The sequence below is a fragment of the Streptomyces sp. NPDC101234 genome (assembly GCF_044767525.1).
In the GTDB taxonomy this organism is placed as follows: domain Bacteria; phylum Actinomycetota; class Actinomycetes; order Streptomycetales; family Streptomycetaceae; genus Streptomyces; species Streptomyces sasae.
In genome coordinates, this window is sequence record NZ_JBIWOA010000030.1 from 1 (window position 1) to 56,213 (window position 56,213).

The window sequence follows — 56,213 nt, forward strand, 5'->3', positions numbered from 1 at the left end:
GGCGGCCACACCGCGCGCCGCGCGGGGTCCGCGCGCCTGGGGCACTGGCCGGCCCCGCCCGTCCCCGCGGCGGGGGTCTGCGCCGGCGCGCCGGCTCAGACCCCGGCGCTCACGCCTGTCCGCCCAGCTGGGTGCGCAGCCACTGTTCCACCTCACCGACATGCGCGGCCGCCGCGGCCCTCGCCGCCTCCGGATCCCGGGCGACCAGGGCCCGGTGGATGGCGGCGTGCTCCCGGCGGGTCCGCGCGAACGCCCCCTCCTCCTCGTACCCCCGCCACACCCGGGCCCGGAACGTCCGCGAGGACAGCCCCTCCAGGATCGCGGCCATCGTGTCGTTGCCCGCGGCGCCCGCGATCACCCGGTGGAACGCGAGATCGTGCGCGAGGATCTCCTCGGGATCGTCCGTCGCGTTCATGGCCGTCAGGTGCTTCTCCACCTCCGCCAGCTGGTCGGCCGTGATCCGCGCCGCGGCCAGCGCCGTCGCCGTCGACTCCAGGACCCGCCGCACCTCCAGCAGCTCCACCAGCCGCGGCCCGCGTGACAGATCGGCGACCACACCGAACGTCTCCAGCAGGTCACCCGCCTCCAGCTGGGTGACGTAGATACCGGAGCCGTGCCGGGCCTCCAGCACGCCCAGGACCGTCAGCGCACGGATCGCCTCGCGCATGGAGCTGCGGGAGATGCCCAGCTGGACGGCGAGGTCCCGTTCCGTCGGCAGCCGCTGGCCCGGCTCCAGCCGGCCCTCCGCGATCATCGCCTTGATCTGCTCGATGGCGCGCTGCGTCACCGTGCCCTTCTGCGGGGCCGTCTCGTCCACACCGTTCCTCCTGTCACCCGTGAGCCGCAGTCTAATCAGCAAGGTGGTCGGACCACTACGGCTCATTCGACGGCTCTTCGACGGAAAATTGCAGTCCGCAGGGTGTTGAAGGCGTCGAGTGGTCTGATAAGTATGCGGTCATCTGCTCGAACACGCTCGATGAGGAGCTGCCAGATGCCCGGCAGAACACTGAGGAAGCGGAACAGGTCCCGGATCATCGGCGCGACGGCCCTGGCCGTCGGTGCCTCGCTCATGCTGGCCGCGTGCGGCAGCACCAAGGACACCGGCAGCGGCAGCGCGGGGGGCGGCGGCACCGGCAAGGTCGGGGTGGTCCTGCCTCTGCTGACCTCGCCGTTCTGGCAGTCGTACAACGACTACGTGCCCAAGATGGCGAAGTCCGAGGGTGTCGACGCGCTGAAGACGGTCAACTCCAACAGCGACCCCTCGCAGCAGATCACCGACATCAACAACGAGCTCAACCAGGGCGTGAAGGGCCTCGTCGTCGCGCCCCTGGACAGCGCCGCCATCGAGGCGGGCCTGGACCAGGCCGAACGCAAGGGCGTGCCGGTGGTCGCCGTCGACGTGGCGCCCGACAAGGGCAAGGTCGCCATGGTGGTCCGCGCCGACAACGTCGCCTACGGAGAGAAGGCCTGTGACTACCTCGGTGCGCACGTCACCAGCGGCAAGGTGGTGCAGATCATGGGCGACCTCGCCTCGGTCAACGGCCGTGACCGCTCCGAGGCGTTCCGCTCCTGCGTGAAGAAGAAGTACCCGAATCTCAAGGTCCTGGAGATCCCCGCCAAGTGGGAGTCCGACACCGCCGCCTCCCAACTGGGCACCCTGCTCAACGCCAACCCCGACATCAAGGGCATCTACATGCAGGCCGGCGGTGTCTACCTCGCCCCGACCCTGCAGACCCTGAAGTCGAAGGGCATGCTCAAGACCGCCGGGCAGAGCGGGCACATAGTGATCGTCTCCAACGACGGCATCCCGCAGGAGTTCGACGCCATCCGCAAGGGCGAGATCGACGCGACCGTCTCCCAGCCCGCCGACACCTACGCCAAGTACGGCATGTACTACATCAAGGCGGCGATGGAGGGGAAGACGTTCAAGCCGGGTCCGACCGACCACGACTCCACGATCGTCAAGCTGCCCAGCGGGATCCTGGAGGACCAGCTGCCCGCACCCCTGGTCACCAAGGACAACGTGGACGACCCGAAGCTGTGGGGCAACACGGTCAAATGATCACGCCACTTGTTGAGGCCCGGGACATCGTCAAGCGGTACGGCCCCACCGTCGCCCTCGCCGACGGCCGGCTCACCGTCCTGCCCGGCGAGTCCCACGCCCTCGTCGGCCGTAACGGCGCCGGCAAGTCCACCCTGGTCAACGTCCTCACCGGCCTCCAGGCCCCGGACGAGGGCACGGTCCGCTTCGACGGCGAACCCGCGCCCCCGCTCGCCGACCGGGACGCCTGGCGGCGCAAGGTCGCCTGCGTCTATCAAAAACCCACGGTCGTACCGGAGCTGACGGTCGCCGAGAACCTGTTCATCAACCGGCAGCCGCTGCACCGGGGGTTGATCAGCTGGCGGCGACTCCGCAAGGAAGCCGTCGCGCTGCTCGACACCTGGGACGTGCACGTCGACCCCGAGGCACGCACCGCCGACCTCAAGGTCGAGGACCGCCAAATGGTCGAGATCGCCCGTGCGTTGAGCTTCGGCGCCCGGTTCATCGTCCTCGACGAGCCGACCGCCCAGCTCGACAACCGGGAGATCGAGCGGCTGTTCAGCCGGATGCGGGCGCTCCAGGACTCGGGCGTGACCTTCCTGTTCATCTCGCACCACCTCCAGGAGGTCTACGAGGTCTGCCAGACCGTCACCGTGCTCCGTGACGCCCGCTGGATCACCACCGCCCCCGTCGCCGACCTGCCCAGGCCCGCCCTGGTGGAGGCGATGGCGGGGGAGGCGGTCACCGGGAGCGCACAGCAGGCGCGGGACGCGGTTCCCGGGGACGCACCCGTCGTCCTCGACGTACAAGGGCTGAGTTCCGAGTCGTACGACCACATCGACCTCACCGTCCGCGGCGGCGAGGTGGTCGGGCTCGCCGGCACCAGCGGCAGCGGCAAGATCGAACTCGCCGAGACCGTCGCGGGCTTGCGCACCCCGACCGGCGGTACGGCCCGAGTACAGGAGAAACCGCTCCCGTTCGGCGATGTGCGGGCCGCGCTGAAGGCAGGCGTCGGATTCGTGCCCCGGGACCGGCACGACCAGGGGCTGGTCTCCGGCATGAGCATCGGTGACAACGCCACCATGACCGTGCTCGACCGGCTCGGCCGCCGCGGGTTCGTCGGCACCGACCGCAAGCGCCGTTTCGCCACCGGGCTGATCGAACGCCTCGACATCCACGCCGAGGGCCCCGAGCAGCCCGTCTCCGACCTGTCCGGCGGCAATGCGCAGAAGGTCGTCATGGCCCGCGCCCTGGCCTCCGAACCCCGGCTCCTGGTCCTGGTCAACCCCACCGCGGGCGTCGACGTGAAGTCCAAGGAGTCGCTGCTGGCCCGGGTGGACAGCGCCCGCGAGGACGGCACCGCCGTACTGGTCGTCTCCGACGAACTCGACGACCTGCGCCGCTGCGACCGCGTCCTCGTCCTCTTCCACGGCCGGATCGTCGCCGAACACCCGGCCGGCTGGCACGACCACGAGCTGATCGCCTCCATAGAAGGAGTGGACTCCATGCCCGAAGGAGTGGACCATGGCTGAGACCAAGGCCCCGCCGATCACCCCGGTGCGCTCCCCGGACACGCGCGCGGCCCGTACCGTCATTCTCCGCCGGGCCCGTGAACTCGCCCTCGTCCCAGCGCTGTTGCTGCTGATGGTGCTCGGCGCGGTGGTCAACGACTCGTTCCTCACCGAGCGCAACCTGATCTCCATCCTCGGCGCCTCCGCCGCCCTCGCGATGGTGGTGCTCGCCGAGTCGCTGGTGCTGATCACCGGCAAGTTCGACCTCTCCCTGGAGTCGGTCGTCGGTATCGCGCCCGCCGTCGGCGCCCTCCTCGTGCTGCCGTCGGCCGAGTCCGGCTGGGGCACCGGGTTCCCCGCCGCCCTCGCGATGGTGGCGATCCTCGTCGTCGGCGGGCTGGTCGGTGCCTTCAACGGCATCCTGGTCGTCAAGTTCAAGCTCAACGCGTTCATCGTGACGCTGGCGATGCTGATCGTGCTGCGCGGTGTGCTGGTCGGCGCGACCAAGGGCAAGACCCTGTTCGGGATGCCCGACAGCTTCTTCACCCTGGCCACCAGCACCTTCCTCAACGTCCCCCTCTCGGTGTGGCTCGCGGCGGTCTCCTTCGCGGTCGCCGGGCTGGTGCTGAAGTACCACCGTGTCGGGCGCGCCCTGTACGCCATCGGAGGCAACGCCGACGCGGCCCGCGCCGCCGGTATCCGCGTCGACCGGGTGATGCTCGGCGTCTTCGTGGTCGCGGGGGTCCTCGCCTCCGTCGGCGGGATCATGCAGACCGGTTACGTGGGTGCGATCAGCGCCAACCAGGGCAACAACATGATCTTCACGGTGTTCGCGGCGGCGGTGATCGGCGGCATCAGCCTGGACGGCGGCAAGGGCACCATGTTCGGCGCCCTGACCGGCGTACTCCTTCTGGGTGTCGTACAGAACCTGCTCACCCTGGCGCAGGTGCCGTCGTTCTGGATCCAGGCCATCTACGGCGGCATCATCCTGGTCGCCCTCATGATCGCCCGTGTCACCACGGGACGGGCGCAGGACTGACCGACGGCGGCACGCCGGCCGCCGCCGCGACCCACCCGCGCCCCGCACTCCCCCCGACGGAAAGGCAATCCGTGTCCCCGAGCCCCGGCCCCTCGTATCGCGTCACCGCGCTCGACACCTACGACATCCGCTTCCCCACCTCGCGCGAGCTCGACGGCTCCGACGCGATGAACCCGGACCCCGACTACTCGGCCGCCTATGTCGTGCTGCGCACCGACGCCGGGGACGGGCACGAGGGGCACGGGTTCACGTTCACCATCGGGCGGGGCAACGACGTCCAGGTCGCCGCGATCGACGCGCTGCGGACCCATGTGCTCGGCCGGCCGGTGGACGAGGTCTGCGACGACCCCGGATCCCTCTACCGGGACCTGATCGGCGACAGCCAGCTGCGCTGGCTCGGCCCCGAGAAGGGCGTGATGCACATGGCGATCGGTGCGGTGATCAACGCCGTCTGGGACCTCGCCGCCCGCCGCGCCGGAAAGCCGCTGTGGCAGCTGCTCGCCGACGCCGAGCCCGAGTGGATCGTCCGCCAGATCGACTTCCGCTACCTCACCGACGCCCTCACCCCCGAGGAAGCCCTCGATATCCTCCGTCGGGGCCGCGAGGGCGCGGACGAGCGCCGGGCCCGCCTCCTGGAGCGCGGCTTCCCCGCCTACACCACCTCCGCGGGCTGGCTCGGCTACGACGACGAGAAGCTCACCCGGCTCGCCGCCGAGGCGGTCGCCGACGGCTTCGGGCAGATCAAGCTGAAGGTCGGCGCCGACCTGGACGACGACATCCGGCGCTGCCGGGTCGCCCGCTCGGTCGTCGGCCCGGACATCCGGATGGCCATCGACGCCAACCAGCGCTGGGACGTCGACGAGGCGATCCGCTGGACCCAGGCCCTCGCCGAGTTCGACCCGTACTGGATCGAGGAGCCCACCAGCCCCGACGACATCCTCGGGCACGCGACGATCCGCCGCGCGGTCGCCCCGGTCAAGGTCGCCACCGGCGAACACGTCCAGAACCGGATCGTCTTCAAGCAGCTGCTCCAGGCCGGCGCCCTCGACATCGTCCAGATCGACGCGGCCCGGGTCGGCGGCGTCAACGAGAACCTCGCCATCCTGCTGCTCGCCGCCAAGTTCGGTGTCCCGGTCTGCCCGCACGCCGGCGGGGTCGGCCTGTGCGAACTCGTCCAGCACCTCTCGATGTTCGACTACCTCGCGGTCGCCGGGACCACCGACGACCGGGTCATCGAGTACGTCGACCATCTGCACGACCACTTCCTCGATCCGGTGGTGATCAGGGAAGGTCACTACACGGCACCCACCGCACCGGGATTCTCGGCCGCCATGCGACCGGAGTCCGTCGCGGAGTACACCTATCCGGGCGGCACCTTCTGGGCCGCCGACGCGGAAACGCAGAAGGGACAGGCGGCATGACCGACTTCGAGGGTCTGAAGGCCCTGGTCACCGGCGGGGCCTCCGGGATCGGCCGGGCCACGGCCGAACTCCTCGCCGAGCGTGGCGCCCAGGTGGCCGTCCTCGACCTCGACCCGTCCTCCGTCGAGAAACCGCTCCTCGGCTTCCGGGCCGACGTCACCGACGACTCCTCCGTGCGTACGGCCGTGGAGAGCGCGGTCGAGGCCCTCGGCGGCCTCGACGTCCTCGTCAACAACGCGGGCATCGGCGCCCAGGGCACCGTCGAGGACAACGACGACGACGAATGGCACCGCGTCTACGACGTCAACGTCCTCGGCATGGTCCGCGCCGCCCGCGCCGCCCTCCCGCACCTGCGCCGCTCGGAGCACGCGGCCGTCGTCAACACCTGCTCCATCGCCGCCACCGCCGGGCTGCCCCAACGCGCCCTGTACAGCGCCACCAAGGGCGCGGTGTACTCCCTCACCCTGGCCATGGCCGCCGACCACGTCCGCGAGGGCGTCCGGGTCAACTGCGTCAACCCCGGTACGGTGGACACCCCGTGGATCGGCCGCCTCCTCGGCAAGGCCGCCGACCCGGCCGCCGAACGCGCCGCCCTGGAGGCCCGCCAGCCCACCGGTCGCCTGGTCTCCGCCCCCGAAGTCGCCCTCGCCATCGCCTACTTGGCGAGCCCGCTGTCCGGCGCCACCACCGGCACCTCCCTCGCGGTCGACGGCGGCATGCAGGGCCTGCGACTGCGTCCGGTGGGACAGTGAGCGGCCTCGGCCGCAGCGGCGTCCGGGTCAGCCCGCTGGGCCTCGGCGCCGCCGTGATCGGCAACCTGTACACCGAACTCCCCGACCAGCAGGCGTACGACACCGTCACCGCCGCCTGGCAGCAGGGCATCCGCTACTTCGACACCGCCCCGCACTACGGCCTCGGCCTGTCCGAACGGCGGCTGGGCGAGGCGCTGCGGGAGTACGACCGGACCGCCTACACCCTCTCCACCAAAGTGGGCCGGCGTCTGGAGCCGGGGCCGGGCGACGGCGACGACCTCGCCAACGGCTTCGCCGTGCCCGACACCCTCCGTCGGGTCTGGGACTTCACCGCCGACGGCATCCGCCGCACCCTGGAGGCGAGCCTGGAGCGCCTGGGTCTCGACCGGGTCGACGTCGTCTACCTCCACGATCCCGACGACCACGCCGAACAGGCCTTCCGCGAGGGTTACCCGGCCCTGGAGAAGCTCCGCGCGGAGGGTGTCGTGGGCGCGATCGGCGCCGGCATGAACCAGACCGCGATGCTCACCCGCTTCGTCCGCGACACCGACGTCGACGTGGTGCTGTGCGCGGGGCGCTACACCCTCCTCGACCAGAGCGCACTCGCCGACCTGCTCCCGGCCGCCGAGGAGCGCGGCACCTCGGTGGTGATCGGCGGCGCCTTCAACTCCGGTCTGCTGGCCGACCCGAAGCCGGACGCCACCTACAACTACGCCCAGGCCGCTGATGAGTTGCTCGCCCGCGCCCTGCGGCTGAAGGCGCTCGCCGAACGGCACGGCACCACCCTCCGGGCCGCCGCCCTCGCCTTCTGCGCCGCCCACCCGGCCGTGTCGAGCGTCCTGGTCGGTGCCCGCTCGGCGGCCGAGATCGAGGACGGCGCACGGCAGTTCGCCACGCATGTACCCGCCGCCTTCTGGCAGGAGCTGCGCGCCGCCGGACTCCTGCCCGCCGGCGCCCCCGTACCCACGGAGGAGCCGTCATGAGAGTCGCCCTGCACACCAAGGTCCGCGCGGACCGCATCGCCGAGTACGAGGCCGCCCACCGCGAGGTCCCGGCCGAACTCACCGCCGCCATCCGGGCCGCCGGCGCCACCTCCTGGACCATCTGGCGCAGCGGCACCGACCTCTTCCATCTCCTGGACTGCGCGGACTACGGCCACCTCCTCGCCGAACTGGAGAAGCTCCCGGTCAACCTGGCCTGGCAGGCCCGGATGGCCGAACTGCTCGACGTCGTCCACGACTACTCCGAAGCAGGCGCGCAGGCCGGCCTGCCCGTCGTATGGGAGCTGCCATGACCGTCGACGCCCACCACCACGTCTGGGACCTCTCCGTACGGGACCAGGACTGGATCGTCGGACCCGAACTCCAGCCGCTCAGACGGAACTTCGCCGTCGAGGACCTCGAACCCGAGGCGCGGGCGGCCGGGGTCACCCGCACGGTCCTCGTCCAGACGGTCACCGTGCCCGAGGAGACCCCCGAGTTCCTGGCCCTCGCCGACGCCCACGACCTGATCGCGGCGGTCGTCGGCTGGACCGACCTGACCCGCCCGGACATCGCCGACGAACTCGCCCGCCTCCGCGAACTCCCCGGCGGTTCCTACCTGAAGGGCATCCGCCACCAGGTCCAGGGCGAGCCGGACCCGGAGTGGCTGCTGCGCCCGGACGTGCACCGGGGCCTGGCCGCGATCGCCGACGCGGGTCTCGTCTACGACCTGATCGTCCAGCCCCACCAGCTCCCGGCCGCCGTCAAGGCGGCGGAGTCCCACCCCCGCCTCACCTTCGTCCTGGACCACCTGGGCAAGCCCCCCATCGCCTCCGGCGCCCTCGACCCCTGGGCCACCGCCGTGCGCGTCCTCGCCGCCCTTCCCAACACCGTCTGCAAGCTCTCCGGCATGGTCACGGAGGCCGACCCCGCCTCCTGGACGGTGGACGACCTCCGCCCGTACGCCGACACGGTCCTGGACGCCTTCGGCCCGGAGCGCCTGATGTTCGGCTCGGACTGGCCGGTGTGCACACTGGCCGGTACCTACGCCGAAGTCTTCGACGCCGCCGCCCGGTTGGTGACCCCGGCCGACCGCACCCACGTCTTCGAGACCACCGCCACCCGCGTCTACGACCTCTGAGGCACCCGCCGCCGGTGGGCGCCGGGCGTCGCCGTACTCCCGTGTGAAGGCCGCGCCGAAGGCGAACTCCGGTCGTACGGCCGCTCAGCGCCTCGGACGGCTCAGTCGCGGTCGACGGCCGGGGCCGCCAGCCGCGTCGGCGGCATGAACTCGCGCACATACGTCCGCTGCCAGCACGCGCCCGTCTCCCGCAGCTCCCGCCAACCGGTGTAGCGGTAGCGGAAGAGGCGGGCGCGGACGAAGCGCGGGGGCCGGTCGGGCGGGAACGGGGAGCGGCGCAGGAGACGGAGCGTGTCGCGGTCGTTCTCCAGGAGGCGCTCCACCAGGCCGCCGAACCAGTCGCCGGCGTACGCGGGGGACAGGGCGGCGAACCACATCAGCCAGTCCAGGCGGAGGTGGTAGGGCGCGAACTGGCGCGGCCAGTGCCGGGGGTCGCCCGGCTTGCCCTTGAACTCGTACTCCCGCCAGTCCGAGTCCTCGCGCGGCGAGTCGTCCAGGGTGCCCTCGACCACCACCTCGTACCGGACCCGGCTGACGCTGCCGAACGCTCCGTAGGTGTTGACCAGGTGGAGCGGGTCGAAGGAGCGGTTCATGACCTGGCGGCGGGAGACCATGTTCAGCACCGGGTGGTAGCTGAGGTAGACGAGCAGCGCGGCCACGGCCAGGACGACGATCTCGTACCAGAGCGGGGCCGGCGGGGCGGTGGTGCGGCCGGTGGGGAGCTGGAGGGCGGACAGGGCCAGGACGATGGTGATCCAGTTCAGCCAGGAGAAGTTGCCGGAGACCACCAGCCACAGCTGGGTGAGGATCATCAGGGACGCGGCCGCCGTCGCGATGGGCTGCGGGGTGAAGAGGAGCACGGGGACCACCAGTTGGGTGAAGTGGTTCGCGGCCACCTCCGCCTTGTGCACCGGCCCGGGGAGATGGTGGAAGAACCAGCTCAGCGGCCCCGGCATCGGCTGGGTCTCGTGGTGGTAGTGGAGGCAGGTCAGCTTGCGCCAGCAGGCGTCCCCGCGCATCTTGATCAGGCCCGCCCCGAACTCGACCCGGAACAGGATCCAGCGCAGCAGGAAGAGGACGACGACCGGCGGGGCCACCTCGTCGTTGCCGAGGAGGACGGCCAGGAAGCCGACCTCCAGGAGCAGGGACTCCCAGCCGAACGCGTACCAGGTCTGGCCGACGTTCACGATGGACAGATACAGCGCCCAGGGGATCAGCCAGAGCAGCATTCCGGCCCAGAGCGGCAGTTCGGAGTCCGCGCCCGCCAGCAGCGCCGCCGACACCGCACAGCCCGCCCAGGCACAGGCCGCGAAGAAGCGGTCCGAGTAGTGCAGGTGGAACAGGCTCGGCGCGCGTCTGAAGGGGACCCGGGCGACGAACCCCGGGATCGGCAGCATCCCGCGCTCGCCCAGCAAGGCCCGGAACTGCAGCGCGGCCACCAGGAACGCGAAGAGATACACACCGGCCAGAGCCCGCTGGAAGACCAGCCGGCTCAACCAGTACCCGGGTGCTGTGAACCAGTCCACGGCCGTGCGCTCCTGCCTCTCTCCATTGTGCGGCCCCCGGTGCGAGAGGGACCTGTCACCCTGTGTACCGCGTCCCCCGGCTTGCGTAACCCGGGTGGGTGAAGTGGACAATATGGGAGGAATTGCCCGGGAAGGGTTCCCCTGGCAAGGTGGCCCCATGGCTGATCGGGGAGCGAGTGCTCCGTCCCTCCCGGACGACTGGCCCGCCCATCCGGAACACCCGATCCTGGCGCTCAACCGCATGGGCACCTTCGACTGGGACCTGGACACCGGTCTGTTCCACATGGACGCCCAGGCGTACGAGGTGTTCGACCTGACCCCCGAGGAGTTCGACGGGCGCCCCGAGGGCCTTGCGCTCCGGGTGCCCCCGCTGGAGTCCAGCAGGCTGGACGCGGTGGTGTCCCAGGCCATCAAGGACGGCAGCGAGAACTACGGGACGTACTTCCGCATCCGCCGCCGCGACGGCGGCCCGCGCTGGACGCACACCCAGGGCTACATCCGGCGCGACGCGACGGGCCGCCCGCGCCGGGTCGTGGGGATCGTCCGGGACGCCACCAAGGAACTGGAGGACAGCGAGGCGCGGAGCCTGCGGGACGCCCAGGGGCAGGCACTGCGCCGGCAGACCGACGTCGTCCAGGTGATCACCGCCGCGCTCGCGCACGCCCGTAGCGTCCAGGACGTCATCGACGCCCTCAAGGACGCCCATGGCATCCCCAACCTGGGCGCGACCAGCCTGGTGATGGGGCTGGTGGAGGCGGGCCGGATCCGGCTGGTCGCGGAGGGACCGGTGGGCAGCTTCGTACCGGGCACCCGGATCACCCGGGTCGAGGAGCCCTACCCGATGGGTGAGGTGGTGCAGACCCTCAGCCCGCGCTTCATCGAGTCACCGGACGAATTCGCCGAGCGCTACCCGATCCTGTGGCCGCACATCACCGGCCTGCACATCACCTCGGCGGCCTATCTGCCCCTGATCGCCCAGGCCCGCCCGATCGGTGCCATGGGCCTGCTCTACAACGACCGGCTCGGCTTCTCCTCCGAGGAGCGCGCCGTCCTGGTCGCCATCGGCAGCAGCATCGCGCAGAGCCTGCAGCGGGCCATGCTCTACGAGCAGGAGAAGGACCTCGCCCAGGGCCTCCAGCAGGCGATGCTGCCGCGCACCATCCCCAGCGTGCGCGGCGCCGACGTCGCCGTCCGCTACCGCTCCGCGAGCGCCGGCGGCTCCCTGGGCCGGGACATCGGCGGCGACTGGTACGACCTGATCCCGCTGCCCGGCGGCCGGGTCGGCGCGGTCATCGGTGACGTCCAGGGCCACGACACGCACGCGGCGGCCGTCATGGGCCAGCTGCGCATCGTGCTGCGCGCCTACGCCGCCGAAGGGCACACCCCGGCCACCGTGATGGCCCGCGCCTCCGTCTTCCTGGACGAACTCGACACCGACCGCTTCGCCACCTGCCTGTACGCCGAGGCCGACCTGGCCACGGGCGTCGTCCAGGTGGTCCGCGCCGGGCACATCGACCCGCTGGTCCGGGCCGCCGACGGGAGCTGCCGTCGTATCCCCGTCGAGGGCGGGCTGCCGCTGGGACTGTCCGCCGAGTTCGACAGCCTCGACTATCCGGTGTCCACCCTGGAGCTGGACCCGGGCGAGACGATGCTGCTGTGCACCGACGGGCTCGTCGAGCAGCCCGGCACCGACCTCGGGGTCGGGATACGGGCCCTGACCGAGCAGGTCGAGCAGGGCCCGGAGGACGTGCGGGGCCTCGCCGACCGGCTGATCGCGGTCGCCGAGGAGCGGGGCGGCGACGACGACGTGGCCCTGCTCCTGCTGCGCCGCCGCGGCCCGGACACCGCGCAGGCCGTCGGCCGTCTCCAGCAGCATGTGGCCTCCGGCGACCCCGAGGCGCTCGCCCTGGCCCGGCACATGATCCGGGCCGCCGTCCGGGCCTGGGGTGCCGGGGACCGGGCCGACGAGATCGAACTGATCACCAACGCGCTGATGCACACGGAGGGCTCCGCGATCGTCACCCTCAGGGTCCTCACCGGCAGCGACCGCCGGCTCCGCGTCGAGGTGGAGGACTCCTCCAGCGCCCTGCCGCGCCGCCGCGACGCCGGGGAGGACGGGGTCTCCGGCCGGGGCCTGCTGCTGGTCGACCAGATCGCCGACGCCTGGGGTGTGGAGGCACGCGGCGGCGGCAAGGCGGTCTGGTGCGAGTTCCGGATGCCGCAGAAGCCCGACGGGGACTGACCCCGGGGGCCCCGGATGGCACTCTGGACCCATGCCCGAACTGCCCGAGGTCGAAGCGCTCAAGGACTTCCTGACCGAGAACCTGGTCGGCCACGAGGTCGTGCGCGTGCTGCCGGTCGCCATCAGCGTGCTGAAGACGTACGACCCTCCCGTCGGCGCCTTCGAGGGCAGCGAGGTCGTCGCCGTGCACCGGCACGGCAAGTTCCTGGACGTCGAGGGCGGCGGCGGTCTGCGGTTCGTCACCCATCTGGCCCGCGCGGGCTGGCTGCAGTGGAAGGACCGGCTGCCGGACGGGCCGCCCCGGCCGGGAAAGGGCCCCCTCGCGCTGCGGGTGGCCCTGGAGAACGGCGCGGGCTTCGACCTCACCGAGGCCGGCACCCAGAAGAAGCTCGCCGTGTACGTCGTCCACGACCCGCAGGAGGTTCCCGGCATCGCCCGGCTCGGCCCCGACCCGCTCGCCGCCGACTTCGACGAGGCCCGGCTCGCCGCCCTGCTCAGGGACGAGCGGCGGCAGCTCAAGGGCGCCCTGCGCGACCAGAGCCTGATCGCCGGGGTAGGCAACGCCTACAGCGACGAGATCCTGCACGCCGCGAAGATGTCCCCGTTCAAGCTGGCCGCGTCCCTCGCACCCGAGGAGGTGCACGGGCTGTACGAGGCGCTGCGCACCACCCTCACCGAGGCGGTGGAGCGCTCCCACGGCCTGGCGGCGGGCCGGCTCAAGGCGGAGAAGAAGAGCGGGCTGCGCGTCCACGGCCGTACCGGCGAACCCTGCCCGGTCTGCGGGGACACCATCCGTGAGGTCTCCTTCAGTGATTCCTCGCTGCAGTACTGCCCGACCTGCCAGACCGGTGGCAAACCGCTCGCGGACCGCCGGATGTCCCGGCTGCTGAAGTGACCGGCGGTCATTTGGGGTCGATGGTCACGAGGCGCTGCCCGTCCGCGCTGCGCACCTCGTAGTGGTCGATCTCGTCGGGGTGCATCGAGGAGCCGCCCGACATGGTGCTCATCCGGCCGTGGCTGCGCTCGGCCCAGGTGGTGACGATCTGCTCGGAGCCGTCGTTGCCGACGGCGATCAGCCGGCAGGAGCGCGGCCCGTTCGCGTCCTTCACCTTCAGCTCGATCTCGGCGCCCGAGTCCGAGTCGGCCTCCTTCACCTGCGCCCACACGCCCGACTGCGCGTCGGTGGTCGCGGCGACCTGAACGGTCGGGACGGACTCATGGCCGACGTACGTCATGATGCCGGGGCCCGCGATCGCAAACACCACGGAGGCGGCGAGGCCGTACAGCAGCTTCCGGCGTTTGGCGCGATGCCGGCTCGCCACCTCGGCGAGCAGCCGGTCCAGCAGCCGGGGACCCGGCTGGGCCATGGGGTGCACGAAGCGCGGCGTGGCCCGGCGGTACAGCATCAACTGCCGTGCCGCGGGACCGAATTCAGTCACGTGCGCCGCGCAGCGAGGGCACTCCATGAGGTGGTCCTCGAAGCGGAAGGCCTCCGCCTCGTCCAGCACGCCGAGCGCGTACGCGCCGACGTCGCGATGCCTTTCCAGGGACCTCATGCCGAATCCTCGTGCCGAAGGGTGGGGGTGGGGTTACTGATTGCTCCTTGCTCCCACCCGTACGCAGTCGGCAGAGGATTCACTCAAGGCACGTACAGAATCGTAACCAAAGGATTCGGAGCGGCCCGGCCTCCGGATTGGTCCTGAATCAAAAAAGATGGATGGCGAGGTGCCCGAGGGGCAGACCGAGCCGCCAGGCGGGGGTCCACACCTTCGGTCCGTCGTCCTCGCCGAACACCGAACCGCCGCCCGGCACCGCGTCCAGGTCGGGGGCCAGGAGCTCGGTCTCCTCCAGCCAGCGCCAGGCGGCCGCGGCCAGATCCAGGTCCGGTGACGGGCCGCCCGCCTCGGCCGCCTCGGCGTTCACTACAGCCATACGTTCGCCGACCCAGTCCTGCCACGGCTGGTCGTACGCCGTGAGCGAAAGCCAGGTCTCCAACTGGGACACGACCCGGATGCCCGACAGTTCGCCGTCCGTGTCGGAGAGGAAGATGGTCAGCGCCAGCGCGTCACGGCCGGCCCGGAACTCGAAGGACGTCGGTGGCATGAGATCGCCGGTGCGCAGCAGCTCGTCGGCGATGTACTCGGCGTACAACCAGGCCATCGGGACCGCCAGTTCCCCGCTCCCGGCCCCGCCCGTGCTCTCTTGACCTCTGTGCAGCATCCCGTCCTGCCTTCCTCCGGTGCGCGCGTGGCCCCGACCCCGGGTCCGTCCCTCTCCCGGTGCGGAACACGGATGAAGACAGCTGATTGCCCAGACATGGTCCTCAGCAAGGCGCTTTGCAAAGGCTTTGCTCTGCCTACGGTTTCAGTGCAGGTCGGGTGCGTAACCGGGAAGGACCCGGCGCAGGGCACGCAGCGCGTAGTAAGCGCGCGACTTCACGGTACCGGGTGGAATGCCGAGGGCCTCGGCGGCTTCCGCAACACTCGCCCCCTGGAAATACACCAGCACCAGGACTTCACGGTGCTCCGGGGTGAGAGTCTTCACAGCCTCCCGTACGTCGAGGGCCGCGGCGGCGCGTTCGGCGTGGTCGCCGATCGCCCTGGTGTTCTCCAGGACGGCGTCGTGCACCTCGGCGGGCCGCGCCTGCCGGGCCCGGCGCGCGTCGATGGCGAGCCGCCGGCCGACGGTCAGCAGCCAGGGCAGCACGGAGTCGAAGTCGTCGGCGCGCAGCGCCTCGGGGTGCTGCCAGGCGCGTACGAGGGTCTCCTGGACGAGGTCCTCGGCCCGCTGCCGGTCCCCGTCGCTGAGCCGCAGCAGCAGCGCGAAGAGCGGTCGGCCGTGCTCGCGCTGGAGTGCGGCGAGCTCGTGCTCGGCGGTCGTCGTCCCGTGGCGAGGCCCGTGGGGGAGTCCGGGGGGAAGCCCGTGGGGAAGGGTGGTTCCGGCCGTCATGGCCGTATGGCATCGCAGGGCCGGACCGGGGGACAGAGGGCGCACAGGGATCTGCGGCGGACGGTCGATCGCGTCGGCGAACGGTGCGACGAACGGTCCGTCACACCCCGAACCCGACCCGGATGGGTCAATCGGGGCGCCTGAGTTGTTTGCGGTCCCGCTCACCTTCGTACCCATTGTTCTGTAAATAGGACAAGGCTTGCGACTCTGGGGTGCTCCTGATGATCAATCGCAGACGCCAGGCGGCCCTGGCCCTGACCGCCCTCCTCGCCACCGCGGCCGCCTGCACGAACCACCAACGGCAGGAGGGTGCGGCCCCGCCCGTCCCCCCGGCGCCCGCCGCGGCCGCCCCCGGGGGCTTCACCCTGGTCGCCTCCGGCGACCTCCTGCCGCAGAGATCCGCCGTCGACCACGCGAACCTCGACGCGGGCGGCAACGGCTACGACTTCCGACCGATGCTCGCCGGTGTCGCACCCGTCGTCTCCCGCGCCGATCTGGCGCTCTGTCACCTGGCGACCGTGTTCGGCGCCGACGGCTCCGGCCTCACCACACCGCCGCAGCTCGTCACGGGACTCGCGGGCGTCGGGTACGACGGCTGCTCCACCGCCTCCGACCGGGCCCTCGACGGCGGCGCCGCCGGCATCGCGAACACCCTCGCCGCCATGGACCAGGTGGGCCTGCGGCACACCGGCACCGCCCGCACCCAGGCCGAGGCCGGCTCCCTCACGCTGCTCAACGCGGGCCGCGCCCGGGTCGCCGACCTCTCCTACACCTACGACGTCAACGGCAACCTGCTGCCGCCCGGACAGCCCTGGGCGGTCAACCTCCTCGACGAGAACCGCATCCTCGCCGACGCCCACGCCGCCCGGCAGGCCGGCGCCGACGTGGTCGTCGTCTCGGTGCACTGGGGCACCGACGGGCAGAACGCCCCCGACCAGCAGCAGCTCGACCTCGCCAAGCGGCTCACCGCCGCGCGGACCGGCGGCCGCCCCGACATCGACCTGGTCCTCGGCACCCACGCCCACATTCCGCAGGCGTACGAGAAGGTCAACGGCACCTGGGTGGTCTACGGCCTCGGCGACCAGATCGCCGGCGAGATGAAGGACAGCAAGGGCCGGCAGGACCCGCGCGGCAACGAGTCCACCCTCGCCCGCTTCACCTTCACCCCGCCGGCCCGTCCCGGGGGCCGCTGGGAGGTGGCCAAGGCCGAGTTCATCCCGCAGCTGTACGACCTCGACGCCGGCCGGGTCGTCGACCTCAACACGGCCATCGAGCAGGGCGCCGACTACACCGCCGTACGCGACACCATCCGCGACGTCGTGCTCAGTCGGGGAGCCGCCAAGGACGGGCTGCTCATGGGGGAGTAGCCGAGGTCACTCCACGTCGACGTGGTCGAACGTCTCCAGCAACTGCTTCAGCACCCGCACGCACGCGGTGATCTCGGCGTCGGTCAGATCGCCGCCGATCTGCCGGTTCAGGGCGTGCTCGCGGGCGAGGACCGTCGTGATGACCGTCCGGCCCTCGTCCGTGAGCCTGATCAGGGAGGAGCGCTGGTGCGCGGGGTTGGGGGTGACCTCCGCCCAGCCGTGCGCCACCGCGTCGTTCACCATGCGCTGCACGAACTGCCGGCTCAGCGCCATGATCCGGCCCATCTGGGGCACCGTCATGGGCTCGTACCGGCGCAGCAGATCCAGCACCGAGCGCACGCCGACGGAGGCCCCCTCGATCTGCTCGCCCTGCTCGATCTTGCGGAAGGCGCGCCGGTAGAGCGGGCCGATCAGATCGAACACCTCGGTGATGCGGTCGCCCAGCTCGTCGGGGGCGAGGGGCTTGTCGATGTCGTTCACCCGGCCATCATGCACCCCGATCGACATGACAACTCAGTTGTCAAAACTCCGAGAAGATGACACCTTGGTTGTCATGAATGGTGATGCGGACGTCCGCTTCCTCCCGTCCTCCGACGGCGACCTCGCCTACCTCGACACCGGCTCCGGCGACCCGGTGGTCCTGCTCCATTCCGGGTACGTCGACCACGGCGTGTGGCACCGGCAGATCCCGGCGCTCGCCGCCGGGTACCGGGTCATCGCCCCGGACGTGCGCGGGCACGGCAGGTCCGCCAATGCGAGCAGGCCCTTCCGCTGGGCCGACGACCTCGCCGAACTCCTGCGCCACCTGGACGCCGGACCCGCCGTGCTCGTCGGTCTGTCCATGGGCGGGGTGATCGCCACCGACACCCTGCTGGAACACCCGGAGCTGGTCCGGGCGGTGGTCACCTGCGGCGCGGTGACCGGCGACTTCCAGTACACCGACTGCTGGCACAAGGACCTCCAGGCCGAGAACGCCCGCACTCTCGGCGCCGGTGACATCGATGGCTGGCTCGACGCCTTCCTGCGGGGCGTGGCCGGCGAGCACCGTGCCGTCGCCGACCTCGACCCGGACATCCCGCAGCGGTTGCGGGAGATGGCCCTGCGCACGATCTCCAAGCACACCCCGGACGAACCGAACCACCACGTCCCGGTGACCGACTCCTGGCCCCGGGTACCGAAGATCGACGTACCGGTCCTAGCGATCAACGGCGGCCTGGAACCCGCCGACCTGCTCGCCGCCGCCGAGCGCCTCGCCCGCGAGGTCCCGGACGGCCGCGCCGAGGTCGTCGAAGGAGTCGGCCACTATCCGAACCTGGAGAAGCCGGAGGCCTTCAACACCCTCCTGCTCGACTTCCTCCGCGTGCTCTAACGCCCGGCCAGCCGCGACCGCTTGTACGAGTAGCCGAAGTAGATCACGCACCCGATCAGGAACCAGACCGCGAACCGCACCCAGGTCTGCCACTTCAGGAACGTGATCAGCCAGATCGAGAAGACGACACCCAGCGCCGGCAGGAACGGCATCCACGGCGTACGGAAGCCGCGCGGCAGCTCCGGCTGCCGGTAGCGCAGCACGATCACCGCGCTGCACACCACCACGAACGCCAGCAGGATGCCGATGTTGGTGAGTTCGGCCGCCTCGCCGATCGGCACGAAGCCGGCGAGGAGGGCCGATGCCACCCCGACGATCCAGGTCACCCGGGTCGGCACATGCCGCGTCGGGTGCGTCTTCGCGAACCAGGAGGGCAGCAGCCCGTCCCGGGACATGGCGAACCAGACCCTCGTCACACCCAGCATGAACGTGAACATGACCGTCAGGATGCCGATGATCGCACCCACCGCGATCACATCCGCGAGGCCGCTCAGCCCCACCGACTTGAACGCCGTCGAGAAGCCGCTCTCCGGGTCGATGTCCTTGTAGTTCTGCATACCGGTCAGGACCAGACAGGCCGCCACGTACAGCACCATGGAGATCGCCAGCGAGTAGATGATCGCCTTGGGCATGTGCCGCTGCGCGTCCTTCGACTCCTCGGCCGCCGTCGACATCGCGTCGTACCCGAAGACCGCGAAGAACACGGTCGCGGCGCCCGTGAACGCGCCGCTGATGCCGTACGGGAAGAACGGGTGGTAGTTGGCCGAGTCGATGTGGAACACGCCGACGCCGATCACCAGCAGCACGACCAGTACCTTCAGCGCGACCACGATCGTCTCGAAGCGGGCCGCGCTGCGGATGCCCATGGTGAGCAGATAGGCGATCAGCAGACAGAGCAGTGCGGCGAACAGATCGACCCGGTGGCCGTGCCCGGTGCCGGGGGCGCCGAGCATCCAGTGCGGCAGGTTCGCGCCCATCTCCTCGACCAGGAAGCTGAAGTACCCGGAGATGCCGATCGCGACCACCGCCACGATCGCCGTGTACTCCAGGAGCAGGTCCCAGCCGATGAACCAGCCCGCGAACTCACCGAGCACCGCGTAGCCGTACGTGTACGCCGAACCGGCCTTCGGGATCATCCCGGCGAACTCGGCGTACGACAGCGCCGCGCAGGCGCTCGCCAGGCCGGCGATGAGGAACGACACCAGGACGGCGGGACCGGCCGTCTCGTTGGCCACCGTGCCGGCGAGGGTGAAGATGCCGGCGCCGATGATGCCGCCCACACCGATCGCGGTCAGCTGCACCAGCCCCAGCGATCTGTCGAGCCGAGGGCCCTCGGTGACCTCGGTCTCCTCGATGTGTTCGATGGGTTTGCGACGGAGAATTCCTTCACCCATGCGGAGCTTGGCCATGTGCCTCACCTCTTCGCCGATCGCGAACGGCTGACGGCCGATCATGATGGCCCAGGCACATAACAGACGGAAGACGCCACGCATGCCCTCGGCCGAGCCGGAACCCTGCCAAGGGCCGCCCTCGCAGCCGCGCACACCAGCCATGCCCAGCCAGGCTGCCCGGCCCGGACGGCGCCCCGGCTCGGACGGCGCCCCGGCTCGGACGGCGCCCCGGACCGGATAACGCCGGCCCGCCGGTCACCGACCGCCCGCCCGCGAGCCGCCCGCCGTCGCTTCCGCCGGCCCGCCGAGTCGCCGGCCGTCTGCCGCCCGCTTGCGTGCCGCCCGGCGCCGCTCCGGTCGTCGTGTCCAGTCGCCGGCCGTCGGTCGTGCGCCCGCCGGCCGGTCGGTGCGGGCGGTGTCCCCGGTGGGGCGGAGTCGCGTCGTCGATGTACAACCGATGGTTGTGGGTCGGTGTCCTGGAGTTGTTTGATCCGGTGGTCACCTGCGCGTTTTCATGTCCCGGGTCAACGGGAGGTTGTGCATGGGGCGGCGGTTCGGGTGGCTGTGGGCCGCGTACTCCGTGAGTGCGCTCGGTACCTATCTCGCCTTCGACGCGTTCTCGGTGATCGCGGTCATCGCGCTGCACGCCGGGTCCGCCGAGGTGGCGCTGCTCGCCGCCGCCGGGCCCGCCGTGGGCGCCGTGGCGGCGGTGCCGCTCGGACCGTGGGTGGAGTTCCGGCGCAAGCGGCCGGTGATGATCGCCATGGACCTGGCCAGGTTCGCCGCGCTGCTGACCGTTCCCGTCGCCTACGCGCTCGGCGGCCTCGGACTCGGCCAGATGCTGCTCGTGTCCGTCGTCGTGGCGGCCGCCGACATCACCTTCAACGCGGCCTCCGGCGCCTTCCTGAAGTCACTCGTACCGGCCGACCGGCTGCTCACCGCCAACGCCCGGTTCGAGTCCACCAACTGGACCGCCCTCGTCCTCGGACCGCCCCTCGGCGGCGCCGCGATCGGCCTGTTCGGACCGGTCACCACGGTCGTGGCGAACGCCGTCAGCTTCCTGCTGTCCGCACTCGGCATCCGGGCCGTCGGCGGCGGCGAACCCCGCCCCGAGCGCGGGACCGCGGAACGCCTGCGCGCCGCCGACCTGCTCGACGGCTGGCGGCACATCCTCTCCAGCCCGGCCCTGCGCCCGCTGTTCTTCAACAGCCTCGCGGGCAACGCCCTGATCATGGTCGCCACCCCGCCGCTCGCCGTCCTCATGCTCGGCCGCCTCGGCTTCACCCCCTGGCAGTACGGCCTGGCCTTCGCCGTGCCCTGCCTCGGCGGCCTCCTCGGCTCCCGGCTGGCCCGCCCGCTCGTCGCCCGCTACGGCCGGCGGCGCGTACTGCACACCGCCGGCACCCTGCGCGCCGTCTGGCCCGTGGGGCTGGCCTTCGTCGGGCCCGGACTGCCCGGACTGCTGCTGGTGATGGCCGTCGAGTTCGGGGTGATCACCAGCTCCGGTGTCTACAACCCGGTGTTCGCCACCCGCCGCCTGGAGTGCACTCCGAACGACCGGGTCGCCCGCACCCTGTCCGCCTGGTCGATCACCGGCAAGGCCACCACGGCCGCACTGACCGCCCTGTGGGGCCTGCTGGCGACCCTCACCGGCCCCCGCACCGCCATCGCAGTGGCCGGCGTCCTGCTGATGGCGACCCCGGTGCTGCTCCTGAGGGAACCCCGGGAGGTCACGGCACCACCGTCACCGGCCACCGTCCCGCCTTCACCAGACGGATCGCGACCGAGCCGATGATCCGGTGGCCGGCCTGCTCGGAGGCGCCCACCACGACCGCGTCCGCCTTCAACTCGTCCGCCGCCTTCACCAGGCCGTTGTAGGCGTCGCCGCGGAAGGTGTGGAACTCCCAGCGCACCTCGAATATCCCTTTGAGCCGCTCGGTCGCGTCCCTGATCTCCTTGATCAGGGCCTCCGCGATCTCGTCGGTGGTCTCCGCCACCGGCGCCCCGAACGCCGCGCCCGCAGCGAGCACCGGCTGCACGTACACGACGGCGAGCAACGCGCGCTGCCGCCGGGCCAGACCGGCGGCGTAGGAGGCCGCGCGCCACGAGGAGTCCGAGCCGTCCACGCCGACCACGATGACCTTCGGCCCGTCGGTGCCCCGCTCGAACTGGTGTTGTTCCGCCACGGTCCGAGGCTATCGGAATCCGCAGGTCCGGTCAGTGCCCGGGACCGCTCAACGGGCGAGCCGGGCGGGCCCTTCCTACAGTCGGAACATGAGTGCCGCCGAGGAGCCCGCCACGGGCAGGGAGACGGCGGGCCCGATACGCCCGCCCGGCGGCGGGCGACTGACCTGGGTGCCGGAGGCCTTCGGGACCTTCTTCGGCGCTCTCGCCCTGCTGTGCGCCCTGCTCTCCTTCATCGCCCCGCTGCGCGTGCTGCTCCACCCGGTCGTGTACTTCCTCGACGCGGTCGTGGTGCCCGTCAGCCCCAACCTCGCCTACGCGGTCTTCCTCTTCCTCCTCGGCGGCGCCACCGCCGCCCGCAAGAAGGTCGCCTGGTGGCTGCTGGTGATCTACTTCGGTCTGCTGGCGCTGGTCGACGTCCTGGTGGTCGCCTTCGGCTTCGACTGGTACTCGTTCAGCTCACTGCTGGTGTGCGGGCTCGCCCTGACCCTGCTGATCGTGGCGCGACGGGAGTTCTACGCCGCCTCCCGCCGGGCCGCCGTACGCAGGGCCCTCGCCGTCCTCCTGATCGGTCTGGCGGTGGCGATCCTGGCCGGCTGGGGCCTGGTCTCGCTCTTCCCCGGCACGCTCCCGCACGGCCAGCACCTGGCCTGGGCGGCCGACCGGGTCTGCGGCGGCCTGGTCCCCGTCCACACCTACGCCGGCCGGCCGCCCCGCTCCGTCGCCTTCCTCCTCGGCCTCTTCGGCGCCCTCGCGCTGCTCAACGCCGCCGCCACCCTGTTCCGTTCACAGCGCCTGGAAGCGGCCCTGCACGGCGACGAGGAGGCCCGTATCCGCGCCCTTCTCAAGGCCTACGGCGACCGGGACTCCCTCGGCTACTTCGCCACCCGGCGCGACAAGGCCGTGGTCTTCTCGCCCAGCGGCAAGGCCGCCGTCACCCACCGCGTCGAAGCCGGCGTCTGCCTGGCCAGCGGCGACCCCGTCGGCGACCCGGAGGCCTGGCCGCACGCCATCGCCGCCTGGCAGGACGTGGCCCGCCGACACGCCTGGGTGCCCGCCGTGATGGGCGCCTCCGAGGACGGCGCCAAGGCCTACGTCCGCGCCGGGCTCGGCGCCCTGCAACTCGGCGACGAGGCGATCCTGCACGTCGCCGACTTCGACCTGGGCGGCCGCGACATGCGGGTCACCCGGCAGGCCGTCAACCGCGTCCGCCGCACCGGTGCGACCACCAGGGTCCGCCGCCACGCCACCCTCACCGAGACCGAGATGGAGGAGGTCGTCGACAAGGCCGACGCCTGGCGCGACACCGAGACCGAACGCGGCTTCTCCATGGCCCTGGACCGGCTCGGCGACCCCGCCGACGGCGACTGCCTCCTGGTCGAGGCCATCGCCGAGGACGGCCGGCTGCTCGCCCTGCTCTCCTTCGTCCCCTGGGGCGGCGACGGCATCTCCCTGGACCTGATGCGCCGTGACCGCGCCGCGCCCAACGGGGTCATGGAGTTCATGGTCGCCGACCTGTGCGCGGCCGCCCCCAAACTGGGCGTCCACCGCGTCTCGCTCAACTTCGCCGTCTTCCGCTCGGTCTTCGAGGAAGGCGCCCGCATCGGCGCGGGCCCGGTACTGCGCCTGTGGCGCCGGCTGCTGCTGTTCTTCTCCCGCTGGTGGCAGCTGGAGGCCCTCTACCGCTCCAACGCCAAGTACCAACCCGAGTGGTACCCACGCTTCCTCTGCTACGGCGACGCCGGCTCCCTCGCCCGGATCGGCCTCGCCTCCGGAATCGCCGAAGGCTTCGTCCCCGTACCGTCCCTGCGCAAACTCTGGGGAAAGGGGCACCCGAAGGCGGGACCGCGGCCCGCCGAGGGGCTGCCGTCCCTGCCGGTGCCCGGTCTCGAAGGAGGGGACGAGACCGGGCCCGGACCGCCGGGCGCGGGCCTGCCGGACCAGTTCCGGGTGCGCCGGCGCAAGCTCGACGGGCTGCGCGCGGCGGGCGTCGACCCCTACCCGGTGGCGACCGTCCGGCCCACCCATGCCCTCGCCGACGTCCGCGACGGAGAGACGGCCACCGTCGCCGGGCGGATCATGCTGGTCCGTGACTTCGGGGGCATCGTCTTCGTCGTGCTGCGCGACTGGTCCGGCGACCGTCAGCTCGCCCTCACCCGCGACGGCTCGGGACCCGCCCTCGACCGGTTCACCGCCGACACCGACATCGGCGACCAGATCACCGCCACCGGCCGGGCCGGCGTCAGCGACCGGGGCGAGCCGACCCTCTTCGTCACCGACTGGCAGCTCACCGCGAAATGCCTGCGCCCGCTGCCCGACAAGCACCGCGGCCTCACCGACCCCGAGGCCAGGGTCCGCCGCCGCTATCTCGACCTCGCCACCGGTCCCGCCGCCCGCGCCGTCGTCCGCGCCCGCTCCACCGCCGTACAGGCGCTGCGCCAGGGTCTGCTCGACCGCGGCTACCTGGAGGTCGAGACCCCGATGCTCCAGCAGATCCACGGCGGCGCCAACGCCCGCCCCTTCACCACCCACATCAACGCCTACGACCTCGACCTCTATCTCCGCATCGCCCCCGAGCTGTACCTGAAACGGCTGTGCGTCGGCGGTCTGGAGAAGGTCTTCGAACTCGGCCGCACCTTCCGCAACGAGGGCGTCTCCCACAAGCACAACCCCGAGTTCACGATGCTGGAGGCCTACCAGGCGTACGCCGACTACGACGTGATGCTCGACCTCGCCCGCGAGCTGATCCAGGGCGCCGCGACCGCCGCCCACGGCTCGCCGGTCGCCCGCAAGGACGGACGGGAGTACGACATCTCGGGTGAGTGGCCGGTCAAGACCGTGTACGGGGCGATCTCCGAGGTGCTGGGGGAGGAGATCGGCCCCGGCAGCGAACTGCTCCGGCTGCACCGGCACTGCGACCGCGTCGGTGTGCCGTACACCGCCGACGACGGGCCCGGAGACGTCGTACTGGAGATGTACGAGCGGCTGGTCGAGGAGCGCACCCAGCTGCCCACCTTCTACAAGGACTTCCCGACCGAGGTCTCCCCGCTCACCCGGCAGCACCGCACCGACCCGCGGCTCGCCGAACGCTGGGACCTGGTCGCCTTCGGGACCGAACTCGGCACCGCCTACTCCGAACTGACCGACCCCCTCGAACAGCGCCGCCGGCTCACCGCCCAGTCGCTGCTCGCCGCCGGCGGGGACCCCGAGGCGATGGAACTCGACGAGGACTTCCTCGACGCCCTCGAATACGCGATGCCGCCCACCGGCGGGCTCGGCCTCGGCGTCGACCGGGTGGTCATGTTCCTCACCGGCCTGACGATCCGCGAGACGCTGCCCTTCCCCCTGGTCCGCCGCCGCTGAGCGAGGCGGCCGAGGGCCGCTGAATCCTTCCGGCTCTGGGCCGTGCGGGTGTTTTCCTCCCGCCACACCGGTGGCGATGTGGTGCGCCGGAGCCGCACCGGGCGACTGATGAGTCATGGAGAAGGATCAGTTGTTCACCCGACGCCGGCTGCTGCTCGCCGGCGCCGCCGCACTGGGGGCCGCGGGCACCGCGGGAGTCGTGCTGGCGAGCGAGGCCGAGGACGCGGCCCGTACCGTCGTACCCGCCGCCGGACCGCCGCCCCGCTCGGCGCTCAAGTCCTCCGCCTTCCGGCTCCAGCCGCTCACCGGATACGGCCCGCCGCGTACCGAGCCGCGCAAGCTCAGGGTCCGCACGGAACCCATCATGGAGATCCCCAAAAGCGGCAGGCGCATGATGCTCACCTTCGACGACGGCCCCAACCCGAACTACACCCCGCACATCCTGGACACCCTCGCCAAGTACGACGTGCGGGCGATGTTCTTCCTGTGCGGGGAGTGCATCGTCGTGAACCGGGAGCTGGTCGCGCGGATGGCGGAGGAGGGGCATGTCGTGGGCAACCACACCTGGACGCATCCGCTGCTGACCACCATGAACCGCAGTGAGATCCGCGACGAGATGGCGAGCACCAGCGACGCCATCGAGGACACCTACGGCGAACGCCCCCAGTGGTTCCGCGCCCCCTACGGCGCCTGGAACCGCGCGGCCTTCCAGCTCGGCGCCGAGATGGGCATGGAGCCGATGGCCTGGACCGTCGACAGCACCGACTGGACCACCCCGGGCACCCGCACCATCGTCGACATCGTCGAGCACGGCGCCGCCCCCGGTGTCGTGGTCCTCTCCCACGACGCCGGGGGCGACCGCTCGCAGAGCGTCAAGGCGCTGCGCGAGTACCTGCCCTACCTGCTGGACAACGGCTACCACCTGACCGTCCCACGCCGCCGCACCTGAACGGGCCCCGGGGGCTGCCCGGCGGATCATGCCGCAGACGCGGGGTCTGGTGCGTCCTGCCTCAGAGGGGGTACCCCCAGCGGCGTTGTCGTCGGTCAGCGACGTCCCCCAGCCTTCGGCCGGGAGGTGCCCCCACCGCGTCGCCCGCCGCGGCAGCGGCTGATGTCTACGCCTCCTCCGCCTTGCAGTCGGACGCTCCCCCACGCTCGAACAACCTCGCGCGGGAGGGACCCCCACGGCCCCGCTCACCTCGGCTGAACAGTCACGGCTGCTTTCCTGCGACTTGATCCGCCGGACAGCCCCAGCCCGCCCAGTGGAGGCCTCAGTGGGCCCCGACCAGGCGGGCGAACACCACGACGTTCCCGTCGTAGCCGTTCTGTTTCGAGAAGCCGCCGCCGCAGGTGATGACCCGCAACTCCGGTGTGCCCTTGGAACCGTAGACCCGGTCGCCCGGGAAACCGGCCTTCGCGAAGACCTCGATCCCGTAGATCTCGAAGACCGCGGTCCTGCCGTCCTTCCGGTCGACCTCGATCTGGTTTCCCTTCTTCAGGGAACCGAGGCCGTAGAACACCGCCGGCCCCTTCGAGTTGTCGACATGGCCGACGACGACCGAGGTCCCCTTCTCCCCGGGCGAGACGCCCCCGGTGAACCAGCCGGCCAGATTGGGGTCGTCCGGCGGCGGCGCCGCGATCCAGCCGCCCGTGTCCAGCCCCACCCCCATCACGGGCGCGTCGACCCGGATCGCGGGAATCCGGATCCGGTCCGCCGCGGCGAACGGCAGTGCGGCGGGCACGGGTGCCGTGGCGAAGGTGTCCGGAACCGTGGTGCGGCTGTCGGGGGCGGCGGCCGAGGCCGGCTGTGGCGGACCGACGTCGAACTCTCCCGAACCGTTCCGAATCAGCGCCAGACCGGTCAGCAGAACAAGCGCTATCACCCCCCAGGGGGCACGCTTCCGCCGCCGCTCCTCCTCTTCGGCCAGCTCGGAAAGTCCGGACGCAGACATTCGCCATCCCCTCTCGACGCGGCTGCTCCCATGTCCGTATCGCGCATGGGAAAACGCTAAGTCCCGCGCGCGCGTGCGGCGACGGGGCGACGGGCGAACGGGTGGCCGGAGGGCATTCCGGTGCGCCATCCGAGTTGCCGTTCGCAGATTTTTTCTGACGGTCCGTGACCTGCGGCAATATCCGATTGTGCGCTTTTCTGACGGCGTGTCTGATCACCAGGACGGACCATTCTCGAAATGCGGGCGTGTTCACGGCATCTGAGGGTCTAGTCGGGAGGCGCTTTCTCGCCGATCCACCGGGGACGGTTCCCGGGGCGCCTTCCGCGGAGGAAGAGATGCGAAACTCACGTGCGCTGGCGGCCGCGTGCACCGTGGTCGCCGTTCTCGGTGCCGCCGCCCCCATGGCCGTCGCCGACGGCCTGGGCAACCCCGGCGGCCCGCCCAATACGCAGGCCCCGGTCGTCGGAGGGACGGGCGTCGCCCCGGGGACCGGTGTCGGTGGTGTGGGTGGTGTCGGCGGCATCGGTGGTGTGGGTGGTGTCGGCGGCTTCGCCGGTGTCGGCGGTGTCGGCGGTGTCGCCGGCATCGGTGGTGTCGCGGTCCCCGGAGTCGTCGTACCCGGGTTCGGTGGTGACGGACGTTTCAACAACGGCTACGGCGGGCGGGGCGGTGACGACTTCGGTGGGCGGGGCGGCGAAGGGTTCGGTGGGCGGGGCGGCGAAGGGCTCGGCGGCCGGGGCGACGAAGGGCTCGGCGGCGACTTCCGCGGCCGGGGTGACGGCGTGCGCAACATCGTCGTGCAGCCCCGCACGGTCGCGGGGGGCGAGGAGGTCGTCGTCACCGTCAACGGCTGCCGAAGGGGCACGATGGTGTCCTCCGCCTTCGTCGACAGGCCGAGGCTGTTCCCGTTCGGCTCGGACATGGCACGCGGCTCCGCCAGAATCCGCCGGCACGCCCACCCGGGCCCGTACGACCTCACCGTCATCTGTGACGACGGCCCGTCCCTGACCCGGCCGTCCGCCTTCAACGTGATCGGCGGGACGGACGGCAACATGTCCAACGAGATGGACAGCGACGACCGCCTCCAGCTCGGCGGGGTGCAGGCCGGGCTCGGCGGCAGCGTGTCCAACGGGGCCACCCCGACCGACATGGCGATCGGCGGCGGACTGGTGGGCGCGGCCGTGCTCGCGGGGTGCGGGTTCTGGCTGCGCCGGCGTCACGAGAAGCGGTTCTGACCATCTCGAGCCCCGCCGCGAGCCGGGGCGCACACGCCGTCGACGGGTTCTCGCTCCGTTCCCCCGCGGAACCGGGGCGAGAACCCGCGGGGGAACCGGCGGTCGGGACGCGCTCAGGAGCCGTCCTCGCCGGTGTGCCTGCGTGCGATGCGGTACGCCGTACCGACCGAGCCCACGACGAGCGCTGCGCCGAGGCCGATCTCCGTGAGGTCGAACCCGCCGAAGCTGCCGCCCGCACCGGCCTGGACGCCGTGACTCGGCGGGAGGGGCTGCGGGTTGAGCTGCGCGCCGCTGTCGGTGCCGTTGTCGGTGCCGCCGTCCGTGCGCCCGCCGCTGTGATCGCCGGATCCCGCGTCCGTGTGTCCGTCGGTACGTCCGTCCGTGCCCGAGCCGGTACGGCCGCCCGTGCTCGCGTCGGCACGTCCGCCGGTCTGGTCGTCCGTGCGCCCGGCACCGTTTCCGTCCGTGCGCCCGCCACCGGCTCCGTCCGAACGGCCGGCACCGTTTCCGTCCGAGACGGCCAGTTCGGTCGACGCGCTCGCCCCGTCGCAGTTGAACGTCACCCGGTACGACGCCAGCGAGCGCACGTCCCGGTTGACCGTGGCCGTTCCCGAGTCCTGTCCCGCCGGGATACGGACGGTGTCGAACAGACCCGAGGAGACCGTCGCGGCGCCCCGGCAGCTGTCGTCGCGATTCAGGTGCAGGTTCACCCGGCCGCCCGCCGCGACGGTGGACGGCGTGACCCGGAATCCGAGGGACGCGCTTTCGCGGCCGGAATCCTGACTCCCGTCGCTTCCGTCGTTCGCGAGGATGGCCGGAGCGCAGAGGGCGAGGGCACCGACGCCCAGGAGTGCGGCCGAAGCGACGCGTATCGCGCGCATGTGGTTCCTCCGGTCTCCGAGGAGCGGCTTGCGGACCTGTTCCGCCAGTGCCGGAAATGCACCTCGATGATCGGAACGCTAGGAACACCCGCACATGCGCGCGAACCCAGTCGCGCGAACGGGGGAATCGAGTGGGCCGCCCGGGTGATGCGGCTGCGGCACCCGGGGGACACCCGCGGCGCGCCGCCGATGTCCCCCGGGCCGACTTCCGGGAGCCCTAGCCCCTGATGTGCGGGAAGAGGGCCAGGAAGGGCTGCGACGTCGCCGTGATACCCCGGCTGTAGGGCTCGTCGAAGTCCCAGATCAGGTACAGCATGAAGGCGATGGTCGCGGAGAACAGCCCCGCCAGGATCAACTCCCGGCGGGTGCGCCTGATCTGCAGCGCGAAGACCATGCCGATGGTGATCGCGGCTCCGGTCAGCAGTCCGAACCACACCACGTTCGGCATGGTCGCCCCGGTCGAGTCGGCGCGGGCGCTGCGCGCCTGGTCGACGGCGGCCACCTGGTCCACCAGCGGCTGGTAGGCCTGCGCCTCGAAGTCGGTCTTCGGCTGGTAGTCGGTCACGTCCTGACGGATCTTCGCGAGCAGGTCGGCACCCTGCTGCGTGAGGTGCCCCTTCTGGGACATCACCTTCCACTCCTTGCCGACGACCTGCTCGGCGTAGTCGTCGACGTCAGCCCGGATCCGGTCGCGGACGTCCGGCGGATACACCCGTACCCGCTCATGGATCTCGTGCAGTGCCTGCGCCTCCGCCTGCACATGGTCCTGGGCGGCACTGCGGGCCTCCCACACCCCGGCCACCGCCAGACCGAGGACGATGGCGTAGATGACGCCGATCCACATGGTCATGTATTCGATGACGTCCGGCGTCTCGGAGGGATCCTCGTCCTCCGCTGCCCTCTTGTCGCGTACGAGGGTGATGACGACCACCACGGCGACGGCCGCGAGCATCGCGAGGACGAGAACAAGCCAATCCGGCAACGAAGCCTCCAGAAATCAGTGGGCCGGCCGTCAGCGCGCGCGGAACGCGGCGACGGCGATGATCGCGGGTACGGCGATGAGCAGGACGTAGGTGACCGGGGAGGTGCGGTTCGGGGCCGCCGCGCCGGTCGACTGGACGTGGTACGGCGGGTAGGTCACCGGGGTCGGTGAGGGCCGCGGCTTCGGCTTGGGCGGCGGGGTGGGTGTGGGCACCGGCCTGGGCCTGGGAGCCGGCGGCGGGGTGGGCGCGGGCTTGGGGGCCGGTGCCCGCCGGGGCGGCGGTGGCGGGGCCGGCTTCGGCGAGGGTTTGGGTGTCGGCTTCGGCGTAGGGGTGGGTTTCGGTGGTGGTGGTGGTGGTGGTGGTGGCGGCGGTGGTGTGGGTGTGGGTGTGGGTGTGGGTGTGGGTGTGGGGCAGGGCGGTGGCGTGGGGGGCGGGCACGGGGGAGTGGGCCAGGAGTCGCCGGCGACGGCCACGGCCTGGACGTCGCCGGCCACGGCCACGGCCTGTATGCCGGCAGGGCCCGTCGAGGCGTAGGCACAGGCGTCGGCCGAGGCCGTGCCGACCGGGCAGCCCACCAGGGCCCACACCAACGTCACCAGGGCCAACGCCCGCGGGACGGGCGCGAGTCGGGTCACTTCGGGTGCATGCACGAGCGAGATCATGAGGCGTTGGGCGCCGTCGCACGCCGGAGTAGGGAGGGATTGGCCCGAACGGGGGACAGTCGCCGTAAACCGGTTTGAATCACACCGGTCGGCGAATGGCTCGAAGCGTATGCCCGTGCGGTACGGGACGCGGGAGCACGGTGTCCCGAAAGAAATTTGTGAGCCGGTTGAACACTTCGGCCCCCGGCATCCGTACCTGGTGTCGTGCGGCGGCGCAGAGGCGCTGCAAAATCCAGGCGATTATGGGGAGTTGACGATGAAGACCTCGTGGAGGAGCGCCTCGCTGGTGGCCACGGCCGCGGGGGTGATGGTGTTCGCGACGGCGTGCGGTTCGAACAACGCGACCACTCCGTCCTCGGCGGCCCAGAACGTCGGTGCCACGGCTCCGGCCGGCATCGGCAGCATCACCAACCCCTCCGCCTCGACCGGCGCGGGCAACGGCTACGGCGCCGACGGCAACCAGGCCTCCAGCTCCCCGGCCGCGGTCGCCCCCGCCGGCAAGCTGACCGTTGCCAGCAACCCCGACCTGGGCAATGTGCTGACCGACGGCAGCGGCCTCACCCTCTACCGTTTCGACGCGGACACCGCCAACCCGCCGAAGTCGAACTGCAACGGCGACTGCGCCACCACCTGGCCGCCGGTGCCCGCCGGCGACGCCTCGGCCGGCGCCGGCATCGACAAGGCGCTGCTCGGCGAGGTCACCCGCGCCGACGGCACCAAGCAGCTGACCGTCGGCGGCTGGCCGGTCTACCGCTACGTCAAGGACGTCAACGCCGGTGACGTCAACGGCCAGGGCGTGGGCGGCAAGTGGTTCGCGCTCGCCCCCACCGGCAAGAAGGCCACGCTGGCCTCCCTGCCCGGCCTGTCGGTCCGCAAGGACGCCAAGCTCGGCGACATCATCGTCGACAAGAACGGCATGACGGTCTACCGCTTCATCAAGGACAAGGCGTGGCCCAAGGTCGTCTCGAACTGCACCGGTCCCTGCCTGGTGAAGTGGCCGGCCGTCGCGGAGGTCGCCTCCAGTGACACCAAGGGCATCGTGAAGAAGGGCCTGATGGGCTTCACCCGGCCCGACAACGGCCAGAAGCAGCAGACGGTCAACTGCTGGCCGATCTACACCTTCTCCGGTGACGCGAAGGCCGGAGACACCAACGGACAGGGCGTGGGCGGCACTTGGTACGCCGTCTCGCCCGAAGGAAAGCTGGTCGGCGCGCCGAGCAATTAGGGATCACCTCCCCAGGGTTGATCGCCCCGCCCAAGTCCACATTCGCGTATCGCGGAAGGGAGGGCAGAGGCCAGCGAGAGTCCCGGACGACGAACAAAACGGCGCACGACCGCCCGCCCCCTCCACACCGCACGGAGGGGGCGGGCTCCTTCGCGTCCCGGGGCGCCTATTGATGCGCCCCGGACGGAGTACCCGAACACCCCTCAAACTCCCCTCGAAACGCTCAGGGAATTCCCTGCTCCTGACCGGGAACGGACGGTCAATTTCCGTTTCGGCTCGCCCCGTTCGCAGGCGATCAGTAGCCTCTGCTCGAACACCGGATCGCCTAAGCCTTGGAGAGATACATGGAGCGTCCCGCCTGGGCCCCACGGAGCATCGACATCTCGGTGCCGAGCGTTTCGCGTATCTACGACTACTACCTGGGCGGTTCGCACAACTTCGAGGTCGACCGGGAAGCGGCCCGCAAGGCGATGACCTACATGCCGGGCCTGCCGAAGATCATGCAGGCCAACCGTGCCTTCATGCGCCGCGCCGTCCGCCACGCCGTGGGCACCGGTATCGACCAGTTCCTCGACATCGGCTCCGGCATCCCCACCTTCGGCAACGTCCACGAGGTGGCACAGACCGCGCACCCCGGCGCGCGCGTGGTCTACGTCGACCACGACCCGGTGGCCGTGGCACACAGCCAGGCCGTGCTCGCGGGCAACGAGGACACGGACGTGGTCGCCGCCGACCTCCGCAAGCCCCAGGAGATCCTGTCGAGCCCTCAGGTGGAGCGCCTCATCGACTTGAATCGGCCAGTGGCCTTGCTCCTCGTTGCCATACTTCACTTCGTGGAAGACACGGACGACCCGTACGAGGCGGTGGCACAGCTGCGCGACGCACTCGCGCCCGGCAGCCTCCTTGTTCTCACGCATGCCTCGTACGAGGGAATCCCGCTGCCGGCCGAGCGGGCCGAGGGTGCGGTGGACGTATACAAGGACATTCGCAACCCGCTGATCATGCGCTCACGCGACGAGATCGCAAGGTTCTTCGAGGGGTACGACATGGTGGAACCCGGACTGGTGCCGATGCCGCACTGGCGGCCGGAGTCGGCGCCGGAGGACGAGGATCCGTATGCCTTCTCCGGATTCGCCGGCGTGGGGATCGCGGCGTGAGCGCGGAGCCGGACGGCCCGGAGGACAGACTGCGCCGGTTCGCGACGATCTGGAGCCGGGCGGTGTTCCCGGTGACCTCGACGTCCCTGACCAGGCCGGAGTTCGAGGAACAGCTCCTGCCGCTCGCCCGCCGGCTGAGCGAGGTGCTCCTCGCGCACGGCTTCGACGCCGACGAGGCCCGGCAGGTGGGCGCCGCGCTGATCGACGCGCACTGCACCGACCCGGAGGCGCTCACCCGCACCCTCGACTGCGTGGACGCCTATCTCGCCCTGTACTGCGGCGCCGACGGCCCCCAGGACGAGCTGCGGATGCGCTCCTCGCGGATCCAGCACGCGATGGCCGCCGGGTTCGCCCAGGCGCTGCGTGAGCGCACCCTGGCCGAGCAGGAGGCCATCGCCCAGGCCGCGTTGCGCGCCCAGGGTGTGGTCGCGCAGGCGCTGCACGCGAGCGAGGCCCGCTTCCGCGCGGTCTTCGAGGGCGCGGCGATAGGGATCGGCATCGCCGACCTCGACGGCAACGTCCTCCAGGTGAACGGCGCGCTGCTGCGCATGTTCGGCGGCTCCGAGCAGACCCTTCGCAGCCGCAACGTCCTGGAGTGGGCGCACCCCGAGGACGCGCCCCAGACCTGGCGGCTCTACGAGGAGCTGGTGCGCGGCGACCGCGAGCACTACCACGTGGAGAAGGCGTTCAACCGCTCCGACGGTACGGTCCTGTGGACCAACCTGACCGTCTCCCTGCTCCGGGACGCGGACGGCGAGCCGCAGTACCAGCTGGCCCTCATGGAGGACACCACCGAGCGCCGGCTGCTCAACCTCCGGCTGCGCTACGAGGCCACCCACGACGCGCTCACCGGCCTGCCCAACCGCACGCTGTTCTTCGAGCGCCTGGAGAAGGCCCTGTCGGCCGGCGAGGGCCAGCGCTTCGGCCTGTGCTACCTCGACCTGGACGGCTTCAAGACCATCAACGACAGTCTCGGCCACTCCGCCGGCGACCGACTTCTTGTGGAGGTCGCCGACCGGCTGCAGTCCTGCGCGACCGCGCCCGGCGAGATGGTCGCCCGGCTCGGCGGCGACGAGTTCGTGGCCCTGACCACCGGACGGGCCACCCAGCGCGAGGTCGACGACCTGGCCGACCGCATCATGAACGCGCTCGTCACCCCGATCAGCATCGACGGCCGCGAACTCCTGGTCCGCGGCTCCATCGGCATCGTCGAGGGCCCGGCGGGCGAGCGCACCCCGGCCGAGGTGCTGCGCAGCGCCGACATCACGATGTACCGGGCCAAGTCGGCGGGCGGCAACCGCTCCGAGCTGGCGGACCCGGAGGCGGACGCCCGCGCGATCACCCGGCACGGCCTGACGACGGCGCTGCCCGCCGCGCTGGACCGGGGCGAGTTCTTCATCGAGTACCAGCCGCTGGTCCACCTCGGCGACGGCAGCGTCCGCGGCGCCGAGGCCCTGGTCCGCTGGCTGCATCCGCAGCACGGCGTCCTCGGCCCCGACCGGTTCATCCCGCTCGCCGAACACACGGGTCTCATCGTCCCGTTGGGCCGCTGGGTGCTGGAGGAGTCGATCCGCCAGGCCCGCGAGTGGCGAGAACGCTACGGCGACGACACGACTGCCGGCCCGCTGCGCATCAACGTCAACCTGTCCCCGTGCCAGCTCAGCCACCCCGGCCTGGTCCAGGACACGGTGGAGATCCTGGAGCGGACCGGGGTGGCCCCCGACGCCCTCTGCCTGGAGGTCACCGAGTCGGCGCTGATCGGCGCCGACGACGACCTCCTCAAACCCCTGCGGCGCCTCGCCGAGATGGGCGTCGACATCGCGCTGGACGACTTCGGCACGGGCTACTCCAACCTGGCCAACCTCCGACGCCTGCCGGTGAGCATCCTCAAGCTGGACCGCTCCTTCACCCAGAGCATGCAGCAGTTCCCGGCGGACCCGGTCGATCTCAAGATCGTGGAAGGCATCGTCTCCCTGGCCCACAGCCTGGACCTCGCGGTCACGGTGGAAGGCGTGGAGACCGGCGCCCAGGCCGAACAACTCCGCATACTGGGCTGCGACACGGCCCAGGGCTGGTACTACGCCCGCCCGGGCCCACCCGAGCGTCTCCACGAACTAGCACTGGTGGACGCAACAGGCTGAGCTTGCTGACGCCGGGGGCTGCGGTATGCCTAAGGGGCGCTGGGGGTGCCCCCGGCCGAAGGCTGGGGGAGGAACTGCGCGACCAGCCACAACGTACCCGCAGCCCCGAACGGCGCTTACCCGCAAGGGCGCAACCGGGCACCGTCACCTCTCCAACAACATGCGCTGAAGCTCCCGCGCGGCCCGAGGCGGCGCCACATCACTCCGGTGAGCCAGCGCGATGGTCCGATGCAACCCCGGCCGAGCCAACGGAGTGACCCGCAACCCCCGCCCCGACCGCGCCGCCACCATCCGCGGCACCACGGCCACCCCAAGACCCGCCCGCACGAACCCCAGCACCGCGTCCATCTCACCCCCCTCGACAGCGAAGCCCGGCTCGAACCCAGCGGAGCGACACGCGGCGACGGTCAGCTCCCGCAGGTCGTACCCGTGCCGGAACATCACCAGCCGCTCTCCCTCCAGGTCGGCGATCTTCACCCCGCCCCGCCCCCGCCCGGGCACCGTCGCCTCGGGTGAGGACACCACGACCAGGTCCTCCCGCAACAGCTCCACCGTGGTCAGCGCGGGCGACGCCGGCGGCAGCGGCAGCACGATGAGCGCCAGGTCCAGCGCCCCGCGCGCCAGCTCCCGTACGAGATCGTGGGACCCGCTCTCCTCGATCAGCAGCTGGATCCCCGGATAGCGGTCATGGAACGACCGCAGCACGTCCGGCAGCAGCCCCGTGCACAGACTCGGTGTCGCCCCCAGCCGCACCCGGCCGCTCCGCAGCTGCACCAGTTCCTGCACCTCGTGCCGGGCCGTGTCCGCGTCCGCGAGGATCCGCCGAGCCAGCGGCAGCAGCGCCTCGCCCGCGTCGGTGAGCGTGATGTTCCCCCGCGCCCGGAGGAACAGATCCGCCCCCAGCTCCCGCTCCAGCGCCTTGATCTGCTGGGACAGTGAGGGCTGGGCCACATGCACCAGCTCGGCGGCCCGGGTGAAGTGCCGGGTCTCCGCCACGGCGACGAAGTACTGAAGCTGCTGGAACTGCATGGTGACACGATAGCTCCTGGCTATCGAATCAAGCCGGACCATGTCTTGGACCGATGGGGCCGTTCGGCCCTACCGTCCTCAGCATGGCTCTGGCAACGCGGACGGACCGACGGCCGTCCATGGCGCGCACGATGTGGGACAGCTCCGTCGGCAAGAAGACCGTGATGGCCGTCAGCGGCCTGATCATGCTGCTCTACCTGGTGGTGCACATGATCGGGAACCTGAAGATCTACTTCGGGGCGGGCGAGTTCAATCACTACGCCCACTGGCTGCGTACCATCGGCGAACCGTTCATGCACTACGAGTGGACGCTCTGGCTCATCCGGATCGTCCTGGTCGTCGCCGTGGTCGCCCACGCCACGTCCGCCTACCAGCTCAGCCGCCGCGACATCAAGGCACGCCCCAGCAAGTACGTGCACAAGAAGCCCCGCGCGTCCTACGCCACGCGCACCATGCGCTGGGGCGGGATCATCCTCGCCCTGTTCATCGTCTGGCACATCCTCGACCTGACCACCGGCACCGTGCACTCCGGCGGCTTCCAGGAGGGCCACCCGTACCAGAACGTCGTGGACACCTTCTCCACCTGGTACGGCGACGTGATCTACATCGTCGCGATGCTCGCGCTCGGCCTGCATGTGAGGCACGGCTTCTGGAGCGCCGCCCAGACCCTCGGCGTCGGCAGCCGCACCCGCGACCGCGCCCTCAAGACCGTCGCAAACGTCCTCGCACTGCTGCTCACGGCCGGCTTCATCGCCGTACCCGTGGGCGTCATGACCGGAGTGGTGAGCTGACCATGACCGACTACGTGAACTACACGACCGGCGAAGCCGTCGCCGATGCCAAGGCCCCCTCCGGCCCCGTCAACGAGCGCTGGGACAAGCGCCGTTTCGAGGCCAAGCTGGTCAACCCCGCCAACCGGCGCAAGCACACCGTGATCGTCGTCGGCACCGGCCTGGCCGGCGGTTCCGCCGGGGCCACCCTCGCCGAACAGGGCTACCACGTCGTCCAGTTCTGCTACCAGGACTCCCCGCGCCGAGCCCACTCCATCGCCGCGCAGGGCGGGATCAACGCGGCGAAGAACTACCGCAACGACGGCGACTCCGTCCACCGGCTGTTCTACGACACCGTCAAGGGCGGCGACTTCCGGGCCCGCGAGTCCAACGTCCACCGGCTCGCGCAGATCTCCGTCGAGATCATCGACCAGTGCGTGGCGCAGGGCGTGCCGTTCGCCCGTGAGTACGGCGGTCTGCTCGACACCCGCTCCTTCGGCGGTGTGCAGGTGTCCCGGACCTTCTACGCCCGCGGCCAGACGGGGCAGCAGCTGCTTCTCGGCGCCTACCAGGCGCTGAGCCGGCAGATCGCCGCCGGGAACGTGGAGATGCATCCGCGGACCGAGATGCTCGATGTGATCGTCGTCGACGGGCGGGCGCGCGGGATCGTGGCCCGGGACCTGATCACCGGCAGGATCGACACGTACTTCGCGGACGCCGTCGTACTGGCGAGCGGTGGCTACGGCAACGTCTTCTACCTGTCGACGAACGCCATGAACTCCAACGCCACCGCGATCTGGCGGGCGCACCGGCGCGGTGCCTACTTCGCCAACCCGTGCTTCACCCAGATCCACCCCACCTGCATCCCGCGCACCGGCGACCACCAGTCCAAGCTCACCCTGATGAGCGAGTCGCTGCGCAACGACGGCCGGATCTGGGTGCCCAGGGCCAAGGGCGACACCCGGCCCGCCCACCAGATCCCCGAGGACGAGCGCGACTACTACCTGGAGCGCATCTACCCGTCCTTCGGCAACCTGGTCCCGCGCGACATCGCCTCCCGCGCCGCGAAGAACGTCTGCGACGAGGGGCGGGGCGTGGGCCCCGGCGGGCAGGGCGTCTACCTCGACTTCGCCGACGCCATCGAGCGGATGGGGCGCAAGGCCGTCGAGGCCAAGTACGGCAACCTCTTCGACATGTACCAACGGATCACCGACGAGGATCCGTACCGGGTGCCGATGCGGATCTACCCCGCCGTGCACTACACGATGGGCGGACTGTGGGTCGACTACGACCTGCAGACCACCGTCCCCGGCCTGTTCGCGGTCGGCGAGGCCAACTTCTCCGACCACGGCGCCAACCGGCTCGGCGCCTCGGCGCTGATGCAGGGCCTGGCCGACGGCTACTTCGTCCTGCCGGCCACCATCAACGACTACCTCGCCCGCAACCCCCACCAGGAGGCGGTGACGGCCGAACACCCCGTCGTCCAGGAGGTGCTGGCCGAGACCGCGGACCGGCTGAACCTGCTGCTGTCCGTCGACGGTGACCGCACCCCCGACTCCTTCCACCGTGAACTCGGCGAGCTGATGTGGGAGTTCTGCGGTATGGCCCGGACGGACGCGGGGCTGCGCAAGGCACTTGAGCGCATCCCGCAGATCCGCGAGGAGTTCTGGCGGCGCATCAAGGTGCCGGGGACGGGCGAGGAGTTCAACCAGTCCCTGGAGAAGGCGAACCGCATCGTCGACTACCTGGAACTCGCCGAGCTGATGTGCCTCGACGCGCTGCACCGCGCCGAGTCCTGCGGCGGCCACTTCCGGGAGGAGTCGCAGACGCCGGACGGCGAGGCGGCCCGCCGGGACGACGAGTTCTCCTACGCGGCCGCCTGGGAGTTCACCGGCACCGGCGAGGCTCCGACCCTGCACAAGGAAGACCTGGTCTTCGAGTACGTCCACCCCACCCAGCGGAGCTACGCATGAAGCTCACCCTGCGCGTCTGGCGACAGCAGAACGCCGACGCCGACGGCACGATGTCCACGTACGAGGTGGACGGCATCTCCTCCGACATGTCCTTCCTGGAGATGCTCGACACCCTCAACGAGGAGCTCATCCTCAAGGGCGAGGACCCCGTCGCCTTCGACCACGACTGCCGCGAGGGCATCTGCGGCGCGTGCTCCCTGGTGATCAACGGGGACGCGCACGGGCCAGAGCGGACCACCACCTGTCAACTGCACATGCGGTCCTTCAAGGACGGCGACACGATCGACATCGAGCCGTGGCGGGCGTCCGCGTTCCCGGTGATCAAGGACCTGGTGGTGGACCGCTCGGCGTTCGACCGGATCATCCAGGCCGGCGGGTACATCAGCGCGCCGACCGGGTCCGCGCCGGAGGCCCACGCGACGGCCGTGCCCAAGGCCGACGCCGACTTCGCCTTCGAGCACGCGGAGTGCATCGGGTGCGGGGCGTGTGTCGCCGCCTGCCCGAACGGGGCGGCGATGCTGTTCACGTCCGCCAAGGTGAATCACCTGAACGTCTTGCCGCAGGGGGCGCCCGAGCGGGAGACGCGGGTGCTGGACATGGTGGCGCAGATGGATGCGGAGGGGTTCGGGGGGTGCACGTTGACGGGGGAGTGCGCGACGGCCTGCCCGAAGGGGATTCCCTTGGTGTCGATCACGAGTATGAATCGTGAGTGGTTGCGGGCCAGCCGGAAGGTGGGGAAGAGGTAGCGCCGTTGCGGGGTGCGGGCGCGATGTGGCTGGTCGCGCCCGCGCGGCGGCAGCCGCATATCAAATGCAGCCCGGCGCCCCTTACGGGGCGCTGTCCTTCGGGGCGTTGAAAAGTCACAGACGTTCGCCGGAAGGTGCGGACGGGCGGGGTCGGTGTGGTGCTCACCGGCCCCGTCTCGCGTTTCTTTACGGCCGTTTGACCACGGCAGCGTTACTCTCAGGCGTCTGTGAGTGACCGGAAAGGGTGCGACCCCCGGCATTCAGCAGTCGCACATCCACGGGTCCCGTGCACGTCACGCCGAGTCCAGCCTGCCACGGAAGAAAGCAGGTGCAGATTTCCTCAGCTTCCGCTCGGCGCAGGAGACCTCCATGACCGCCATGCCCGCCTCACCCCCCGCTCTCGCCGCCCCGACCGGGGACTCCGGCTATCTGGTGCAGCTCGCCCGCGACGAGGACGACGTCCGGGCCGCGCAGCGACTGCGCCACCAGGTCTTCGCCGGAGAGATGGGTGCCCGGCTCGACGGGCCGGAGCCGGGTCTGGACGTGGACGCCTTCGACGCGTACTGCGACCACCTCCTCATCCGCGAAGCCCTCACCGGCGAGGTCGTCGGCACCTACCGGCTGCTGCCGCCCGAGCGCGCCGCCGTAGCCGGCCGCCTGTACTCCGAGGGCGAGTTCGACCTCGGCCCGCTCGCCGGCATCCGCTCCGGCCTCGTCGAGGTCGGCCGCTCCTGTGTACACCCCGCCCACCGCGACGGCGCCGTGATCGGCCTCATATGGGCCGGCATCGCCCGCTACATGGTGGACCGCGGCCACGAGTGGCTGGCCGGCTGCTGCTCCGTCCCGCTCGCCGACGGCGGCGCCCTCGCCGCCGCCACCTGGGACAAGGTCCAGGCCAAGCACCTCGCCCCGGAGGAGTTCCGGGTACGGCCCCTGAACCCCTGGGTGCCCACCGGACCCGCCCCCGAGGGCCGTACCGAACTGCCCGCCCTGCTGCGCGGCTACCTCCGCCTCGGCGCCTGGGTGTGCGGGGAGCCCGCGCACGACCCGGACTTCGGGGTCGCCGACATGTACGTGCTGCTGTCGATGCGCCGGGTCAACGCGCGCTATCTGCGGCACTTCCTCTCGCTCGTCCCGGCCTGATGAGCGTCTGGCTGCCCAGCGCGCCCTGCACCCCGGGCGCGTGCGTGGAACGCGTGGGGTCTCTCGCGGCCGTACCCCGGGCCGTGCTGCGGTTCACCGCGGTCGTGGTCCTGATGCTGACCGCGATCATGCTGGTGCCGCTCGGCTGGGGGTCCCCCCGCTTGCGGGGGAGGATACCCGCCGAGTGGGTGCGGCGGTTCTGCCGGCTGCTCGTGCGGGCCGCCGGGGTCCGGGTCCGGATCACCGGCAGCGCACCCGCCACCGGCGGGGTGCTCCTCGTCGCCAACCACATCTCCTGGCTGGACATCCCGCTGCTGGCCGCCGTACGGCCCGCGCGGATGCTCGCCAAGAAGGAGATCCGCGAGTGGCCGGTGGCCGGGCCGCTGGTGGCGGGGGCCGGCGTGCTGTTCATCGACCGGGACCGGCTGCGTGCCCTGCCGGACACGGTCGGCCGGATCGCGGGGGCGCTGCGGGAGGGCGCCGCGGTGGTCGCCTTCCCGGAGGGCAGCACCTGGTGCGGCCGGGCCCAGGGGCGGTTCCGGCGGGCCGTGTTCCAGGCCGCGCTGGACGCCGGCGCGCCCGTGCAGCCGGTGCGGCTGCGGTACCGCCTGGAAGGCGGGACCGCCAGCACCGTGCCCGCCTATGTCGGCGAGGACACGTTGCTGGCCTCCCTGTGGCGGGTGGTGACGACCCGTGGCCTGGTCGCCGAGGTGGACGTACGGCCGCTGATAGCGGCCGGCAGCCACCCGGACCGGCGTACCCTCGCCCACGCCGCCCAGCCGGTGACCCACGAACCGGCCTGGACGCACGCGGCTCTGGTGAGCTCCGACCGGGGTGCCCAGTGGGCGGTCCCCCAATGGAACCTGAGCAAGTCGACGCCTTAGCCGCCGTCGTCGGGTGGGTCGTCCGGCGGGTGCGCTCCGCCTCGGGGGGCGGAGACGGTCGTCAGCGGAGGGACCGGGACAGATAGGGCGCCGTCACGCTGCCTTCCGCCTGTGCGACCTCGGCCGGCGGGCCCGCCGCGACGACACGGCCGCCCCGGTCCCCGCCGCCCGGCCCCAGATCGATCACCCAGTCCGCACCCGCCACCACCGTCATGTCGTGCTCGACCACCACGACCGTGTGCCCGGCGTCGACCAGCCCGTGCAACTGCCGCATCAGCACCTCGACATCGGCCGGATGCAGCCCCGTCGTCGGCTCGTCGAGGAGGTACAGGGTGTGGCCGCGCCGACCGCGCTGCAACTCGCCGGCGAGCTTGATGCGCTGGGCCTCGCCGCCGGACAGCTCGGTGGCGGGCTGGCCCAGTCGCAGGTAACCCAGCCCCACGTCGAGCAGGGTGCCCAGGCTGCGCGCCACGGCCGGGGTGTCCGCGAAGAACTCCGCCGCGCCCGCCACGGTCAGGTCCAGCACCTGCGCGATGTTCCGCCCCCGGTACGACACTTCGAGCGTCTCGGGGTTGTAGCGCGCCCCGCCGCAGTCCGGGCAGGGCGCATAGGTGCTCGGCAGGAACAGCAGCTCCACGCTGACGAATCCCTCGCCCTGGCAGGTTTCGCAGCGCCCGCCGCTCACATTGAAGGAGAACCGGCCGACGCCGTAACCGCGCTCCCGCGCCTGGTCGGTGGCCGCGAACACCTTCCGCACGACGTCGAACAGGCCGGTGTAGGTGGCCAGGTTGGAGCGTGGGGTGCGGCCGATCGGCTTCTGGTCGACCGAGACCAGCCGGCCGACGCCGGCCTGCTCCTCGGTGATCTCGCCGATCAGCGTCGACTTGCCCGAACCGGAGACCCCGGTGACGGCGGTGAGGACACCGAGCGGGAACTCGGCGGTGACCTCGCGCAGGTTGTGCCGGGTGACCGGGCCGACCGTCAACCAGCCGTCGGCGGAGCGGAGCCGGCGTGCGGGTGCGGGTTCCCGTGCGAACAGGTGGCGGGCCGTGGCCGACTCCGCGACCCCTGCCAGCTCTGCCACCGGTCCGCTGTACAACACCTCCCCGCCGTGTTCTCCGGCGTGCGGCCCCACGTCCACCAGCCAGTCGGCGCCGCGCACCACGTCCAGGTGGTGCTCCACCACGAACACCGAGTTCCCGGCCGCCTTGAGCCGCTCCAGCACCGTGAGCAGCGCCTCGGTGTCCGCCGGGTGCAGTCCGGCCGACGGCTCGTCCAGTACGTAGACGACACCGAAGAGCCCGGAGCGCAACTGGGTGGCCAGCCGTAGGCGTTGGAGCTCGCCTGCCGAGAGCGTGGGGGTCGCCCGGTCCAGGCCGAGATAGCCGAGGCCGAGCTCGACGACCGGTGCGATCCGGGAGACCAGGTCCTCGGTGAGCACCCGCGCGGTCTCCGACGGGCTCTCGCCGTCGAGCAGTTCGGCGAGCTCGGTCAGCGGCAGGGCGGCCAGCTCGGCGATCGTACGGCCGCCGAAGGTCACCGCCAGCGCCTCCGCCCGCAGCCTGTCGCCGCCGCACACCGGACATGGCGCGCTGGTCAGATACCGCTCCGCCTTCGCCCGCAGGGTCGGGCTCCTGGAGTCCGCGAACGTCTTCATCACATACCGGTGGGCGCTCATGTACGTGCCCTGGTACGGCCGTTGGATGCGGTCGGCGTCCCGGACCGGGTGCACGGTGACCACCGGCTGCTCGTCGGTGAACAGGATCCACTCGCGCTGCTCGGCGGGGAGTTCGCGCCAGGGGCGGTCCACGTCGTGACCGAGCGTGTCCAGGATGTCCCGCAGGTTCTTGCCCTGCCAGGCGCCCGGCCAGGCCGCGATCGCGCCGTCGCGGATCGACAGCGACGGATCGGGAACCAGTGACTCCTCGGTCGTACGGTGGACCCGGCCCATGCCGTGGCACTCCGGGCAGGCACCCGCCGCCGTGTTGGGGGAGAAGGCGTCGGAATCGAGGCGTTCGGCGCCCGGCGGATAGTCGCCCGCGCGGGAGAAGAGCATGCGCAGGGAGTTGGAGAGGTTGGTGACCGTGCCGACCGAGGAGCGGGAGGTGGGGGCCGAGCGGCGCTGCTGCAGCGAGACCGCCGGCGGCAGCCCGCTGATCTCGGCGACCTTCGGCGCCCCGACCTGGTGGATCAGCCTGCGCGCGTACGGCGCGACCGACTCGAAGTAGCGCCGCTGGGCCTCGGCGTAGATCGTGCCGAACGCCAGGGACGACTTCCCCGAGCCGGACACACCGGTGAAGACGGCCAGCACGTCCCGGGGGATGTCCACGTCGACGCCCTTGAGGTTGTGCTCACGGGCACCGCGGACGCGGACGTACGGATCGTGGGGGCTGGGCATCGAGCGGAAACTCCGTGACGGGCGACTCGCGGGACAGCGACTCGCTGGGTACTGGACTCGCGGGGCAGGGACAAACCCCGCGATCCTAGCCCGCCCCCGCCCGTCCCCTTCCTACTGCGGAGGGTTCCCCTGGTCCCGCTGCCGGTCGATGTAGTCGTCGGCCTGCTTCTGGGCCGCGTCGACCTGGGACCGGTACTTGTTGCCGGTCCGCTCGTCGAATGCGTCACCGGCCTTCTCGACGCCCTGCCTGGCCTGGTCCTCATGGCCCTTCAGTAGATCCTTGAGCTTGTCCAGCACGGACATGGCAGCCCTCCTCGCTGGTTGAGGCTTACTCCCCAGCGTCACCGGCCGCGGCCGGGTCCGCATCTCGGCAGCCGTCACGGCCGGAGCAGCGGGGTCCGCTTTCCGGCGGACGTCCCCGTGCGGGCCCGGCGCGCCTGTGCGAGCTTGGAAACCGCGGATTCCCGCCGACCGCAGAAAGGCACGGCCCCATGAACACTCCCGGTTTCGGATTCGGACGCAGTCCCTTCGAGGAGTTCGACGAGCTGATGTCCCGCTTCTTCGGCGGATCCGGACCGGGCACACCGGCCCGCCGCCCGCAACGCGTCGACATCGGCAGCCTGCTGTCCGAACGGGCCCGGGAACTGGTCGCCGAGGCACGTGACCTCGCCGCCGCCGAGGGCAGCGAGGAACTGGACGCCCGCCATCTGCTGGCCGCCGCCACCACCCACGACTCCACCCGGCGGCTGCTCACCGAAGCCGGCGCGGACCCCGACCAGCTCCGCGAGCGGCTCACCGCCGGCCACGGCGGCGCCGCGAAGACCGAGCCCACCGCCCTCACCCCGGCCGCCAAACGGGCCCTGCTCGACGCCTACCAGATCTCCCGCGCCGAGGGCGCCTCGTACATCGGCCCCGAGCACCTGCTGCGCGCTCTGGCCGCGAACCCCGAGTCGGCGGCCGGGCGGGCGCTCGGCGACAGCGGCTGGGAGCCGACCCGGATGCCCGTCGAGGGCGCGGGGGAGCGGAAGAAGCCCAGCACCACGCCGACCGTCGACGAGTACGGCCGTGATCTCACCGAGGACGCCCGGGCCGGGCGTCTGGACCCGGTGATCGGGCGGGACGAGGAGGTCGAGCAGACCATCGAGGTGCTCTCCCGGCGCAGCAAGAACAACCCCGTGCTGATCGGCGACCCCGGTGTCGGCAAGACGGCCATCGTCGAGGGCATCGCGCAGCGGATCGTCGCCGGGGAGGTGCCCAAGACGCTGGAGGGCAAGCGGCTGGTCTCCCTCGACCTCGCCGGGATGGTGGCCGGCACCAAGTACCGGGGCGAGTTCGAGGAACGGCTGAAGAAACTCCTCGACGAGGTCCGTGAGCACGCCGACGGACTGGTGCTGTTCCTGGACGAGTTGCACACCGTGGTGGGCGCCGGAGGCGGTGGCGACGGAGCCCTCGACGCGGGCAACATCCTCAAACCCGCCCTCGCGCGCGGCGAGTTGCACCTCATCGGCGCGACCACCATCGACGAGTACCGCAAGCACATCGAGAAGGACGCGGCGCTGGAACGCCGGTTCGCGCCCATCCTGGTCGGCGAACCCACCGTCGACGACACCATCGAGATCCTGCGCGGGCTGCGCGACCGCTACGAGGCCCACCACCAGGTCCGCATCACCGACGAGGCGGTGGTCGCGGCGGCCGAGCTGTCCGACCGGTACATCACCTCCCGCTTCCTGCCGGACAAGGCGATCGACCTGATGGACCAGGCCGCCGCCCGGGTCCGGCTGCGTTCCAAGACCCCGCCCACCGACACCCGGGACATCGAGGACCGGATCGCCGCCCTGAGCCGGGAGAAGGACCAGGCCGTCGCCGACGAGGAGTACGAGCGCGCCAAGGAACTCCGCGACCGCATCAAGGAGGCCGAGGGCGAGCTGGAGCGGGTGGGCACCGCCGAGGAGCACGCGCCCAAGGTGACCGCCGAGGACATCGCCGAGGTCGTCTCCCGCACCACCGGCATCCCGGTCGCCCAGCTCACCGAGGAGGAGCGGGAGCGGCTGATGAAGCTGGAGGAGCACCTCCACGAGCGGGTCGTCGGCCAGGACGAGGCGATCACCGCCGTAGCCCGCGCGGTCCGCCGCGCCCGCGCCGGCATGAGCGACCCCAACCGCCCCGTCGGCAGCTTCCTCTTCCTCGGCCCCACCGGCGTCGGCAAGACCGAACTGGCCCGCGCCCTGGCCGCCGCCCTCTTCGGCGACGAGACCCGCATGATCCGCCTGGACATGAGCGAGTTCCAGGAGCGCCACACGGTGTCCCGGCTGGTCGGCGCCCCGCCCGGCTACGTCGGCCACGAGGAGGCCGGCCAGCTCACCGAGGCGGTGCGCAGACAGCCGTACGCCGTACTGCTCCTCGACGAGGTGGAGAAGGCGCACCCGGACGTCTTCAACACCCTGCTCCAGCTCCTCGACGACGGCCGCCTCACCGACTCCCAGGGCCGTACCGTCGACTTCAAGAACACGGTCGTCATCATGACGTCGAACATCGGCGCCGACCGCATCCTGGCCGCCGGCACCGAGAACTACACCAAGGTCCGCGAGGCGGTCATGCCCGCCCTGCAGCAGCACTTCCGCCCGGAGTTCCTCAACCGCATCGACGAGATCATCGTCTTCCGCGGCCTGGACCGCACCCAACTGCGCGAGATCGTCGACCTGTTGCTGGAACACACCCGGAGCAGGCTGCACGCCCAGGACGTCACGCTCGAAGTCACCGACACGGCCGCGGAGCTGCTCGCCAACCTCGGCCACGAACCCGACTTCGGCGCCCGCCCGCTGCGCCGCACCATCCAGCGTGAGGTCGACGACCGCCTCGCCGACCTGCTGCTGTCCGGCCAGCTCGTCGCGGGTGAACGGGCGGTGGTGGACGCGGCCGAGGGCCAGATCGTGATCCGCTCGGACAAACCCGCGACGGTCTAGGAGTTCACGATCGAGGCCAGCCGCCGGTAGGAGTCCAGCAGGGCCGCGCGGTCGTAGGTGCTGGTGGTGACCAGCACCTCGTCCGCGCCGGTCTCCTTGAGGACCGTGTCCAGTTCGTGCGCCACCTGTTTCTCCGTCCCGGCGATGTGCCCGGCGAGCCCGGACTCGTAGAAGCCACGCTCCTTGCCGGTCATCGTCCGGGCCTCGACGTCCTCCGCCGGGGGCAGCGGCGGGAACGTGCCGTGCGTGCGGGAGTACGCCATCGACCAGGCCTCCGGGACCAGGAGCCGGTGGGCCGCCTCCGGGGTGCCGGCGACGGCGATGGTCCCCGAGATCACGACGTACGGCTCGGCGGCCCAGGGGGAGGGGCGGAAACGGTCGCGGTAGTGGTCGATGCCGCGTTGCATCCGCTCGCGGCTGCGCAGATCGCCGATCACCATCGGCAGCCCGGCACGGGCCGCGATGTCCGCGCCCTCGCCCATCGCCAGCACGAACGGCGGCACGCGCAGCCCGTCCGACGGGCGAGCCCGCACCCCGGTCGGCGAGGTGCCCTCGAACCAGCCGAGCAGCTCACCGAGCTGTGCCGCGAAGTCCTCGGCGTCGTCCCTGTCGCGTCCCAGGGCCCTGCGGACCCCGCCGGTGAAGCCCACCGACCGGCCCAGCCCCATGTCGATCCGCCCGGGGTACAGCGACTCCAGTACCCCGAACTGCTCCGCCACGACCAGGGGTTGGTGGTTCGGCAGCATCACCCCGCCGGTGCCGACCCGGATGGTCCGGGTCGCGCCGGCCACGGCGGCGGCCAGCACGGTCGGCGCCGAACCGGCGACCCCGGGCACACCGTGGTGCTCCGACACCCAGAAGCGGTGATAGCCGAGCGCCTCCACTTCCCGTGCCAGCGCCACGGTGTCCCGCAGCGCCTCGCCGGGCGCGTGCCCCTCCCGGGTACGCGAGCGGTCGAGGACGGAGAACCGGGTCCGGGCGATGGTTGCGTTCACGAAGGGTTCAACACTCCGGCCGCCGCAGGATTCCCGCCGTCACTCCACGTCAGCGGCGGGAACGGGCCCGGACGCCCCTCGGCGGGCGGATGAACTGGAGCTCCGGTGCGATCGGCCGCTCGGACACACCGGGCCCGCCCGCCGCCGCGTCGGCCCTCAGCCGTTCCAGCTGCCCGGCGTGGTCGGGGCCCTGGTGCTTGCCGGGGTCGCCGCAGCTGCAGCCCCGGCAGACGACGACCGTGCGGGGACGGTCCGCGGTGAAGTCGGGGAAAGGCATGGGGAGAGCGTGTCGAGTGCGCTCCGGGCCGACGCCGTTGCCCCGGCTCAGGGCGGCCGCCGTTGCCCCGGCCCGGGGCCGCCGCGTGGCGACTAGGGTTGCCGGGTGACAGAGAGCAGCAAGCGTCCGGTCGCCGTGTTCGACATCGACAACACCCTCGCCGACACCGCGCACCGGCAGCGGTTCCTGGAGAGCAGGCCCAGGGACTGGGACGCGTTCTTCGCGGCCGCGGCCCAGGACCCGCCGATCGCCGAGGGGATCGCGCTGGCCGTGGCGACCGCGGAGGAGTGCGAGATCGTCTATCTCACCGGGCGGCCCGAGCGCTGCCGGCGCGACACACTGGACTGGCTCGCCGCCCACGGGCTGCCCGAGGGGCGGGTGCACATGCGGCGCAACGCCGACCGCAGGCCCGCCCGGCACACCAAGCTGGAGATCCTGCGCCGCCTCGCCGAACGGCGTGAGGTCCGCGTCCTGGTCGACGACGACGAGCTGGTGTGCGACGACGCCGAACGGGCCGGGTTCAGGGTGGTACGGGCCCGCTGGGCCGACCGGTCGGCCGCGCTGGAGCAGGCCCAGGAGGGGGAGGGGCGGACCTGAGAGCCGCCGCGGCCGTCGGCTGCCGACCGCCGGCCGACGTACGGCCTCAGTCCTCGCCCTCGATGCGGAAGCCCACCTTCAGGCCCACCTGGTAGTGCTCGATCTGCCCGTTCTCGATCTGGCCCCTGACCTGCGTCACCTCGAACCAGTCCAGATTGCGGAGGGTTTGGCCGGCGCGTGCGACACCGTTGCGGATGGCCTGGTCGATGCCCTCGTGCGAGGTGCCGACGATCTCGGTGACCCGGTAGGTGTGGTTCGACATGCGGGTGCTCCTCTCCGCAGTGACGGGTGTCACGCGTCACTCCACCGTGCCCCATCGGGAAGCGGAGCGCGAGGCGTCGGTTCCGAACTGCTTACAGCCCTTGACCCTCCGCATTGGTCCATACCAAAATCCCGTACACCCCGTACGGGCACTCCTGTGCCCGTTCCCCCACGCCGGGCCCCGTCCCCTGTCCGCCAGACAGAACAGGAACCCCGTGAGACGTCGTCGCCCCCTCACCCTCGTCTGTGTGTCCGCCGCCCTGCTGAGCGCCTGTGGAGTAGTGCCGGGCGTAGGCCACGAGCGGCACACCGTCACGGTGTGGCTGATGCGCAACAGCGCGTCCAAGGATTTCCTGCGCCGGTTCACCGAGGACTTCGAAGGCACCCACAAGGACATCCGCCTCGACATCCGCATCCAGGACTGGAACGGGATCGTCGGCAAGGTCCAGGCTGCGCTGAAGAGCGACTCCGACGACGGGCCCGACGTCATCGAGGTCGGCAACACCCAGGTCCCGCAGTACGTCGAGGGCGGCCGGCTCACCGACCTCACCCTGGAGTCGATGCGCGACTGGGGCAAGGACCAATGGCTGCCCGGCCTCGCCGAACCCGGCCGGGACGACTCCCGCCAGTACGGCATCCCCTGGTACGCGGCCAACCGGGTCGTCATCTACCGCAAGGACCTCTTCGCGAAGGCCGGCATCACCTCCCCGCCGAAGACCCGGAAGGAGTGGCTGGCCGACACCCAGAAGCTCGACTCCGGTGGGAGGCAGGGGATCTATCTGGCCGGACAGGACTGGTACACGCTCTCCGGGTTCGTCTGGGACGAGGGCGGCGACCTCGCCGAGCAGACGGATGCCGGGTGGAAGGGCGCGCTGGACAGCCCCGCCGCGCTGCGCGGGATGGACTTCTACCGGCGGCTCCAGGCCCTCGGCAAGGGGCCCGTGCACGCCGACGAGGAACACCCGCCCCAGGCAGGGGTGTTCGCGGACGGCGAGGTCGCCCAGATCATCGCGGTGCCCGGGCTCACCCAGTCCATCGTGCAGGTGAACCCCCGGTTCAAGGACGACATCGGGTACTTCCCGGTGCCGGGGCTCACGGCCGGCCACCCCGGTGCCGTCTTCACCGGCGGCTCCGACCTCGTCGTACCGCAGAACACCGACCGGCCCTACGACGCGACCGCCGTCGTCGGTGCGCTGACCGGTGCCAAGTGGGACACCGACCTCGCCCGCACCATGAACTACGTGCCCAACAAGGCCACGCTGGCGGGCGCGGTCGCCGGGGAGGAGGGGGTCGCCGCCATGGCGGCGGGCGCCGCGCGGGGACGGGCGACCCCCCACACCCCGGACTGGCCGGCCGTCGAGGCCGACAACCCGATCAAGGGCTATATGACCAGGGTGCTCGGTGGTGCGGACCCCGTGACCGAGGCCCGCCGCGCCTCCCGGCGCATCACCGAGCTCCTCGCACCGAACTTCGGGTGACTCAGCGGGCCATACTCAGGGACAGCGCGAAGCGGTCCTGCGAGTCGGTCCACCAGTTGGTCAACTCCATTCCGGCGGTCGCCAGTTCGGCGGTCACTCCGGCCCGCCGGAACTTCGCCGACACCTCGGTGCGCAGTTCCTCGCCCGCCGCGAAGTCCACGGCCAGATCGAGCGCCGGGACTTTCACGGTCTGCGCGACCCGCGAGCGCAGCCGCATCTCGATCCATTCGTTGTCCGCGTCCCACAGGGCGACATGCTCGAAGGAGTCCGGGTCGAAGTCGGCGTCCAGCTCCCGGTCGACGACGGCCAGGACGTTCTTGTTGAACTCGGCCGTCACCCCGGCCGCGTCGTCGTACGCCCGGACCAGGACCTCCTCGTCCTTGACCAGGTCGGTGCCGAGCAGCAGCGCGTCGCCGGGCGCGAGGAGGCGCCGGACCGAGGCCAGGAACCTGGCCCGCTCGGCCGGGAGCAGATTGCCGATCGTACCGCCGAGGAAGGCCAGCAACCGCGGTCCCGGCGTTTCCGGCAGTTCCATCCGGCCGGTGAAGTCGGCGATCAGGGCGTGCACGGTCAGCCACGGGCGCTCCTCGATGAGTGCCTGCCCGGCCTGCGTCAGCGCGCTCTCGCTGACGTCGACCGGGACGTACACCTGGAGACCCGTGAGCGCGTCGATCAGCAGCCGGGTCTTCTCGGAGGAGCCCGAGCCCAGCTCCACCAGGGTGCGGGCACCGCTCGCGGCGGCGATCTCACCGGACCGGGCGAGCAGGATCTCGCGCTCGGCCCGGGTCGGGTAGTACTCGGGCAGTTCGGTGATCTCCTCGAAGAGCTCGCTGCCGCGGGCGTCGTAGAACCACTTCGGCGGCAGCGTCTTGGGGGTGGCGGTGAGGCCGTTCAGGACATCGGCGCGCAGCGCGGCGTCCGTGGCGTCCTCGGGAAGGGTGCGGGTGACACGGAGGGGGCTCACGTACAGGGCTCCTTAGGAGATACGGATGCCAGGTCCTCGGCCGGGGCGAGCTCGATGGGGGTGAGTACGACGCCCGTGCGGCTCGCGGTGAGCAGCGTGCGGTCGGGGACCTCCCGCCAGCGCGGGTCGTCGTCGTACGGCTCGGAGGCGACGACGGTGCGGCCGGGTTCCGAGAGGTGGAAGAGGCTGTCGCCCCAGGTGGTGGCGGCGATGGTCGCGCCGTCCGTGAGGAGGAGGTTGAGGCGGGCGGCCGGAGCAGCCTCGGCGATCTGAAGAACCGTTTCGGCAAGGGCTGGGCCCGGTTCGGTGCCGGATCGCAGCCGGTGCAGGGCCAGCGCCCAGACGAATGCCGAGTCGGTGCGTGCCTCCATGGACAGCAGGTCGACCGGGGGCAGCAGGGGGACCAGGGGCGCCACGGACTGCGGCCAGCCGGGGATCGCCCCGTTGTGGCTGAACAGCCAGCGGCCCGCGGCGAACGGCGCCGCCGCGGCCTCCCCGTCCGCACCCGCCAGGGTGGCGTCCCGTACGGCGGCCAGCAGCGCGCCGGTGCGGACGACCCGGGCCAGGTCGGCGAAGGACGGGTCGGCCCAGATCGGCACCGCCCGCCGGTACCGGGCCGGCCGCGGATCCGTGCCCTGGGGGTCCGGTGCATACCAACCCACCCCGAAACCATCGGCGTTGACCGTGCCGTACCGCTGCCGCCGAGGTGCCCACGACTGCCGGTAGAGGGAGTGCGCGGGCTCCACGAGGAGCCGGCCGAGCGGCTCCTCGGGTCCCAGGCAGGCCAGATGACGGCACATCAGACGGTCTCCGCGGAACGGGCGGTGCGGAAGCCGGAGAAGATCTGCCGCCGGATCGGGTAGTCCCAGTTGCGGAACGTCCCCCGGCAGGCCACCTGGTCCACGGCGAACGAACCGCCGCGCAGCACCTTGTGCTCGGGGCCGAAGAACACCTCCGAGTACTCCTTGTAGGGGAAGGCGGTGAAGCCGGGGTAGGGGAGGAAGTCGCTCGACGTCCACTCCCACACGTCGCCGATCAACTGCCGCACGCCCAGGGGCGATTCGCCCTCGGGGTAGCTGCCCGCCGGGGCCGGGCGCAGATGGCGCTGGCCGAGGTTGGCGTGGGCCGGGGCGGGGTCGGCGTCGCCCCACGGGTAGCGGCGCGAGCGGTTCTCGCCGGGGTGGTGCCGGGCGGCCTTCTCCCACTCGGCCTCGGTGGGCAGCCGGCGCCCGGCCCAGCGGGCGTAGGCGTCCGCCTCGTACCAGCACACGTGCAGCACCGGCTCCTCGGGCGGCACGACCTCGGTGACCCCGAACCGGCGGCGCAGCCACTGGCCGCCCTCCCGGTGCCAGAACTGCGGCGCCGAGATGGAGTGCTTGCGGATGTGGGCCCAGCCCTCCGGAGTCCACCAGTGCTCGTTCTCGTAGCCGCCGTCTTCGATGAACGCCAGGTACCGGCCGTTGGTCACCGGGGTGGTGTCGATCCAGTAGGCGGCCACCTCACGCCGGTGCGCCGGGCGTTCGTTGTCCAGCGCCCACGGCTCGGTGGAGGTGCCCATGGTGAACGGGCCGCCGGGGACCAGGACTTCGGCCGGACCGGTGAACGGCGGCGCCGGGTCCGGGTCGGGGGCGGTGAGGGCCTGCGGACCCTTGCGCAGCTGATGGGTGATCAGCATCGTCTCGTCGTGCTGCTGTTCGTGCTGCGCGATCATCCCGAAGGCGAAGCCCGCCTCGGTCAGCCGGGTGCCGCTGAACGCCGCGCTCTCCAGCAGGTCGAACGCCCGGCCGCGCACCTCCGCCGCGTACTGCCGGGCCTCGGCGGGCGGCAGCAGCGGCAGCGAGGGCCGCTCGGAACGCGGGTGCTCGAAGGCGTCGTACAGGGTGTCGATCTCGGGGCGCATCGGCTCCCGGCCGCCGACGTTGCGCAGCAGCCAGAGCTCCTCCTGGTTGCCGATGTGCGCGAGGTCCCAGACCAGCGGCGACATCAGGGGGGAGTGCTGGGCGGTGAGATCGGGCTCTTCCACGCAGCTGGTCAGGAGCGTGGTGCGGTCGCGGGCCGTGGTCAGGGACTTGAGCGCCCGCTCACGCAGAGCCTCGATATCGATGTCGGTCTCGGTCTCGGTCATGCGCTGATGTCCTTCCCCTGGGCGCGAGCGGCCGTGCCGCGCAGTCGGTCCAGCAGGTCGTCGGCCGGGCAGCGGCCCTGGCGGACGTACCGGTCCAGGTACTCCGTCACGGCGGCCACGACCTCGGGGGTCGCGCCGAGCCGGGGCAGGGCTTCCACCGCCGCCGTGAAACAGACGACGGCGGCCTCGTGCAGCTCCGGGTCCCCGAGCCCGGTCCGTGCCGCGTCGAGCCACAGCGGATTGTGCGGGGCGGGCAGCGACACGGCCCGTTCGACCAGCGGTTTCACCGTCCGGTACGCGGTCTCGGCGGCCTCCGGGTCGTCGAACAGCGCCGCCGTCACCGCCAGCGGCACGATCCACCCGTCGTCACCCGGCTGCGCGTCGATCATCCGCAGCTCCAGATGGCCGCGCGGCCTGACCGGCGGGAACAGCGTGGTGAGGTGGTAGTCGAGATCCTCCCTGGTGGGCACGCCCGACCGGGTCCACTCCCGGAAGGTCAGCCCGTCGGGCACCTCCCAGGGACCGGTGTCCCGCCGTACGCACATCACCGGGGCGTCCAGGACGTGCCGGGCCCAGGATGCCCGGGGGTCGCCGTCCAGCGGGGGCGCGCCCGCACGGCCCGCGCCGATCTCCATCCACAGCAGCTGTCGGGTGGACAGCCAGCCGGTGGGCCGGCTGTCCACCAGGGGGGAGTTGGCGAAGGCGGCCACCAGGACGGGGCCCAGCTGATGGGCCAGCCACCAGCGGCGGGTGTGCCCCAGCGGGCCGGGCTCCTCATGGCCGGCGTCCAGGCAGACCTGCACGGAGGCCGAGGTGCACATCATGTGGCGGCCCGCGGTGCCGGTGCGGTCCAGGCATCTCTCCATCGCCTCGTAGCGTGGTTCGCGCAGGAAGCGGCGGGGTGTGTGCCAGGGATCGTGACCGACGCCCATGAGACCGAGGTCCCGCTCTGCGAGAACCGTACGGACGGCGTCCAGGTCGGCGGAGACGGTGCCGATGCACTCCATCAGGGAGGCGGCGGGCGGCGAGCTGAGCTCCAGCTGGCCGCCGGGTTCGACGGTGAGCGCCGACCCCAGGGGCACCGTGCGCAGTGCGGCGTAGGCCGCTTCGAGTCGTTCGGATGTCACCGGGAGCTGCGGCTGCCGCAGCTCGTGGACCAGCCATTCCACTTCGACCCCGACCGTGCGGGGCGGTCCGGTCTTGAAGCAGATGCCCTTGACCAGGGCCTCCACCTCGGCTTCGGTGACAGCGGTGCGGTCGTCCGAGAAGTCGGTCTTCACCGGCCCGTCGGTACAGTCGCCGCCGTCGGATATCGAGTCGGACATGTCGGGATCCTCCTGAGATTCCACCATGCCGCCGGCCCGGCCTTGGTCGGTCACGGGACGGCATCGTCCGTTCCACCCAAGACCTTCGCGTCCATTCGCACAAGAGTGCCCAAGGGGACGTTCTAGATCGGTAACCTCTGCTTCCTTGTGTGTTTCCGGCCGTTTCGGGTGCAGGAAACTCCGTTGCGCGGCATCACCAGCATCGCCCAGGATGCGTACATGAGCACGACGGGGGAGGCCGCGCGGGGCGCGGTCATGGCGTCCACGGGGGTGGCGCCATGAGCGCGCGCCTGCGCGGAATCGCCCAGCAGACCGAACAGATCGTGGCGGCTGGGGGCTATCGAACGCCGGACGGCCGGGAGATCCTCCTGGCCGCCGATATCGCGGCCGCGCAGGACGCCACACGGATGTACGGGCCGCAGCCGGTGCCGGTCGCGCCCGATGCGGACCTGGACACCGTCTTCGAGGTCACCGGCGAGAGCAGCCTGGAGGCCGCCCGCCGACTGGCCGGCGCGCCGTTGGCCGTCCTGAACTTCGCCTCGGCCCGCAATCCGGGCGGCGGCTATCTGAACGGCGCCCAGGCGCAGGAGGAGGCCCTGTGCCGCGGCTCCGCGCTGTACGCCTGCCAACTGCGCGCCCGTGTCTTCTACGACCACCACCGCGCCCACCGTGACCCGTTCTACTCGGACCGCGTGATCCACTCCCCGGCCGTCCCGGTCTTCCGTGACGACCGCGGCGGCCTGCTGGCCGAGCCCTACCTCGCGGGCTTCCTC

The 56,213-nt window shown here is 71.4% G+C and carries 50 protein-coding genes (1 of these 50 running past the window's edge); 28 read left to right on the forward strand and 22 right to left on the reverse strand.

Annotated features, from left to right (window positions below; translation table 11 throughout):
• Positions 1–109 precede the first annotated feature (109 nt).
• Positions 110–817, reverse strand: coding sequence for a FadR/GntR family transcriptional regulator (locus ACIRR9_RS40275; RefSeq protein ID WP_403762875.1), 708 nt, complete (start codon positions 815–817; stop codon positions 110–112).
• 174 nt (positions 818–991) lie between these two features.
• Here ACIRR9_RS40275 and ACIRR9_RS40280 point away from each other — a divergent pair, with 174 nt between their 5' ends.
• The 8 genes from ACIRR9_RS40280 to ACIRR9_RS40315 all read left to right on the forward strand — a co-directional run bounded on the left by ACIRR9_RS40280 (position 992) and on the right by ACIRR9_RS40315 (position 8,885).
• A complete protein-coding gene (locus ACIRR9_RS40280) occupies positions 992–2,062 on the forward strand; it encodes a sugar ABC transporter substrate-binding protein (RefSeq protein ID WP_403762878.1) in 1,071 nt (356 codons plus the stop codon).
• On the forward strand, positions 2,059–3,573 hold the full coding sequence (locus ACIRR9_RS40285) for a sugar ABC transporter ATP-binding protein (protein ID WP_403762881.1): 1,515 nt from the start codon (positions 2,059–2,061) through the stop codon (positions 3,571–3,573). Before ACIRR9_RS40280 ends, ACIRR9_RS40285 begins: the two co-directional genes overlap by 4 nt.
• Positions 3,566–4,591 (forward strand): ABC transporter permease, encoded by a 1,026-nt coding sequence (locus tag ACIRR9_RS40290; protein ID WP_384555548.1) that lies wholly within the window; start codon positions 3,566–3,568, stop codon positions 4,589–4,591. The genes ACIRR9_RS40285 and ACIRR9_RS40290 overlap by 8 nt, the downstream gene beginning before the upstream one ends.
• A gap of 71 nt (positions 4,592–4,662) precedes the next feature.
• Entirely contained in the window at positions 4,663–6,012 is a 1,350-nt protein-coding gene (locus tag ACIRR9_RS40295; protein ID WP_403762884.1) for an L-fuconate dehydratase, read from the forward strand.
• Complete coding sequence (locus tag ACIRR9_RS40300; protein ID WP_403762887.1) at positions 6,009–6,764, forward strand: SDR family NAD(P)-dependent oxidoreductase; 756 nt, start codon at positions 6,009–6,011, stop codon at positions 6,762–6,764. The genes ACIRR9_RS40295 and ACIRR9_RS40300 overlap by 4 nt, the downstream gene beginning before the upstream one ends.
• Entirely contained in the window at positions 6,761–7,747 is a 987-nt protein-coding gene (locus tag ACIRR9_RS40305) for an aldo/keto reductase (protein WP_403762890.1), read from the forward strand. Before ACIRR9_RS40300 ends, ACIRR9_RS40305 begins: the two co-directional genes overlap by 4 nt.
• Positions 7,744–8,058, forward strand: a complete 315-nt coding sequence (locus tag ACIRR9_RS40310) for an L-rhamnose mutarotase (protein ID WP_384555552.1) — start codon at positions 7,744–7,746, stop codon at positions 8,056–8,058. The genes ACIRR9_RS40305 and ACIRR9_RS40310 overlap by 4 nt, the downstream gene beginning before the upstream one ends.
• Positions 8,055–8,885 (forward strand): amidohydrolase family protein, encoded by an 831-nt coding sequence (locus tag ACIRR9_RS40315; protein ID WP_403762893.1) that lies wholly within the window; start codon positions 8,055–8,057, stop codon positions 8,883–8,885. The genes ACIRR9_RS40310 and ACIRR9_RS40315 overlap by 4 nt, the downstream gene beginning before the upstream one ends.
• Before the next feature lie 101 nt (positions 8,886–8,986).
• Here ACIRR9_RS40315 and ACIRR9_RS40320 read toward each other — a convergent pair whose 3' ends face one another.
• Positions 8,987–10,411, reverse strand: coding sequence for a lipase maturation factor family protein (locus ACIRR9_RS40320; RefSeq protein ID WP_384555554.1), 1,425 nt, complete (start codon positions 10,409–10,411; stop codon positions 8,987–8,989).
• Between the two features lie 157 nt (positions 10,412–10,568).
• Between ACIRR9_RS40320 and ACIRR9_RS40325 the strand changes: the two genes are divergently transcribed.
• Together ACIRR9_RS40325 and ACIRR9_RS40330 are read left to right on the forward strand one after the other, a co-directional pair.
• Positions 10,569–12,653 carry a SpoIIE family protein phosphatase gene (locus ACIRR9_RS40325; RefSeq protein WP_403762896.1) on the forward strand — a complete coding sequence of 695 codons (2,085 nt, stop codon included), beginning with the start codon at positions 10,569–10,571 and terminating at the stop codon, positions 12,651–12,653.
• A gap of 31 nt (positions 12,654–12,684) precedes the next feature.
• Entirely contained in the window at positions 12,685–13,548 is an 864-nt protein-coding gene (locus ACIRR9_RS40330; RefSeq protein WP_403762899.1) for an Fpg/Nei family DNA glycosylase, read from the forward strand.
• Between the two features lie 7 nt (positions 13,549–13,555).
• Here ACIRR9_RS40330 and ACIRR9_RS40335 read toward each other — a convergent pair whose 3' ends face one another.
• The 3 genes from ACIRR9_RS40335 to ACIRR9_RS40345 all read right to left on the reverse strand — a co-directional run bounded on the left by ACIRR9_RS40335 (position 13,556) and on the right by ACIRR9_RS40345 (position 15,602).
• Positions 13,556–14,209: a zf-HC2 domain-containing protein gene (locus ACIRR9_RS40335; RefSeq protein ID WP_365336962.1), complete on the reverse strand. Its 654-nt coding sequence runs from the start codon at positions 14,207–14,209 to the stop codon at positions 13,556–13,558.
• A 148-nt stretch (positions 14,210–14,357) separates the two neighbouring features.
• Positions 14,358–14,873 (reverse strand): hypothetical protein, encoded by a 516-nt coding sequence (locus tag ACIRR9_RS40340; RefSeq protein WP_123979007.1) that lies wholly within the window; start codon positions 14,871–14,873, stop codon positions 14,358–14,360.
• Between the two features lie 144 nt (positions 14,874–15,017).
• Positions 15,018–15,602: a sigma-70 family RNA polymerase sigma factor gene (locus ACIRR9_RS40345; protein WP_403762902.1), complete on the reverse strand. Its 585-nt coding sequence runs from the start codon at positions 15,600–15,602 to the stop codon at positions 15,018–15,020.
• A gap of 221 nt (positions 15,603–15,823) precedes the next feature.
• On the opposite strand from ACIRR9_RS40345, the gene ACIRR9_RS40350 reads away from it, so the two are divergent.
• Complete coding sequence (locus ACIRR9_RS40350) at positions 15,824–16,969, forward strand: CapA family protein (protein ID WP_403762905.1); 1,146 nt, start codon at positions 15,824–15,826, stop codon at positions 16,967–16,969.
• A gap of 6 nt (positions 16,970–16,975) precedes the next feature.
• Here ACIRR9_RS40350 and ACIRR9_RS40355 read toward each other — a convergent pair whose 3' ends face one another.
• Entirely contained in the window at positions 16,976–17,449 is a 474-nt protein-coding gene (locus tag ACIRR9_RS40355; RefSeq protein ID WP_403762908.1) for a MarR family winged helix-turn-helix transcriptional regulator, read from the reverse strand.
• Between the two features lie 73 nt (positions 17,450–17,522).
• Here ACIRR9_RS40355 and ACIRR9_RS40360 point away from each other — a divergent pair, with 73 nt between their 5' ends.
• On the forward strand, positions 17,523–18,338 hold the full coding sequence (locus ACIRR9_RS40360) for an alpha/beta fold hydrolase (protein ID WP_403762911.1): 816 nt from the start codon (positions 17,523–17,525) through the stop codon (positions 18,336–18,338).
• On the opposite strand, the gene ACIRR9_RS40365 is transcribed toward ACIRR9_RS40360, so the two are convergent.
• A complete protein-coding gene (locus ACIRR9_RS40365; RefSeq protein WP_384555560.1) occupies positions 18,335–19,747 on the reverse strand; it encodes an amino acid permease in 1,413 nt (470 codons plus the stop codon). The genes ACIRR9_RS40360 and ACIRR9_RS40365 overlap by 4 nt on opposite strands.
• Before the next feature lie 523 nt (positions 19,748–20,270).
• Between ACIRR9_RS40365 and ACIRR9_RS40370 the strand changes: the two genes are divergently transcribed.
• Entirely contained in the window at positions 20,271–21,524 is a 1,254-nt protein-coding gene (locus ACIRR9_RS40370) for an MFS transporter (RefSeq protein WP_403762914.1), read from the forward strand.
• Here ACIRR9_RS40370 and ACIRR9_RS40375 read toward each other — a convergent pair.
• A complete protein-coding gene (locus ACIRR9_RS40375; RefSeq protein ID WP_403762917.1) occupies positions 21,460–21,915 on the reverse strand; it encodes a universal stress protein in 456 nt (151 codons plus the stop codon). The genes ACIRR9_RS40370 and ACIRR9_RS40375 overlap by 65 nt on opposite strands.
• 88 nt (positions 21,916–22,003) lie before the next feature.
• Between ACIRR9_RS40375 and lysX the strand changes: the two genes are divergently transcribed.
• Both lysX and ACIRR9_RS40385 read left to right on the forward strand, forming a co-directional pair.
• Positions 22,004–25,276 carry a bifunctional lysylphosphatidylglycerol synthetase/lysine--tRNA ligase LysX gene (lysX, locus tag ACIRR9_RS40380; protein WP_403762920.1) on the forward strand — a complete coding sequence of 1,091 codons (3,273 nt, stop codon included), beginning with the start codon at positions 22,004–22,006 and terminating at the stop codon, positions 25,274–25,276.
• Positions 25,277–25,391: 115 nt separating this feature from the next.
• Entirely contained in the window at positions 25,392–26,225 is an 834-nt protein-coding gene (locus ACIRR9_RS40385; RefSeq protein WP_403762922.1) for a polysaccharide deacetylase family protein, read from the forward strand.
• 322 nt (positions 26,226–26,547) lie between these two features.
• On the opposite strand, the gene ACIRR9_RS40390 is transcribed toward ACIRR9_RS40385, so the two are convergent.
• On the reverse strand, positions 26,548–27,228 hold the full coding sequence (locus tag ACIRR9_RS40390) for a class F sortase (protein ID WP_123979015.1): 681 nt from the start codon (positions 27,226–27,228) through the stop codon (positions 26,548–26,550).
• Between the two features lie 335 nt (positions 27,229–27,563).
• Here ACIRR9_RS40390 and ACIRR9_RS40395 point away from each other — a divergent pair, with 335 nt between their 5' ends.
• Complete coding sequence (locus ACIRR9_RS40395) at positions 27,564–28,463, forward strand: hypothetical protein (RefSeq protein ID WP_403762926.1); 900 nt, start codon at positions 27,564–27,566, stop codon at positions 28,461–28,463.
• Between the two features lie 113 nt (positions 28,464–28,576).
• Here ACIRR9_RS40395 and ACIRR9_RS40400 read toward each other — a convergent pair whose 3' ends face one another.
• From ACIRR9_RS40400 to ACIRR9_RS40410, 3 genes are all read right to left on the reverse strand, one after another.
• Complete coding sequence (locus ACIRR9_RS40400) at positions 28,577–29,344, reverse strand: hypothetical protein (protein WP_403762928.1); 768 nt, start codon at positions 29,342–29,344, stop codon at positions 28,577–28,579.
• Between the two features lie 217 nt (positions 29,345–29,561).
• Positions 29,562–30,326 (reverse strand): DUF4239 domain-containing protein, encoded by a 765-nt coding sequence (locus ACIRR9_RS40405; RefSeq protein WP_403762931.1) that lies wholly within the window; start codon positions 30,324–30,326, stop codon positions 29,562–29,564.
• Between the two features lie 30 nt (positions 30,327–30,356).
• Complete coding sequence (locus ACIRR9_RS40410; RefSeq protein WP_403762934.1) at positions 30,357–30,539, reverse strand: hypothetical protein; 183 nt, start codon at positions 30,537–30,539, stop codon at positions 30,357–30,359.
• Between the two features lie 706 nt (positions 30,540–31,245).
• Here ACIRR9_RS40410 and ACIRR9_RS40415 point away from each other — a divergent pair.
• The 3 genes from ACIRR9_RS40415 (at position 31,246) to ACIRR9_RS40425 (ending at position 35,512) form a co-directional block, all read left to right on the forward strand.
• On the forward strand, positions 31,246–32,214 hold the full coding sequence (locus tag ACIRR9_RS40415) for an SCO0930 family lipoprotein (protein ID WP_403762936.1): 969 nt from the start codon (positions 31,246–31,248) through the stop codon (positions 32,212–32,214).
• Positions 32,215–32,558: 344 nt separating this feature from the next.
• On the forward strand, positions 32,559–33,371 hold the full coding sequence (locus ACIRR9_RS40420; RefSeq protein ID WP_123979021.1) for an SAM-dependent methyltransferase: 813 nt from the start codon (positions 32,559–32,561) through the stop codon (positions 33,369–33,371).
• Positions 33,368–35,512, forward strand: coding sequence for a putative bifunctional diguanylate cyclase/phosphodiesterase (locus ACIRR9_RS40425; protein WP_403762940.1), 2,145 nt, complete (start codon positions 33,368–33,370; stop codon positions 35,510–35,512). Before ACIRR9_RS40420 ends, ACIRR9_RS40425 begins: the two co-directional genes overlap by 4 nt.
• A 144-nt stretch (positions 35,513–35,656) precedes the next feature.
• Here ACIRR9_RS40425 and ACIRR9_RS40430 read toward each other — a convergent pair whose 3' ends face one another.
• Positions 35,657–36,541 (reverse strand): LysR family transcriptional regulator, encoded by an 885-nt coding sequence (locus tag ACIRR9_RS40430; protein ID WP_123979023.1) that lies wholly within the window; start codon positions 36,539–36,541, stop codon positions 35,657–35,659.
• A 119-nt stretch (positions 36,542–36,660) separates the two neighbouring features.
• Here ACIRR9_RS40430 and ACIRR9_RS40435 point away from each other — a divergent pair, with 119 nt between their 5' ends.
• From ACIRR9_RS40435 to ACIRR9_RS40455, 5 genes are all read left to right on the forward strand, one after another.
• Complete coding sequence (locus ACIRR9_RS40435; RefSeq protein ID WP_365337175.1) at positions 36,661–37,332, forward strand: succinate dehydrogenase; 672 nt, start codon at positions 36,661–36,663, stop codon at positions 37,330–37,332.
• A 2-nt stretch (positions 37,333–37,334) separates the two neighbouring features.
• Entirely contained in the window at positions 37,335–39,284 is a 1,950-nt protein-coding gene (locus ACIRR9_RS40440; RefSeq protein WP_403762943.1) for a fumarate reductase/succinate dehydrogenase flavoprotein subunit, read from the forward strand.
• A complete protein-coding gene (locus tag ACIRR9_RS40445; RefSeq protein ID WP_403762946.1) occupies positions 39,281–40,030 on the forward strand; it encodes a succinate dehydrogenase/fumarate reductase iron-sulfur subunit in 750 nt (249 codons plus the stop codon). The genes ACIRR9_RS40440 and ACIRR9_RS40445 overlap by 4 nt, the downstream gene beginning before the upstream one ends.
• A gap of 369 nt (positions 40,031–40,399) precedes the next feature.
• Complete coding sequence (locus tag ACIRR9_RS40450; protein ID WP_123979026.1) at positions 40,400–41,173, forward strand: GNAT family N-acetyltransferase; 774 nt, start codon at positions 40,400–40,402, stop codon at positions 41,171–41,173.
• Entirely contained in the window at positions 41,173–42,057 is an 885-nt protein-coding gene (locus ACIRR9_RS40455; RefSeq protein ID WP_403762949.1) for a lysophospholipid acyltransferase family protein, read from the forward strand. The genes ACIRR9_RS40450 and ACIRR9_RS40455 overlap by 1 nt, the downstream gene beginning before the upstream one ends.
• Positions 42,058–42,118: 61 nt before the next feature.
• On the opposite strand, the gene ACIRR9_RS40460 is transcribed toward ACIRR9_RS40455, so the two are convergent.
• Positions 42,119–44,455, reverse strand: a complete 2,337-nt coding sequence (locus tag ACIRR9_RS40460) for an ATP-binding cassette domain-containing protein (RefSeq protein WP_403762952.1) — start codon at positions 44,453–44,455, stop codon at positions 42,119–42,121.
• A 111-nt stretch (positions 44,456–44,566) separates the two neighbouring features.
• Positions 44,567–44,758 (reverse strand): antitoxin, encoded by a 192-nt coding sequence (locus tag ACIRR9_RS40465; protein WP_403762955.1) that lies wholly within the window; start codon positions 44,756–44,758, stop codon positions 44,567–44,569.
• Positions 44,759–44,946: 188 nt separating this feature from the next.
• Between ACIRR9_RS40465 and ACIRR9_RS40470 the strand changes: the two genes are divergently transcribed.
• Positions 44,947–47,418 carry an ATP-dependent Clp protease ATP-binding subunit gene (locus ACIRR9_RS40470; protein ID WP_403762958.1) on the forward strand — a complete coding sequence of 824 codons (2,472 nt, stop codon included), beginning with the start codon at positions 44,947–44,949 and terminating at the stop codon, positions 47,416–47,418.
• Here the strand turns inward: ACIRR9_RS40470 and ACIRR9_RS40475 are convergent.
• Positions 47,415–48,413 (reverse strand): LLM class flavin-dependent oxidoreductase, encoded by a 999-nt coding sequence (locus ACIRR9_RS40475; RefSeq protein ID WP_403762961.1) that lies wholly within the window; start codon positions 48,411–48,413, stop codon positions 47,415–47,417. The two genes, ACIRR9_RS40470 and ACIRR9_RS40475, sit on opposite strands and share 4 nt — an antisense overlap.
• A gap of 49 nt (positions 48,414–48,462) precedes the next feature.
• Positions 48,463–48,690 carry a hypothetical protein gene (locus tag ACIRR9_RS40480; protein ID WP_403762964.1) on the reverse strand — a complete coding sequence of 76 codons (228 nt, stop codon included), beginning with the start codon at positions 48,688–48,690 and terminating at the stop codon, positions 48,463–48,465.
• Between the two features lie 105 nt (positions 48,691–48,795).
• Here ACIRR9_RS40480 and ACIRR9_RS40485 point away from each other — a divergent pair, with 105 nt between their 5' ends.
• Positions 48,796–49,287 (forward strand): HAD family acid phosphatase, encoded by a 492-nt coding sequence (locus ACIRR9_RS40485; RefSeq protein WP_403762967.1) that lies wholly within the window; start codon positions 48,796–48,798, stop codon positions 49,285–49,287.
• A 46-nt stretch (positions 49,288–49,333) separates the two neighbouring features.
• Here the strand turns inward: ACIRR9_RS40485 and ACIRR9_RS40490 are convergent, their stop codons facing one another.
• Positions 49,334–49,549 carry a dodecin gene (locus tag ACIRR9_RS40490; RefSeq protein ID WP_123979033.1) on the reverse strand — a complete coding sequence of 72 codons (216 nt, stop codon included), beginning with the start codon at positions 49,547–49,549 and terminating at the stop codon, positions 49,334–49,336.
• Positions 49,550–49,763: 214 nt separating this feature from the next.
• On the opposite strand from ACIRR9_RS40490, the gene ACIRR9_RS40495 reads away from it, so the two are divergent.
• A complete protein-coding gene (locus ACIRR9_RS40495) occupies positions 49,764–51,026 on the forward strand; it encodes an extracellular solute-binding protein (RefSeq protein WP_403762970.1) in 1,263 nt (420 codons plus the stop codon).
• Position 51,027: 1 nt separating this feature from the next.
• On the opposite strand, the gene egtD is transcribed toward ACIRR9_RS40495, so the two are convergent.
• From egtD to egtA, 4 genes are read right to left on the reverse strand one after another with little or no spacing between them, the layout of a single operon-like run.
• The gene (egtD, locus tag ACIRR9_RS40500) at positions 51,028–51,990 is read right to left on the reverse strand and encodes an L-histidine N(alpha)-methyltransferase (RefSeq protein WP_403762973.1); all 963 of its coding nucleotides are present in this window, start codon (positions 51,988–51,990) and stop codon (positions 51,028–51,030) included.
• Complete coding sequence (gene egtC / locus ACIRR9_RS40505; protein ID WP_403762976.1) at positions 51,987–52,790, reverse strand: ergothioneine biosynthesis protein EgtC; 804 nt, start codon at positions 52,788–52,790, stop codon at positions 51,987–51,989. The genes egtD and egtC overlap by 4 nt, the downstream gene beginning before the upstream one ends.
• Positions 52,790–54,115 (reverse strand): ergothioneine biosynthesis protein EgtB, encoded by a 1,326-nt coding sequence (egtB, locus tag ACIRR9_RS40510; protein ID WP_403762979.1) that lies wholly within the window; start codon positions 54,113–54,115, stop codon positions 52,790–52,792. Before egtB ends, egtC begins: the two co-directional genes overlap by 1 nt.
• Entirely contained in the window at positions 54,112–55,440 is a 1,329-nt protein-coding gene (gene egtA, locus ACIRR9_RS40515; protein ID WP_403762982.1) for an ergothioneine biosynthesis glutamate--cysteine ligase EgtA, read from the reverse strand. The genes egtB and egtA overlap by 4 nt, the downstream gene beginning before the upstream one ends.
• A gap of 278 nt (positions 55,441–55,718) precedes the next feature.
• On the opposite strand from egtA, the gene ACIRR9_RS40520 reads away from it, so the two are divergent.
• Positions 55,719–56,213: the 5' portion of a TIGR02452 family protein gene (locus ACIRR9_RS40520; protein WP_403762985.1), read on the forward strand. Its footprint extends 330 nt past the window's final position; the window shows 495 of its 825 coding nt (coding positions 1–495); the start codon lies at positions 55,719–55,721; its stop codon lies beyond the right edge, outside the window.

What these genes read in the sequence shown, in the direction of transcription:
- ACIRR9_RS40280 (WP_403762878.1), top strand. Translation starts at nt 992, where the DNA reads ATGCCCGGCAGAACACTGAGGAAGCGGAACAGGTCCCGGATCATCGGC.
- ACIRR9_RS40285 (WP_403762881.1), top strand. Translation starts at nt 2,059, where the DNA reads ATGATCACGCCACTTGTTGAGGCCCGGGACATCGTCAAGCGGTACGGC.
- ACIRR9_RS40290 (WP_384555548.1), top strand. Translation starts at nt 3,566, where the DNA reads ATGGCTGAGACCAAGGCCCCGCCGATCACCCCGGTGCGCTCCCCGGAC.
- ACIRR9_RS40300 (WP_403762887.1), top strand. Translation starts at nt 6,009, where the DNA reads ATGACCGACTTCGAGGGTCTGAAGGCCCTGGTCACCGGCGGGGCCTCC.
- ACIRR9_RS40310 (WP_384555552.1), top strand. Translation starts at nt 7,744, where the DNA reads ATGAGAGTCGCCCTGCACACCAAGGTCCGCGCGGACCGCATCGCCGAG.
- ACIRR9_RS40315 (WP_403762893.1), top strand. Translation starts at nt 8,055, where the DNA reads ATGACCGTCGACGCCCACCACCACGTCTGGGACCTCTCCGTACGGGAC.
- ACIRR9_RS40325 (WP_403762896.1), top strand. Translation starts at nt 10,569, where the DNA reads ATGGCTGATCGGGGAGCGAGTGCTCCGTCCCTCCCGGACGACTGGCCC.
- ACIRR9_RS40330 (WP_403762899.1), top strand. Translation starts at nt 12,685, where the DNA reads ATGCCCGAACTGCCCGAGGTCGAAGCGCTCAAGGACTTCCTGACCGAG.
- ACIRR9_RS40335 (WP_365336962.1), bottom strand. Translation starts at nt 14,209, where the DNA reads ATGAGGTCCCTGGAAAGGCATCGCGACGTCGGCGCGTACGCGCTCGGC.
- ACIRR9_RS40340 (WP_123979007.1), bottom strand. Translation starts at nt 14,873, where the DNA reads ATGCTGCACAGAGGTCAAGAGAGCACGGGCGGGGCCGGGAGCGGGGAA.
- ACIRR9_RS40345 (WP_403762902.1), bottom strand. Translation starts at nt 15,602, where the DNA reads ATGACGGCCGGAACCACCCTTCCCCACGGGCTTCCCCCCGGACTCCCC.
- ACIRR9_RS40350 (WP_403762905.1), top strand. Translation starts at nt 15,824, where the DNA reads ATGATCAATCGCAGACGCCAGGCGGCCCTGGCCCTGACCGCCCTCCTC.
- ACIRR9_RS40360 (WP_403762911.1), top strand. Translation starts at nt 17,523, where the DNA reads ATGAATGGTGATGCGGACGTCCGCTTCCTCCCGTCCTCCGACGGCGAC.
- ACIRR9_RS40365 (WP_384555560.1), bottom strand. Translation starts at nt 19,747, where the DNA reads ATGGCCAAGCTCCGCATGGGTGAAGGAATTCTCCGTCGCAAACCCATC.
- ACIRR9_RS40370 (WP_403762914.1), top strand. Translation starts at nt 20,271, where the DNA reads ATGGGGCGGCGGTTCGGGTGGCTGTGGGCCGCGTACTCCGTGAGTGCG.
- lysX (WP_403762920.1), top strand. Translation starts at nt 22,004, where the DNA reads ATGAGTGCCGCCGAGGAGCCCGCCACGGGCAGGGAGACGGCGGGCCCG.
- ACIRR9_RS40385 (WP_403762922.1), top strand. Translation starts at nt 25,392, where the DNA reads ATGGAGAAGGATCAGTTGTTCACCCGACGCCGGCTGCTGCTCGCCGGC.
- ACIRR9_RS40390 (WP_123979015.1), bottom strand. Translation starts at nt 27,228, where the DNA reads ATGTCTGCGTCCGGACTTTCCGAGCTGGCCGAAGAGGAGGAGCGGCGG.
- ACIRR9_RS40395 (WP_403762926.1), top strand. Translation starts at nt 27,564, where the DNA reads ATGCGAAACTCACGTGCGCTGGCGGCCGCGTGCACCGTGGTCGCCGTT.
- ACIRR9_RS40400 (WP_403762928.1), bottom strand. Translation starts at nt 29,344, where the DNA reads ATGCGCGCGATACGCGTCGCTTCGGCCGCACTCCTGGGCGTCGGTGCC.
- ACIRR9_RS40415 (WP_403762936.1), top strand. Translation starts at nt 31,246, where the DNA reads ATGAAGACCTCGTGGAGGAGCGCCTCGCTGGTGGCCACGGCCGCGGGG.
- ACIRR9_RS40420 (WP_123979021.1), top strand. Translation starts at nt 32,559, where the DNA reads ATGGAGCGTCCCGCCTGGGCCCCACGGAGCATCGACATCTCGGTGCCG.
- ACIRR9_RS40430 (WP_123979023.1), bottom strand. Translation starts at nt 36,541, where the DNA reads ATGCAGTTCCAGCAGCTTCAGTACTTCGTCGCCGTGGCGGAGACCCGG.
- ACIRR9_RS40435 (WP_365337175.1), top strand. Translation starts at nt 36,661, where the DNA reads ATGGCGCGCACGATGTGGGACAGCTCCGTCGGCAAGAAGACCGTGATG.
- ACIRR9_RS40440 (WP_403762943.1), top strand. Translation starts at nt 37,335, where the DNA reads ATGACCGACTACGTGAACTACACGACCGGCGAAGCCGTCGCCGATGCC.
- ACIRR9_RS40445 (WP_403762946.1), top strand. Translation starts at nt 39,281, where the DNA reads ATGAAGCTCACCCTGCGCGTCTGGCGACAGCAGAACGCCGACGCCGAC.
- ACIRR9_RS40450 (WP_123979026.1), top strand. Translation starts at nt 40,400, where the DNA reads ATGACCGCCATGCCCGCCTCACCCCCCGCTCTCGCCGCCCCGACCGGG.
- ACIRR9_RS40455 (WP_403762949.1), top strand. Translation starts at nt 41,173, where the DNA reads ATGAGCGTCTGGCTGCCCAGCGCGCCCTGCACCCCGGGCGCGTGCGTG.
- ACIRR9_RS40460 (WP_403762952.1), bottom strand. Translation starts at nt 44,455, where the DNA reads ATGCCCAGCCCCCACGATCCGTACGTCCGCGTCCGCGGTGCCCGTGAG.
- ACIRR9_RS40465 (WP_403762955.1), bottom strand. Translation starts at nt 44,758, where the DNA reads ATGTCCGTGCTGGACAAGCTCAAGGATCTACTGAAGGGCCATGAGGAC.
- ACIRR9_RS40470 (WP_403762958.1), top strand. Translation starts at nt 44,947, where the DNA reads ATGAACACTCCCGGTTTCGGATTCGGACGCAGTCCCTTCGAGGAGTTC.
- ACIRR9_RS40480 (WP_403762964.1), bottom strand. Translation starts at nt 48,690, where the DNA reads ATGCCTTTCCCCGACTTCACCGCGGACCGTCCCCGCACGGTCGTCGTC.
- ACIRR9_RS40490 (WP_123979033.1), bottom strand. Translation starts at nt 49,549, where the DNA reads ATGTCGAACCACACCTACCGGGTCACCGAGATCGTCGGCACCTCGCAC.
- egtC (WP_403762976.1), bottom strand. Translation starts at nt 52,790, where the DNA reads ATGTGCCGTCATCTGGCCTGCCTGGGACCCGAGGAGCCGCTCGGCCGG.
- egtB (WP_403762979.1), bottom strand. Translation starts at nt 54,115, where the DNA reads ATGACCGAGACCGAGACCGACATCGATATCGAGGCTCTGCGTGAGCGG.
- egtA (WP_403762982.1), bottom strand. Translation starts at nt 55,440, where the DNA reads ATGTCCGACTCGATATCCGACGGCGGCGACTGTACCGACGGGCCGGTG.